A 56,664-nucleotide genomic window follows, 5' to 3' on the forward strand; every position below is an offset into this window, starting at 1 on the left:
GTATTCCTGGGGCAACGTGTGAATAATTTCCAGGTTGGGGTCCAGCGGCACGGCGCGCGCGTTTTCAATGGCGCGGTCCACATCCGGCTGGGCGATTTCCTGGTGCCGGCGGATGGCCGCAAGACCGTGGCTGGTGATCGCCTTGGCGTGGTTGCCCGCCACCGAGACGTACACGCTTTCCACCTTCACGCCGCTGACCCGCTCGGCGGCCTGCACCGACTGTTTGATGGCGTGGGTGGCCCGCTCCAGATTGACCACCGAGCCGCGCTTCATGCCCTCGCTGGGCACCGTGCCTTCACCGATAATGTCCACACTGCCGCCGTCGGCCACTTCGCCGATGACGGTCGTGATTTTTGTGGTGCCGATGTCCAGGCCCACAATGATGGTGTTGTCTTTCATTCCTGGACGCTCACCCCCCAGGGGTAAATCGAAATCTCGCTGTTCGGATACATGCTGATGCTCCCAGCATACTTCAGTAAGGCCTGCACGTCGCCGGTCCACACGCGCCTGTTCGCCACTTTCAGCGTCAGGCCCGTGGGTGTATAAGCAACCGACTGCACATTGTAACGGGCCAGGGCGTCCAGCAGTCCCAGCACCTCGTTCACGCGGTTGGGGCCCCAGCCCTCAATGAGGGGCAGGCTTTCGGTCTTGCGGGCGCCCGGCAAGACGGTGGCGTCTGCAGCCACGGCCACAATCTTGCCGCCCGGTTGGCGCCAGCGGGCGCGCGGCTGGCGCTCGGTGAGCTGCACCTGCACGCGGTCGGGGAAGGTGCGGGTCACGACGGCCGAGGCCACCCAGGGACTGTCCAGCAGGCCCCGGGCCCGCCACGCGCCGTAGTACAGCCAGCCGAAGTCCGGGGAGAGGCCAGCCAGTGCCTTGACCTCCTGAGCCGACAGGTGCGCGTTGCCGCTCACGGTGACGGTGCGGATGGGCAGCGCGTACCACGCGCCCACCGCCCCGCCCAGGACCAGCAGGCACATGGCCAGCGCGAGGACGCGGCGGCGCACCCGGTGCCGGGGCCGAACAGTGGGGTAAACGGGTTCGGGCGCCAGGGGCTCGGCCTCCAGGGCTGGGTCGGGGGTGGGAGCAGACGCGGTGGGTTCGGGGCCCACGCGGCGGTTGCGCCTGGGCTCGGGTCTCAAGGCGTGTCCTGCCCCGGCCACAATTCGTATTCCAGTTCCAGCGGCACGCCCACCCGCGCCCGGATGATGTCCAGCAGCGCGTGCACATCGGCGGCTGTGGCGCCCCCCAGGTTCACGATGAAGTTGGCGTGCTCGGGGGCAATAAGGGCGCCGCCCACCCGGGTGCCTTTCAGGCCCGCCTCATCAATCAGCTTGCCCGCGCTCACGCCGCCAGGGTTTTTAAAGGCGCAGCCCGGCGTTTTCATCTTGGGTTGCCCCTTCCGGGCCTGGTCAGCAAAATCCATCTTGGCCAGCACGGCTTCGGGGGTGCTCACGGTCAGGGCCAGACGCACGCGCGTGACTACATGGTTGCGGGGAATGCCGCTCTGGCGGTAGCCCCAGGGCAGGTCGGCGGGGGTAACCTGCCGCGTGCCTTCGGGCGTCACGATCTCCAGGGTGTGCAGGCCGTCGAACATCTCGCCGTAGCGGGTGCCTGCGTTCATCCACACCGCGCCGCCCACCTGCGCGGGAATGCCCACGGTGCCTTCCAGCCCGCTCAGGCCCAGTTTCTGCAACTGCCGCACCAACCCGGGCAGGGGCACGCCGCCGCCCACCCAGCCGGTGACCACGCGTTCGGGGGTGCTGAGGATGGGGTCCGGGGTCAGGTCACGCTCGGCCAGTGGGCCAGAGAGGCGAATCACCCGTTCGGGCACCCCCGCATCCGACACCACGAGGTTGCTGCCGCCGCCCAGCACGCGGTAGGGGCGCTCCATCGCTTCCCGCAGAGCCTCGTGCGACTCCACGAACCACACCTCGGCCTCGCCACCCACGCCCAGGGTGGTAAAGCGCGACAGGGGCAGCCGTTCCACCCGGGCGCCGGTACGGCTGACCGTCGCGGTCACGCCGCGCCTCCCACGAGGTCGCGCGAGAGCTTCCACACGTCGCCCGCGCCCATGGTCACGATCACGTCGCGGCTGCTGGCGGTGTCGCGCAGCACGCGCAGCACCTCCGCGCGGTCGGGCAGGTAGCGCACGCCCGCGTGCCCGCGCTGGGTCATGCGCTCGGAAATCAGGGTGGCGTGAATGCCCTCTATGGGCGCTTCACTGGCGGCGGCAATGTCGAGCAGCAGCACCTCGTCGGCGTCCATCAGGGCGTCGGCCAGCCGGGGCCAGGACTGCTGGGTGCGCAGATAACGGTGCGGCTGAAACACCACCCGCACCCGGCGCCCGGTCTGGCGGGCGGCCTGCACGGCGGCGGCCACCTTGGTGGCGTTGTGGGCGTAATCGTCAATGACCAGCGCGCCGTTCAGTTCGCCCACGCGCTGCCAGCGCCGCCCCGGGCCCTGGAACCCGGCCAGGGCGGCGGCGGCCTGCGCCATGTTCCCGCCGTGCAGGTCCACCACCGCCAGCGCGGCCAGGGCATTCAGGACGTTGTGGGTGCCGGGCAGGGCCACCCGGGCCTCGGCCAGCGGCTCGCCGCGCCGCAGGACCGTGAAACTGGTGCCTTCGGCATCGGGGCGCAGGTTCACGGCGCGGTAATCGGCGCCTTCGGCCTGCCCGTAGCTCAGGCGCTCGCGGGCGCCCGCGCACAGCTCGTCCAGCCCCGGCCAGTCGGCGCACAGCAGCACCCGCCCCGACTGCGCCACGAAGCGGGCAAAGGCCGCGTGCTGCTCTTCCACGGTTTCCCAGTAGGTGGCCTGGGCGCCGCCCACATGGTCATCCTCGGCATTGGTAAACACGGCTGTGCCTGCCCCCAGCGCCGCGAAGCCCTTGTCGGACTCGTCCACCTCGGCCACAAAGGGACCGCGCCCCAGCCGGGCGTTGCTACCGAACTCCGGCACGATGCCGCCCACAAACGCAGACGGGTCCAGGCCGGCTCCGGTCAGTGCCACGGCAATCATGGAGGTGGTGGTCGTTTTGCCGTGGGTGCCAATCACCCCCACGCTGGGCCCGGCGCGCAGCAGCTCGTCCAGCAGCGCCATGCGCGGCCGGATCTCAATGCCCGCGCCCTCGGCGGCCTGCAACTCGGGATGATCCTTTGGGACCGCTTCCGAGGCCACCAGAATGTCAATGGGGCCGTACGGGACTTCGGTCACATGCTCGGCGGCGTGGCCGGCAGCCACCGGAATGCCCTCGGCGCCCAGGCGGGCCGTGAGGTCGCTGGCCGCTTCATCGCAGCCGCTGACGCGGTGGCCCTGCGCTGAAAGCAGGCGGGCGAAGGCACTCATACCGATGCCGCCAATGCCCATCAGGTGATAGTGCAGCGCGGGGGCGGAGGCAGAAGACACGGATTGGGACGCCGCAGCCGGGCTGGGCGGGGGAGAAGCAGAAGCAGGGTCAGTCATGGGAGGAGGGGGGCCCTTCACGCAGGTGCCGTTCGATCAGGGCCGCAAATGCCGCCGCCGCGCCCGGCTGGGCCCGTCGGCGGGCCGCCCCGCTCATCGAGGCGCGCGTCCCCGCTGAGGCACACTCTAACACCGCCTGCCCCAGCGTTTCCGGCACCGTTTTCTGTTCCACCACGCGCCCCGCGCCGGCCGTTTGCACGGACATGGCGTTGTGGTACTGGTGGTTTTCCGAGGATTCGGGCAGCGGCACCATCACCAGCGGCACCCCGTGAAAGGCGGCTTCGGCCAGGGTGCTGGTGCCTGCGCGGGTGATCGCCAGATCCGCCACCGACCACGCGGCCACGGCGTCCACATACCCCACGGCCTTGTACCACTCCAGTTCCTTGACGCGCGGCGCCACCTCGGACAGCCAGCGCGGGCCGGTGGCGTGCAGCACCTGCACCGCCCGGCCGCGCCCGTCGGTGGGCACCGGGCCGGTGAAATCCAGATTCACCAGGCCGCCGCTGCCTTCGGGGGGCAGCAAGCCCTCGCGGCCAAAGACGTTTTGCAGGGTATCGGGCACAGCGTTGTTCAGGAACAGGGAACCCTGCGAGCCGCCCATTACGAACAGGGTCAGGGGGCCGTCTTGCAGCCCCAGCTTGGCCAGGGCCTGGGCGCGGGGCAGACGGTCCTCGCGCACCGGCATGCCCACCAGGGTGGCGCGCGCCGGGGGCAGGCCGATCACCTGTTCATAGGCGGTGCCCACGGCCCTGGCGCGGCCCACGGCCAACCGCTGGGTCAGGCCCAGGCGGGCGTTCTGCTCGTGCAGCACGGTGGGCAGGCCCAGGCTCTGGGCGGCCAGCACCCCGGGCAGGCTGGCAAAGCCGCCGAAGCCCACCACGGCCCCGGGCCGCCGCTGCGCCAGCCGGGCGCGCGCCTGCAGCACGCCCTGGGCGGCGCGCAGCAGCTCGCGCGGATCGGGGCGGCCCTGGCCGCTGCGGGCCAGTTTGCCGGCGTCCACCCCTTCAAAGGCCAGCCCCTGCTCGGCCGCCACCCGCTCTTCCATGCCGCCGCGCTGCCCCAGCAGCAGTGTTTCGTGCCCGCGCGCGGCGAGTTCGCGTGCGGTCGCCACCGCCGGATAGATGTGTCCCCCGGTGCCCCCCGTTGCCAGTACGACCAAGCTCATTGGGGGGGAGTGTAGCGGGTTGGGGGGTGGTGAGTGGGCAGTGGAAAGTGGGAAGTGGGAAAAACACAGGGCGCGGCCAAGCTGGCGCGCCCTGCGTACTTCTACTCCCTACTCACCACTTCCCCTCTTCAGTCGAACAGATCCCCCAGCGCCTTGCCCACGCCGCCGCCGCTGTGGCCGTCGCCGCCGATGCCGTGGTCGAATTCCTCGTAGGGCTGCACGACCACAAAGCCGTCGCCCTGAAAGACCATCTGGTAGGTTTCGCCGCCGCCCCGGCCGAACATGCTTTTCAAGCTGGCGTCCATGCGCAGCTGGGGCTGAAGGTTGCCGCTCCAGGCAATCGTGGCGTTGGGGTCAGTAAAGATGGGCTCGTTGGGGGTGACGCGCAGGGTCAGGGGCTTGCCGTGCGACAGGATCGCCACCAGCCCGTGGCCCTGCACGCGCACGCTGAAGAGCCCGCCCGCCGCCATGCCCGCCACGCGGCGCTGCATGGTGATGTCGTACTGCACGGTGTCTTCAAAGGCCAGCAGGTCGTTGCCGTTCACGTTCAGGCTGTCGCCCTGCAGGCGCAGAATCTGCACTTCCTTGCCCTGATCGGCAAGGTACGCCACGCCCCGGCCCTCAATCTTGGCCAGCGGGCTCATTTCCTGCGATACGGCGCGCTTCAGGGCCTTCATCAGGCCGCCTTCCAGGGTGCCCTCGCGCTTAAAGCTCAGGTTGCCCTTGTAGGCCACCATGGCGCCCAGCTTGCTCCACACGCGGCCATTGACCTTGACCTCCAGCATCTTGCTGGATTCGAGTTCAAAGACCTCGCCGGGGTTGTCCCGCTCGGCGGTCTGGGCGATGAAGTCACGGAGGCTGTAGGTGCCGTCGCTGCCGGGCTGCATGTTGGTCATATGGCCTAGGGTACGACACCCCCAGCCTAAAGGTTGCCGAGGGGGGGGCCGGTGCGGGGCCCCCAGATGCCCGATTTCAGAGCAATGTGCCCAGGCGGCGCAGCACCTCTTCAATCGTGGCCATATCCGTGGCGTAGCTCAGACGCACCTGGCCGGGCGCGGCAAAGTCCGTTCCGGGCACGACGGCCACCTGCGCCTCGTCCAGGATTCGCCGGGCCGCTTCCAGTTCATCCTCGTGAATCCGGGTCGTGTCGGCCATGACATAGAAGGCGCCCTGAGGCATGGGGGTGGGTAGGCCCAGGGCACCAAGGCCAGCCACGATGCGGTCGCGTCGGGCGCGGTAGGCCTGCCGGGCCTCCTCGATGAAGCGTGCGGTGGCCTCATGCTGCTCCAGCGCCGCCAGGGCCGCGTACTGGCTGACACTGCTGGCATTGCTGGTGCTCTGCGACTGCAGGGCGTTCATGGCGGCGATCACGGCCTTCGGTCCACCGGCGTAGCCAATTCGCCAGCCGGTCATGGCATAGGCCTTGCTGGCCCCGTTGATGGTCAGCGTGTGGTCCGGCGCAAAGGTACCGATGCTCACCTGCTCGGCCCCGTACACCAGATGCTCGTACATTTCATCGGTCACGATGACCAGCCCGTGCCGCTGCGCCAGCTCAGCCACCGCCTGCAGCGTTTGCGGTGGAAAGACTGCGCCGGTGGGGTTTCCGGGGCTGTTCAGCACGATCATGCGGGTGCGCGGGGTGATCCGGGCCGCCACTTCCTCCGGGTCGAGTTGAAAGCCGCTGGCCGCCGTGGTGGGCACCGCCACGGTCACCCCCCCGGCCAGCGTGATCATCTCCGGGTAGCTGACCCAGTACGGGGCGGGGATCAGCACCTCGTCGCCGGGGTTCAGCAGCGCGAAAAAGGCATTGAAGAGGGCCTGCTTGCCGCCGCTGGTCACGGTGACCTCAGCCGGGGCATAGCTCAGGCCATTTTCCCGCGAAAACTTGGCACTGATGGCCTCGCGCAGTTCGGGGATGCCGTTGACAGCGGTGTATTTGGTCTTGCCGCTCTCGATGGCCTGGATGGCGGCGGCCTTGATGTGCGGCGGCGTGTCGAAATCCGGCTCGCCCACGCTCATTGAAATCACGTCCAGCCCCTGTCTTTTCAGCTCCAATGCGCGGCTGGTGACCGCCACCGTGGCTGAAGGTTTGAGGCTCTGGGCCCGCGCCGAGAGCGTGAAGGGGGAGACCGAAGAAAGGCCGCTCATACCCCGCAAGGTACAGGCGGCCCTGGGCGGGCGCGGCCAGAAGTTTAGAAGCGGTAGGTCAGGCCCAGGCGCACCGAGGGCGAGGGGAAGGTAAAGCGGTGTGGGCCGGTGTCGCCGGGCACGCCGCCATTGCCAACCCGGAAGTCGTTCAGGACAGTGTAGCGCAGGCCCCCTTCGGCGTAGAAGCCCAGGTGCTCGCGGGTGCGGCCCCGGTAGCCCAGCACGCCCCCGGCCCGCCAGCCGCCGCCCGCACTGGCCGTGACCCCCACCGAGGGCCCGCCGTACCAGCCCACATTGCCCTGAGCCAGCAGCAGGTCGGCGCCGAAGAAGAGGACGGGCGAAACCTCAACCTGCGCCCGGGGCTCCACGGTCAGACCGCCCAGTCGGCTCACAGGCAGCGAAAACCCCAGCTGCGCGGTGGGGAGGATGGTTTCCAGCCCCACGCCAGCCCAGAGCTGGGCATCGGTGGTGGCCGGGATAGGCACCGTTTGCGCTGCAGCGCTGCCAGCGGCGATGAGAAGAAGTAATGAAGGAATCTTAAGAAAGCTCATGCGCTGCGGAGTGTACTACCTCAAGGCGGTGGTCGTAGGCGCATGTGGGGCCGGGTGCGCTGCTCATGTCCAATCGGGTGGAGGCCAGCGCACGCGCTTCTCTCAGCGCGCGTGGTCCAGTGCGGCTTCAGCGGGGCCGTTGGCACCCTTTTCTCGCAGCACCCCATTCCACCCTGCGGCCTGAAAGCGGCCCCTCCCTTTCGTGGGGGCCGCTGTCTTTTGCAGAGCCTCACTTCGTCCCAGAGCCGCCAAGGGGAACATCTGGGGTGGATCTGGGGTCCGCTTTCAAAACCGGTACGTCACGCCGAAGGCCCCGCCGGCCAGGGGAAACGGAATGAAGTTCGCCGAGTCAAACATGGCTCGGAAGCGGGCCTCGCTGAACCAGCCCACGTTGCCGCCGCCGAACTGCCCGCGCAGCCCGCCGGTCACGCCCACCAGCCACAGCCCCCCCACGGCGTAGCCCACGCTGGGCCCGCCATACAGGTTCACATTTCCGCTGTTGCCCGAGAACAGCAGATCGGCATTGATGGTGCTCAGGGGGCCCGTCACGTCGGGCAGGGGCAGCAGGTACACCGAGGCGCTGCCGCGCAGTTCGGCATTCAGGCCAGCAACCTGGCCCACGGGCGCACTGAGCCCCAGCGTGAGGCCGGGGGCGATATAGGCTTCGGTGCCCGCCCCACCCCACACGGTGAGGCCGGTGGTCTGGGCTCCGGCGGTACCGGCAAGCAGGAGAGTAAGGGCGAGAGAGAGACGCATCTTCATGTGACGTTCATCGTAGCCGCCCGCAGGCCCCCGCGTTGCGGCACATAAGGCACCGGCCCACTGCCAAAAGCAGGTGGGCCGGCGCCGCACAGCCTCGTTTTAATGCCGCTCTTCTAATGCAGCAGACCGATGCTCCGGGCGCGGCTCACGGCCTCGGTGCGGTCGCCAGCGTCCAGCTTGGCGTACAGGCGGGCCAGGTGGTCCTTGACCGTATCGGGCGACACGCCCAGGTTCTTGGCGATCTCCTTGTTGGAGTAGCCCTGGGCCAGCAGGGGCAGCACCTCGGATTCACGGGGGGTCAGGCGCGGCACGTCCACATGGGGCAGGCGGTCCACATCCGGGTTGGCCACGATGTCGCGCAGCTGCCGGGCCAGACTCTCGGGGTCAGTCTCCTTGCTCACGTACCCGCGTGCCCCGGCGGCGCGGGCGGCCTGCACGATGGCGGGCTCGGCAAAGGTGGTGATCAGTACGCTCACCAGCCGGGGGTTGGTCTGGCGCAGCCGCTCGCAGACCTCAATGCCGGTCATGCCGGGCATCTTCACGTCCAGCAGCGCAGCGTCGGGCTGCAGGGCGCGGCAGGCTTCCAGCGCCGCGAGGCCGTCGCTGGCTTCGGCCACCACGTCAAAGCCCTGGTGAATCAGGGCGTATTTCAGGCCCATACGGAAGAGGGGGTGGTCGTCGGCAATAACGAGTCTCATGGGGAAACCTCCGGCAACAAGAGCGTGAAGCGGGTCTGGGCGGGCGGGGACAGGGGAGCACCGGCAGGGGCTTCGGGGGGGGGGTGGCCGGAGGCAGAGGAAGGAGGAGAATGGCGGGTATAGCGCAACTCACCGCCGTGCGCTTCGGCGATGCGGCGGGCGATAAACAGGCCTAGACCCGCTGTGCCAGCGGTGTACTGCTGGCCCGCAATGGTGGTGGGCTGGACGTTGAACGGCTGGGCCAGTTCGGACAGGGGCGCGGCCAGCCCGGGGCCGTCGTCGGTGACGTGCAGGCCCTCACCCGACACGCTGAGGGTGACCTCGTGCGTGGCGTAGCGCAGGGCGTTTACGGTGAGGTTCATCACGGCGCGTTCCAGCACCGCCCGGTCCGCCTGGGCGTGGCCGTGACCTTCGACCCGCACGGTCAGGTCGCGCTCCTGGGCCTGCGGGGCCACGCGCTGCGCCACGTCGTCCAGCAGCGCGCGCAGGTCGGTGCGGGCGGGCTGCACCTGCACGTCTTCCTGTTCAAAGCGGTGCGCATCGGCCATCTGCTGCACCAGGGCCAGCAGGCGCCCGGTTTCGGCCTGAATCTGCTCGCCCATCAGGCGGCGCTCGTGGTCCGGCAGGGGCAGCGTGGTGAGGATCTTGGTGAGGTGCCCGGTGGCGATCAGCGGGGTTTTCAGGTCGTGCACCAGGGTGGCGATAAAGGCGTTGCGCCGGGCCTGTTCGGTTCCCAGGCGCGAGAGCAGGCCCGTAAAAGCCGCGCGCAGCGAGCGCACCTCGGCCGGGTCGTCGCGCTGGGCGGCCTGAAAGTCGCCGTGTTCCACCTGCGCCTGCAGGCGGCTGACCGGGCGCAGCAGCGTGCCGCTGAGCAGGTAGCCCATGGCCGCCGACAGCGCCCCCACCACCGCCATCCAGGCCAGCAGCGGCAGCGGGGGCACGTCGGGCCGGGCCATCAGGGTCAGGATGATGTTGGGCAAAAAGGCCAGCAGGAAAATCACGAAGGTGAACTGTGAACGCAGCGTCCGCACGCGGCCCACGGCGGCGCCGGGGCGCAGGGGAACAGCGGCGGACGTGGGCATGGCGCTCAGCGTAGAGCGGCGCCTCTGACAGAACCCTCACGGGTCTGTCAACCCCCACCCCCGGCGAATGCCCCCTTCCTGGGCAGCCCGCTGCGGCAGCGCTGCGACCCACGACCAGGGCCACCTCCCGCAGAAGGTGGCCCTGATGGGTGAAGGTCAGGCGGTGCCCAGAAACGTCCGGCTCAGTTCTTGCCCTTGCCCTGGGCCTTGGCCTGTTCCATGGCCAGTTCCTTGAAGGCGCTGAGGCTGCTGGCGTTGGCCTGCCCCTCGATGGCTTTGACGGCGAGGTCCTGCATCTGGCGGCTGGCGGCGCCCAGTTGCTCGGCCAGTCCCGCCGCGCGGGTGTCCAGCAGGTCCAGGCGGGTCTGCAGGTTCTGGATGCGCTGCTCGTAGATGCGGCGCTGGCCCTCGATCTCCTTTTCCTGCAGGTCGGTGCGCACGCGCGCCTGCCGGCTGCCGATGCCGGTGCCTTCGGCCTCGGCGCGCTTCAGGGCGGCCTCGCGCTCGGCGGGCAGGGCAGCGGCGCGGGCGGTGATCTCACGGACGCGCTGCTCGCGGCTGCTCAGTTCGGCCTCGCGGGCGTTCCACTCGCGTTCCTGGATGTCCAGGCGCTCGGCGCGCTCACGGGTCAGCTCGGCCTGTTCGGCGCGGTAGGTTTCGTCGTCCAGGCGCCGGGCAAGGTCGCGGTTATAGCGGTAGTCGGCGTCTTCGCGCTCGCGGGTGGTGGCGGCTGTCAGGTCGCGCTCCTGCACAGTGCGCTCGCGGGCGTCCTGTTCCGCCAGCCACTCGCGCTGACGGGCGTCCCAGTCCTCGGCCGTTTCGGCCTGCAGGGTCTCGTACTCGGTGCGGGCCCCCTCGGCCGCCGCGTCGTACTGGGCCAGCAGCGCCGGCAGCGAGTCGTCGCTGGCCTCCAGGTCGTACAACTCTTTCAGCGCCTCGCGTTCGGCCTGGGCCAGCTTCAGCACGCCCTGCAGCCCCGCCGCCTGGGCACTGAGCTGTTCCGACAGTTCGGCCAGCGTGCCCGATGCCCCGGCCTGCAACTGGGCCAGCAGCCCCAGCGCCACTTCCATGCGCCCCGGCTTGTCGTCGGGCGTGGTGGGCAGGTCCCGGCTGGTCGCAGCCATGGGCCCTTGGGCCGCCTGCTGGGCCTTCTTCTGTGCCTCTCGCTGGGCTTCGCGCACCTCTTTTTCCTTCTGGTTCAGCTGGGCCTTCAGCGTGCCCACTTGCCCTTCCAGCTGGCTGTACTCGGTGCTCAGGTCGTCGAAGGCTTCCAGAATCTTGGCCTTGGTGGCGGTTTCGGCGGGCCGTTTGGGGGTCATGCTTCACCTCGGAAAGCGCGGGCGGCGAGGCCCTGGGTCTGTTCGCTCACGCGCTGCTGCTGGGCCTGCAGTTCGGCCACCTGGGCCTCGGCCGCTGTGACGGACGCCTGCAGCGCTTCCAGATGCAATTCGTAACTCTGTTTGCTGGCTTCCCACTCGCGCTCCAGCAGGTCCGAGCGGACCTTGGCGTCGGCGGTGGCCTGCCGGATGCCGTCCTCACGGGCCTTGCGAACCTCTTCTTGCAGCACCTGCGGAAAGGCTTCGACCTGGGCACGGTCCTTCTCGAACTGCTCGGCGCCCTTTTCCAGAACGGCCTCGCGCCCGCGCCAGTCGCGTTCCAGGGTCAGGCGGCGCTCGGCCAGTTCGCGCTCCTGGGCGCGGTCAGCGGCGTGCTGGGCGTCGGCGTCGTGCTGGCGCTCACGCTGGCGGGCGTAGGTGTGGTCGGCTTCTTCCTGCTGGCGTTCGCGGGCGGTGTCCTCGCGCTCACGGCGCTCCTCGGCGGCGAATTCGGCGTCCTCGCGCTCCCAGGCGCGGCGGGCGGCCGCCTGTTCGCGCGCCAGGGCGTCCAGCTGGGCCTGATGCTCGCCGCGCAGGGTGGCCAAGCGCTCACGGCCCTCCTGCTGCAGGGCGGCCAGGGCGTCGGCGGCCACGCGCACGCGGCGCAGTTCAGCCAGTTCCTTCTGGGCGACCTCAGTGGCGGTCACCAGTTCGCTCAGCTTGGTGGCCTCGCCGGACAGCCGCTCTTCCAGTTGCGCCATCAGCGTGCCCACGGCCAGCTGCACATCGGCGGATTCGCGCACGATCCGGTCCACGGTGTGGTCGGCAGCCTGGGTCAGCAGTTCGCGGTTGCGGCGCAGTTGCTGCGCCTCGGCGCGGCTCTGGAAACGGCCCTGCGCGGCGGCCTGCTCCTGGCGCAGTTGCTTGAAGGCCCGTTGAAGGCTCTGTGCATCGTGATCGGTCATCTTCTCTCCTCAGAACGCAATCTCTTGATTACGCTATAAGCGTAACAGGTCTGGCTCGTTTTGTGCAAGAGCTCACAGTGGAAGAGGGTAGAGGCTGGGGGCTGGCCCCGCCACCAAGGTTGACCAGCCAGAACTGGACAGTGCCGCAGCCAGAGGGAAAGGTGTGCTGCCAGGGGCAAGAGCTTGATTCGAAGTGCCATGACCTGACGTTCACCCGCCAGAGAAGCGTGGGCCTGCCATAGCACGTGTGGCAGGGGCTTCGGCTTCTACCTCGCCGTTACGCGGTTACCGGATCGGGGCCGTCTCTGTCGCGGGGTTGGGCCGGCTTCTGAAGCGTTGGATGGCACCCAGCTCCACTTGCGGCCACCCACTGTCTTGCCAGCAGAAACGGCCAAGGCATAGAGTCCTTGGCCGCCTGCGCTGCTGTGGGCGCTCTTTCCTGTTCTACGGACTGCCGTTCATTTCCGGAACATCCAGAGAAGAGCTGGATGTTCCCCGCCTTCGGCGCTGTTCCAGCCCAATTCCCGGACATCCGTCCTTTTTCCCTCTCTGCTCCGCAGCTCTGCGAGTCCCTCCGGTCGGAAAAATGCCGTCACGCCTGACGGAACTTTTCGGAAGCCGTGTTATTCCTCGGTGCTGAGGACCGCCAGGAAGGCCTCCTGGGGCACCTCGACCGTGCCGAACTGCTTCATGCGGGCGCGGCCCTTCTTCTGCTTTTCCAGCAGCTTCTTCTTGCGGCTGATGTCGCCGCCGTAGCACTTGGCCAGCACGTCCTTGCGGAAGGCCTTGACCGTGGCGCGCGCAATGATCTTGCCGCCAATCACCGCCTGCACCGGCACCGGGAACATCTGGCGTGGGATCACCTCGGCCATCTTGTCCACGATCTTGCGGCCCAGGCTGTAGGTCTTGGTCTCGTGAACAATGACGGCCAGCGCGTCAATGACCTCGTTGTTCACCATGATGTCCACCTTGCGCAGGTCGCCCTCGCGGTAGCCGATCATCTCGTAGTCCATGGAGGCGTACCCGCGCGAGATGCTCTTTAGGCGGTCATGGAAGTCGTACAGAATCTCCGCGAAGGGCACCTCGTAAAGCAGTTCCACGCGCTTGCCCACGTAGTTCATGGTGATCATGGAGCCCCGGCGCTCCTGCAGCAGCTGCATCACGGTGCCCACGTAGTCCTCGGGCAGCATGATGCTCAGCTTGATGTACGGCTCCTCCACGCTGGTGATGCGGTCACGGGTGGGAAACTCGGCCGGGTTCTGGGTCTCGAAGATCTCGCCGTTCGTGAGGGTCACGCGGTACACCACGGCGGGCGCGGTGGCGATCAGGTCCAGGTCGTACTCGCGCTCCAATCTCTCCTGAATGATCTCGGCGTGCAGCAGGCCCAGAAAGCCGCAGCGGAAGCCGAACCCCAGGGCCTCGGACGTTTCGGGCTCAAAGGAGAACGCGGCGTCGTTCAGCTTCAGCTTTTCCAGCGCGTCGCGCAGCTTGCGGTAGTCCTCGGTGTCGGTGGGGTAGAGGCCCGAGAACACCACCGGCTGCGCGGGCTTGAAGCCGGGGAAGGGCTCGGCGGTCTGCACGTCCTTGCCGGTCAGGGTGTCGCCCACCTGCGCGTCGTGGATGTCCTTGATGCCGGCGGCCACCCAGCCCACGGCGCCAGCGGCCAGTTCCTGCCCCACGACCAGTCCGGGGCTGAAGGTGCCCACCTTGTCCACATCAAAGGTCTTGCCCGCGTTCATCAGCAGGATCTGGTCTTTGGGTTTTATGGTGCCTTCCAGCACCCGCACGAACAGGATCACGCCCTGGTAGGCGTCGTAAAAGGAATCGAAGATCAGGGCCTTCAGCGGCGCCTGGGGGTCACCGCTGGGCGCGGGAATGCGTTGCACGATGGCTTCCAGAATCTCGGGAATGCCAATGCCCGCCTTGCCCGAGGCGAACACCGCGTCCTCGGCGGGAATGCCGATCACATCTTCCAGCTCCTGCGCCGCACCTTCGGGGTCGGCGGCCGGCAGGTCAATCTTGTTCACCACCGGCACGATTTCCAGGTTGTTGTCAATCGCCAGGTACGCGTTGACGATGGTCTGCGCCTCCACGCCCTGCGAGGCGTCCACCAGCAGCAGCACGCCCTCGCAGGCGGCCAGCGAGCGCGAGACCTCGTAGTTGAAATCCACGTGACCGGGCGTGTCAATGAGGTTGAAGGTGTATTCCTCGCCGCCCGTGCCGTCCTCCTGCAGGGGACGCTGGTAGGTCAGGCGCACCGGGGTGGACTTGATGGTGATGCCGCGCTCGCGTTCCAGTTCCAGCGTGTCGAGGGTCTGGTCGCGCTTGTCCCGCTCGGACATGGCGCCCAGCCGCTCCAGAATGCGGTCCGCGAGGGTGGATTTCCCGTGGTCCACATGGGCGATGATCGAAAAGTTCCTGACGTTCACACAGGCCAGTCTAGCGGGCGCCGGGCGGGGGCGCAGTGTGCGGGGTTCCGGGCGCCGCAAGAAGCGCATTTTCGCTGGCCGCAGGCGCAGGCGTGCGCCTATGCTGGCCCGCATGTTCCCCCGCACCCGTGCGCTGCCCACCCGCCCGGCCATTCCCCTCTGGAAAATCCTGCTGCCCGCGCTGCTGGTGCTGGGCCTGGGGTGGTGGGCTTACCGCTGGATCACCCGGCCCACCAACCCGCCCCTGCAAGCGGGCGCGCAGCAGGGCACCGTGGCGGAAGACTGGGCCCGCCTGCGCGCCTTTGGACCCCGGGCACCTGGGCAGCGCGGCCACGGGCAGACCCTGGACTGGGCCCAGGCGCAGCTGACGGCCCTGGGCTACCGCGTAACCCGCCAGAACTTTCCGGCCCGCGTGCTGGAGGATCTGGGTGCCGAGGTGCGCGCCCCGGGCCTCACCGTGCGCGGCCAGACCCTGTACGGCGCGCAGGGCGGCGATCAGGAAGGCGAACTGGTGCGCATTGCCCCGGGGGCCACCGCCGAACAACTGGAGGCCCTGAACATCCTGGGCAAACTGGCAATCACCACCTGTCCGCCCGGGCCCTGGGCCCCGCTGGCCGACGCGGTGGTGCAGGCGGGCGGCTTGGGGCTGGCCATCGTGAACGACTGCGCGCAGCCGCCGCCCTTCAGCCGGGTGGACCGCACCGTTCTGCCGCTGCTGGCCGTGTCTGCCCCGGACGGCGCGGCGCTGCTGGCGCGCGTGGGGCAGCGCGTGACTTTCCGGGCCACCACCCGGGAGCGGGCGGCCAAGGCGACCAACCTCATTGCGGCGCGGGTGGAGGCCAGCCCCGACGTGCTGTTCGGCGCGCACCTAGACAGCCTGCCGATCAGCCCCGGCGCCAACGACAATGCCAGCGGCGTGCTGGCGGTGCTGGACCTCGCCCGGCGCGCGGCGGGCACCCCCCTGGCCGAGCGCGCGTGGTTCGTGCTGTTCGACGATGAGGAAACGGGCCTGAACGGCAGCCGGCTGTTCGTGCGCGCCTACAGCTACCCCCTGCGCCAGACGCGCGCCATGCTGAACCTGGACATGGTGGGCGTGGCCGCCCAGCCGCTGGGGGTGGCTCCCCACGAAGAACTGCGGCCCCTGGTGCGCCGCGTGGCCCCGGGCCTGCGCCTGTTCGAAGACGAGGCGCAGAGCACGCGCGAGACCTTTGGCCGCACGCTGGCGGTGACCGGCCGCAGCGACCACGCCGCCTTCAAACCGCTGGGCGTGCGCACCCTGTTTCTGACCCGGGGCCTGGACCGCCACTACCACAGCGCCGACGACAAGGCCCTGTCCCCAGCCCTGGTGACCGCCGCCGCTGACACCGCCGCGCAACTGGCCCAGGCGGTGCTGGCCGCGCCCTGGACCCCGCGCGAGCCTTGCGGGATCACCGGGCGTAACTGCCGCTAAAGATCACCCACGGTTCCCCTGCCAGTGGAAGTGTTAACTTTCTGGCATATGCCATGGGTGTCGCTGTTCTGGGGCCTGCGGGCAGTCCTGCTGGCGGGCCTGATGGGCTGCGCCGCGTCCCCGCTGCCCCCCGCCGAGGCCGACGGCACCGTGATCTATCCCCCGGCCGCCGGCACCGCAGTGCTGAGCGCGGACCTGGACACCGATCAGGACATTGCGCGCGCCAGTGTCGCCGCCGATGGCCGCTACCGCCTGACCCTGCCCAGCCCGCCGCCGCACCTGGGCACCCCGGCGACGCGGCTGGCCCAGCAGTACCCCGCCAGCGTGCAGGGGGTGCAGTGCCAGGGGCCCCTGACCCTGGCGCCGGCCGCCACCCGGCTGCTGCTGGTGCGCGCCGGGCGCTTTTTGCTGGGCGAGCAGATCACTGGCCGCCTGAGCCCGGCGACCTCGGCGGTCACGCTGCAGGCCCGGCCGCTGAACGTGGTGCTGACGGTGCGGCAATTCGTGTATGCCGACCGCGCGGCCAGCTTCAGTGCGGCACAGACCTGCACCTTTACGCTGACAGGTGGGCAGGTGCAGCCCGGCACAGTGCAGGGCACCCTGACCCTGGCGCGGGGCTGGAACACCCTGGTCACCCGCACCGAACAGACGGATGCGGGCTTGGCGATCACCCTCAGCGCCAGCGCTACCCTGCGCGGCGTGGACTGGCATTACCTGCCCCTGCCCCGCTGAGCCGAGGGTTGAATAGGCTTTGACCCGTCAGCCGAAGAGATGGAAAATCCCGTGTGAGGAGGCTGGCGGTTGGAGCACTCGCTGCCCTCAGGTGCACGGGGCGGCATCAGGTCCAGCGTGAGTCTTCCCAGCTACCCGGCCTAAAACCTGTTCGTGCCCTCGCGCCTTCAGACGTGGACGGCCCTCCTCATACCCTCCAGGCCATGCAGCGGATGTGTCCTGTTGCCCGGCACCCCTACGCTGTCCCCATGTCCCGTTCCCTGGCCTACTTCACCGACCTCGCGCTGCGCCGCCAGGAAGGCAGTCTGATCGAAAGCGGTCCTGGCGCCGTGGTGGTGCGCTCGCCGCAGAATCCTACTTTCTGGTGGGGCAACTTTCTGCTGATGCCGGCCCCGCCACAGCCCGGGGCCCTGGCGCGCTGGGAGGCCGCTTTTGTGTCGGCGCATCCCCAGGCGGCCCACCGCACGTTTGGTATTGATACCTCGGGCACCGATGAGGGCGCGGCCGACGAGTTCCGCGCCGCTGGCTACGACGTACGCGCCGACACCGTGCTGACCACCGGGCGGACCGTGCCCCCCACAAGACTGAACCGCGACGCCCAGCTGCGCCCCCTGCAGGGCGACGCCGACTGGGCCGCCGCCTTGGCCCTGCGCCTCGCCGTGAACGCCGCCGAGGCCCACCCCCACGAGCCGGAAGGCTACCGGGTTTTCGCCCAGCGCAAACTGGCCGCTTACCGGGCGGTGCAGGCGGCCGGCCAGGGCGCCATGTTCGGGGCCTTTGACGAGCAGGGGAACATGCTCAGCGGTCTGGGCATTTTTGATGCTGGAGACGGGGTTGCCCGCTACCAGAGCGTCGAGACGCACCCCGAGGCCCGCTCGCGGGGGCTGGCAGGCACCCTGGTGCACGCGGCTGGCGAGTGGGCGCGCGGGGCGCTGGGCACCCGGACCCTGGTGATCGTGGCCGATCCCGAGTACCACGCCCAGGCCCTGTATGAGCGCGTGGGCTTTCGCCCCACAGAACGGCAGCTGGCCATCGAGCGGCCACCGGGGGCTGGGGCTGAGCCATGAGCTCTGAGCTATGGGCCATGAGGGAAAGGGCAGTGGGGGAGACCGGGGCGATGGTGCAGTAAGGACTGGCGCCTGAACGCTGCGCTCCGGGCGTGCCAGTTGCACCGACGTTACGGTGAGTGCGAGGGATATCCTCGCGCTTTCCCCCGATGTGTGCCCCTGCGCCCTTGGCCCATAGCCCATGGCTCAGAGCCCAGAGCCCAGAGCCTTCCCCCTACACCCGCACCAGCCGCTCGTGCGGTTCGGGGGGCAAGGTCACCACCACCGGGTCGCCGGGGCGCGCTTCGCCGTCCTGGCACACCACGGCCATCACCCCCGCGCGAAAGACCGGTTGTCCGGCCTCATCCTGACCCACCAGTTCTTTTAACAGCCCCGGCTGAAAGGCGTCGATCTGCGCGCAGGGGTTGCGCAGGCCGGTCAGTTCCACCACTGCGTCCGTGCCAAGGGCCAGCCGGGTGCCGCGCGGCAGCGCCAGCAGGTTCAACCCCCGGGTGGTCACGTTCTCGCCCAGGTCGGCAGGTTGCACGTGGAAGCCCTGGGCAGCCAGGTCATCAAACAGTTCGGCGTGGATCAGGTGCACCTGGCGCAGGTTGGGCTGCGTGGGGTCGGCCCGCACGCGCGAGCGGTGTTGAACCGTCAGACCCGCGTGGGCGTCGCCCTGCACGCCCAGGCCGGCCAGCAGCGTGACTGCAGGCTGTGGGGCCTTGCTGAAGCGGTGTTCGTCGTCGCGGGCCACCCCGATCACTGTGCCGGTCATGGGGTCATCATGCCCCGCCTTCGCGCAGCAGGGGTTCGCCCTGGCCCAGCAGGGCGCGAATGGGCGCAAACGAGCGCCGGTGCACCGGACTAACCCCCAGCGCCTGCAGGGCTGCGCGGTGGGCCGGGGCGCCGTAGCCTTTATGGCCTGCAAAGCCGTAGCCCGGGTACTGTTTATCCAGTTCAGTCATCAGGCAGTCACGCTCGGTCTTGGCCAGCAGGCTGGCCGCCGCCACCGAATAACTCAGGGCGTCGGCGCGGGGCGGCGCACTGATGGGCAGCCCGGCCCGTAGCTTCAGGTAATCGGTGACCAGGGCCTGCGGGGGCGGGTCCAGGCGGGCCAGGGCGCGCAGGGCGGCGGCGTGCGTGGCGCCCAGGATATTTAGCTCGTCAATCTCGGCCGGCCACGCGTGCTCCACGGCGTAGGTCAGCGCCACTTCGCGCACCTGCCCCGCCAGGGTCTCGCGCTGCGCCGCCGACAGCTGCTTGCTGTCGCGGAAGGGGTACTCGGTGGCCAGCCCGGGCAGAATGACGGCCGCCACCGTCACGGGGCCCGCCCAGGCGCCGCGCCCGGCCTCGTCCACCCCGGCCACCCGGAAATAGCCGCGCCGCCAGTGCTCGCGTTCAAAGGACCAGTCGGGGGTAACGGAAACGGGCATGGGCGTAGGGTAGCGGGGAAGGGAATGTTTGGGGGCGTGGCGTCGCGTGGCGGTTTATCTCTGATCCCAGCGAAAGGAGAGAAAGCAAAAGCGGCGTAGCCTTCTCGGAGCGTTGAAGGCAGCCCTTGCGCTTGGTGCGGTGGCGTGGGTGTTCTGCCCCTGTTCCCTGGAGAAACCTGTGGCGCGGTGTGCGCCGCCAGTGGCCGAGCCGCCTCCAGCCATTACCCCGCCAGCCCCAGCTGCTCGTTCAGCCGCCGTGCAAAGCGGTCGGTGCCGTTTCTGGCGTCAAAGCGGGCAGCCAGGGCCTGCGCCTCACGGGTGAAGTGGCTGGCCAGCATCTCGGGGCGGTAGGTCCGGTCCTCGCGGAAGAGGGCAAAGGTGCGCGGCAGGAGCAGGGTCTGGGGGCCACGGCCTTCGAGCGCCCGCCACAGGGCCGCGCTCGCGCCCAGAAAGCTCAGGAGGTCCAGCGGCGAGCGGATGCCCAGCGCCAGGTCAAGATGTTCGGCCCAGACGGTCAGGGCGCTGTCCAGTTCCCCCACCGCCACGAGGTAGGTGATGTGGTGGGCGATGGTCTGGATGAAGTTGCGGTCCAGGCGGGCCAGCCGCAGGCCCTCGTCGTGGGCGGCCCTGGCGTCGTCCTGCTGACCAAGGCGCAAGAGCGGCTGCAGGAGGTTAGCGTGCGTCACGGTGGGCACATCGTGGCAGCTCATGCCCTGCTCAATGATCTCGCGGCCCAGCTTCACGGCGGCGGCGGGGTTGCCGCGTTCGGTGTAGTAGTCCATCAGCTTGTTCTGCTCGCAGGCGGGGCAGTCGCTCAGGGGATCGCGGGGCAGGGCCCGCCACGCCAGAAAGGCCCGCTGCGCCTCTGCCCGGTCGCCCACATGGGTGGCCACGTTCAGGCGGTGATAGGCGGCGTAGTGCGCACCCGAACCGAAGGCCTGTGCGCGCCGCTCGAAGTCGGCCTGCAGCTTGGCCAGCTGCGACAGAGAAAATTCCGGGTTGTCCAGGCTGCCGTTCAGAATCCACTTGTACATCCACATCATCTGGTAGCCGTGGTGGCCGAACTCAGCGGGGTGGCGGTCAAAGGTGCCCAGCAGCCACGCAAAATGAATCAGCGCCCGGTCGGGAAAGCCGCTGAAGGTGGCGGCGCGCACCAGCGCCGTGCGGGCACGGAACCCCGCCTCGCGGTCCCGCTGGCTGTCCGCCAGCCGCGCGGCCTGCGTCAGAAAGCCCAGCGCGCCTTCCTCTGAATCCTGCGCTCCGGCCAGTGCCATCAGTTCGTCTACAGTGTTCATGGTGTTCCTCTGCGGGGCAGAAGGCGGTTTGGGCCACCGGCCTTCAGCCTTCTGCCATCCGCCTCACAGCTGTATTCCGTTCCGTTGAGGGGAGGGAAGTATCCCCCCTCAACTCCACTCCAACCGCTGTCTGTCGCGGTCACTCGCTCCGCTCGCCCCACATGACCTGAAGGTGAAGCCTCCAGGTCATGTGGTTACCGCTATCAGTTCAGGGTGTCCAGCCGCGTCGCCCGCAGGCCCCAGCGCATCATGTCCGACAGGCCGCCCGTCAGTAGCGCGAGTTCCTCGGCGCGCAGGGGGTGGTGGCCCAGCAGGTGCGCCTGGACATACATCATCTGCACCAGGCGAGCGAACACCGCCCCGTCGTCCACATGCAGCAGTTCCTGAACAAGGCTGTGGCCCAGGTTGAGGTGCAGGCGCGAGACGCGCACCTCCTCGTACTCGGCGGCGTAATCGGCCAGAAACTCAGAGAACACCTCGTCCGAAACCTCCTGTGCGGCTTCAATGTCGTCCAGCAGGCGGCGCTCGCTCGTCACGATCAGCAGGGCGGGCAGCTCGGCGGGCTCAAAGCGCTTCACGCTGACCTCGCAGCCCAGGCCCGAGAGCGCCGCGTTGGCCCGCGCCAGCACGCCCTCCAGGCCGCCCGCCGCCACGTCTTCCAGCGACAGGGCGTAGGTCTGGGCGTCCACCTCTTCCAGTTCGCGCCCGAACAACCGGGCGTACTGCCGCAGCAGCGGCACGTCGTAGGTGTACACCGCGTTCACGACGCTGTGCCCGTAGGCGCTCGCCACCTGCGCGATCTGGCGGAACTGGTCGAGGTCGGTGACCATCCGCAGGGTCGGAGAGTGCCGCGCGTACTCGCCCAGCTTCATGCGCCCGGTGGAGGTCTCCAGGCTGAACTCGGGGGCCAGCAGCCGGAAAAAGTCGTCGTCCTCGGTGGCCAGGGCCTTGAGCGGCAGGTGGTGCAGCGAGATCAGGGCGTCCAGCCGCTTGGGGTCCTGCTGGGCCAGTTCCTCGATGTACCCGCGCAGGCCGGCGTTCAGGGCTTCGCGGGCGGCCTTCAGGGCGTCGTCTTCATAGAACGATTCGCGCGAGGCGGTGGGGTGCAGCCCATCCACGTTCAGCAGGCAACGCACGAAAAAGGCCCACTCGGGCAGCAGGTTGCTCAGATCATGGCCCAGCAGCATCCGCTTGAGGTACACCGAATGCCACTGCCGTGAAGAGCGCTGGGTGGCGTGGGGCAGCACCAGGGCCACGCCCAGCAGCCCGCCCGCTTCGCTGCGCAGCGGCACGGCGTCCAGCGCCTGCACCCCCAGTTCCTCGCGGGCGTAGGCCAGCACCTCGTCGCGCTTGCTCGTATCGCCCGCCGCGTAGGCCAGCCACGGCGGCATCACGGCGTTCACATGGGCGTACTGTTCGCCGTCCGTGACGTGAATGGGGTAGGGCAGGATGCGGCCGTAATTCTCCAGCGCCCCGCGCAGTTCGTCGTACTCGAAATAGAAGTCGGTGTCCTCGCGCGCCCGCAGGCGAACGGTGGTGCCGATGTCGGCCCCGTGGTCGCCTGGCAGCACCTCCAGCGTGTAGGTACCGTCAGCCTGGGCCAGCCAGCGCACGGCGGGGCCACCCGAGGCGCTTTTCGTCACCAGTTCAATCTCGCCGCTCACCATGAAGCACGACAGCAGGCCGATGCCGAACTGCCCCAGAAAGGTGTCGCGCGCCTCGTCAATCCGCTTGGACGAGCGCCCGATGGTGGCGAGGAACTCGTGGACCTCGCTTTCCGACAGGCCCACCCCGTTGTCACGGAATTCCAGCCGGGGCAGCTCGCCGTCCCCGCGCAGCAGCCGGGCCTCGATCAGCGGCTCGAAGTCGCCGTGGCGGGCCCGCCGCGCGGTGATCGCGTCCACCCCGTTTTGCAGCAATTCGCGCACGAACACGCTGGGGTCTGAATACAGGTGGTTCGACAGCAGGTCAATGATGCCCCGCAGATCCACTTTGAAGGCGTGTTCCATGCCGGGCATTCTAAAGACGGGCCCCCAGGGCTGGCATACCGGTTTTGGCGCACCCCGGGCAAGGTCAAACGGCGCACCCCCGCGCCCATGTGCCACTCTGGGGGGGTGACTGGCAAGGGCAAGACCGGCAAGAGTGGGCAGAAGATTCGACTGAACAGACCGGCGGCGGAACGCCCGGGGGGGGCGCGGCCCGTGCCGGCAGAGGCAGCGCCGTATCCCGAGGTGCGGCCCGCCGTGCTGGGCCCCCGGCTGGACCGGCTGCAGGTGCTGACCAAGCCCGGGGTGCGCGGCTTTCCAGGTGTGGACGCCGCCCAGGCCCTGCTGATGGAGACCATGCGCAAGGACCGCGTGCGGGGCGAGGTGCTGGACCTGACCGCGATGGGCGGACTGCTGGGCGCCCTGACCGGCGTGACGCTCCGGGCAGTCGAAGGGTCGGCGGCGGCCCTGACGGTGCTGCGCGCGGCGGGGCTGGACGCCCAGGCCGCCGCGCCGGGCGACGATCTGCGCGGGCACTGGCCAGAGCGCGCCCGCACCGTGGCCCTGGTGCTGGCCGGGGACCGGGGCAACGCCTACGCCGCCGCGCAGGTGGCCTGGGCCCACGCCTGCACGCCCCCGGGGGGCACGCTGTACCTCGCCGGGGACCGCGACAAGGGCTTTGACCGCTACGTGCGTCTGGCGGGTGCCGCCTTCGGCGCGGGCGAAACTGTGGCGCGCGACGGCGGCATGCGCGTGGCGAAGCTGGTGCGCCGCCCCGGCCCCACCCCCCCCCTCCCCGAGCCCGAAGGCTACGAGGCGTATGGCGTGACCGTGGTGGGCCTGCCCGGCGTGTTCAGCGCCGCCAAGCCGGACAAAGCCACGGCGTTGCTGCTGGACAGCCTGGGTGAGCCTGACCTGACTGGCAAAGGCGCGCTGGACCTGGGCTGCGGCGCGGGCCTGATCGGCGCCTGGGCCGCCCGGCGCGGCGCGCGGGCCGTGCTGGTCGACGGCGACCTGCAGAGCGTGCGCAGCGCCCAGGCCACCCTGCAGGCCAGCGGCTTAGGCGGCGAGGTGCTTCACTCGGACGTGGACGCCGGGCTGGGCGCGCAGACCTTCGACCTGATCCTGACCAACCCGCCCTTTCATGTGGGGCGCGGCGTGGTGCTGGACGTGGCGCGCGAATTCATGGCGGCGGCTGGGCGGCGCCTGCGGCCTGGGGGCACCCTCTACGTGGTGGCCAACGAGCCCCTGCCCTACGAGACCGAGCTGGCGCGCCTGGGCCCAGTGGAGCAGACCCGGCGCGAGGGCGGCTTCAAGGTGCTCAAGGTGACCCGCCCCGCCTGAGGGCCCGGGAACCTTTGCAGTCCCGGCCCCGTATCCTGTCTGTTGGCCTCCCCCTCAGTCCGTTTCGTGCTTCCGCTCTCCAGCCGCGCCCGGCCCGTTTGCTAGACTGACGCGCTTTCCGCTGCTGGCCCCCCCCAGCCACCCTTTGCCGGGCCCAGGGGGGTCCGCGCATCCCACCGACTGTTCTCTATCCCCGCACCTGCAGGAGGCCGCATGGCAGATTCTCCCGTTCGCACCCGCAAGAAAGTTGAGGCCCCCGAGGCCGGCAGCGCGGCGCCCAAGGCCACGGCCCGCGCCCGCGCCCGCGTGCCCGCCGCCAGCGCCGCCCCCGCACCCGCCGAAGCCAGCGTCCCCGAAGCCGCCCCGGTCACCCCGGGCGCCGGCGCTCCCCCGGCCCCCGCCAAGAAAGCCGCCAAGGCCAGCGCGCCCAAGCCCAAGGACGCGGCGCCCAAGGCCCCCAAAGCCGACAAGCCGAAAGCCGCCAAGAAAGCGGCCCCCGCACCCGCTGACCTTCCCGAAGGGGGCGAGGAAGGCCCGGCCCTGCCCGAGCCTGCCGCCAAGGCTGGCAAGGCCGCGCCCAAGGCTGCAAAGGCCGCCAAGCCAGCGCCGGTCCCCAAGGCCGGCGGCCCCGCCGAGAAGCCGTACTACGCCCACCCCAGCATTCAGGAACTGCTGAAGGCTGGCCGCGCGGCCGGCGTGCTCTCCAGCGAGGACATCGCCACGGCGCTGGCCTCGGCCCTGGAAGCGGCGGGCCTGGATCCCGAAAGCCCCGACGCCTTCGAGGACATGCAGCTGTTCCTGGCCGGCCAGAACATTGAGGTGCAGGACCTCGACGAAGACGAGGACGACGCCGACGATGTGGACGCTGAAGAAGGCACCGTGGCCGCCGCCGCGCAGGATGACGACGAGGAGAAATACTTCGACGACATGCCCCGCGCCGTGTCCAACGACCCAGTGCGTCAGTACCTGCACGAGATCGGCCGGGTGCCGCTGCTGACCCTGGAAGAGGAAATTGCCCTGGCCCGCCGCATCGAGGAAGGCGAAGAAGCGCGCAAGGTGCTGGAAGAGGACCTGGACCTCGACGACCGCGCCCGCCGCCGCCTGATGCGCCAGACCGAGGACGGCGCCGCCGCCCGCCAGGGCCTGATCGAGGCCAACCTGCGCCTGGTGGTCTCCATTGCCAAGAAGTACACCGGGCGCGGCCTGGGCTTTCTGGACCTGATTCAGGAGGGCAACCAGGGCCTGATCCGCGCGGTGGAAAAATTCGAGTACCGCCGCCGCTACAAGTTCTCCACCTACGCCACATGGTGGATTCGTCAGGCGATCAACCGCGCCATTGCCGACCAGGCCCGCACCATCCGCATTCCGGTGCACATGGTCGAAACCATCAACAAGCTCACCCGCACCGCGCGGCAGCTGCAGCAGGAACTCTCGCGCGAGGCGACCTACGAGGAAATCGCCGAGGCGATGGGCCCCGGCTGGGACGCCGCCAAGGTGGAAGAGGTGCAGAAGGTCAGCCAGGAGCCGGTGTCGCTCGAAACCCCCATCGGTGACGAAAAGGATTCCTTCTACGGCGACTTCATCCCCGACGAGAACCTGGACAGCCCGGTGGAGAACGCGGCCAAGACCCTGCTCTCCGAGGAACTGGAAAAGGCCCTGTCCAAGCTCACCGAGCGCGAGGCGATGGTCCTGAAGTTCCGCAAGGGGCTGGTGGATGGCCGCGAGCACACCCTGGAAGAGGTGGGCCAGCGCTTCAGCGTGACCCGCGAGCGCATCCGCCAGATTGAAAACAAGGCGCTGCGCAAGCTTAAGTACCACGAATCCCGCACCCGCAAGCTGCGCGACTTCCTGGATTAAGCCCTCACGTCCAAGCACCCCGCTGCCCAGGGATCGGGCGGCGGGGTTGTTCTTGGGCTGGGCACATGCGGCGGCAGGGCGGGGCGCCAGGGCGTATTCTTGCGCCGTCATGCCAAGAGCCGTGCGGAAGCCACCGTGGTAAGTGCCGCTGCTGCCAGCGCGCCGGGTCTGCGCCTGTCGCCCTACGGGGTGGCCCTGCTGCCGCTGTGTCTGGCCGGGGCGCTGCCGTGGTGGGTGGTGGCGGCGCTGGTGGCCCTGCTGGCCCTCGGGGTGCGGTGGCCGGTGTGGAGCCAGGGCCGGGTGCTGCTCACCCAGCTGGTGCTGGGGGTGTGGCTGCTCACCGCCGTGCCCGGCGCGCAGGGCCAGCCCGGGGCCATGATCGCCCTGGGCGCGCAGTATCTGCTGCTCAGCCTGCTGGGCTTCGCGCTGATCTGGGGGGTGAACACCCTGGAAGACGGGCAGCGGCGCGGGCTGCTGGCCCCACTGTTGACCGGGCTGATCTTTCCGCAGCCGCTGGTGCTGGTCGCGCTGGCGGGCGGGGCGCTGGCCCGGCCGGGGCGCCACACGGCGAGCGCGCCGCTGCCCGAACGCCGCGCGTGGTGGGGCCTGCTGGGCGGGGGGCTGCTGGGCGTGACCCTGCTGGCCGCCCTGCTGCCCCCCACGCCGCCCCTGTGGACGGCCATTCGCCTGCCCACGGAAACGCCGGGGCCGCGCGCCGCCGACCAAGTCCAGCCGACCTTCAGAGAGCAGGCCCAGCCGCCAGCGGGCGCGGGCGGGTCCACCGTCACGGAAGCGCCCACCGTCATGATGGATCTGGGGGAACTGGGGCTGCCGGGCGAACTGACCCTGCTGGGCGGCCTGCTGTGTCTGGTGGCTGCGTGGCGGGTGCTTCAGGGCCGGGCGCAGCGCCGGGGGCCCCCCCACCCGGCCGAAGTGGCCATGGTGCTGGGCCTCGTGGTGCTGGCGCTGGCGTGGTGGGTGGCGGGCGGCCTGCTGTTCCTGGGCAGTGGTGGGGGCGGCGGCCCGCCCGGGTCGCAGGGCCAGGAGGCACTGGAAGGCCTGGGGCGGGGCGTCTCCGAAGACGCGCAGGCGACCATGCGCCTGGTGGCCATCCCGGCGCTGATGAAGGTGCTGGTGTGGCTCACGGCCCTGTTGTTCCTGGGTGTAGGCCTCTGGCTGCTGCGCCTGAAGCTGCGTCCTGGCCCTGCGCTGCCCGCGGACCCCAATGAGGCAGAAGTCGGAGTGGCCGGGATCAGCCCGGCCGCGCCCCTGCACCGCGTGCGCCGCGCCTACCGCGAGGCGAGTGCCGCCCTGGCCGCCGCCGGGCTGGGCCGCGCCCCGGCCGAGACCCCCGCCAGTTACGCGGCGCGCCTGGGGGCCGCGCACCCGGCCCTGGCCGCTCCCCTGCACACCCTGACTGCCGCCTACGAGCCCGTGCGCTACGGCGGGCACCTCACCGATGACGACGCCAGCGCCGCCGAGGCCGCTGCCCGCACCATTCAGATCCTGGCCCCCACCCTACCCCCCCCCGAGGACACCCCATGACCCAGACCGCTGCCACCCCGGACTTCGCCCGTCTTGTTCTGCACAACGTCGCCCAGGTGCTGGTGGGCAAAGAAGACGTGACCCGGCTGGCCCTGGCCGGCATTCTGGCCGGCGGCCACGTGCTGCTTGAAGACGCCCCCGGTACTGGCAAGACCATGCTGGCGCGCGCCCTGGCCCTCAGCCTGGGGCTGGGCTTTCGCCGCGTGCAGTTCACCCCGGACCTGCTGCCCAGCGACGTGACCGGCGTGAGTGTCTACCGCCCCGCCACAGGCGAGTTCGAGTTCGTGCCGGGCCCCATCTTCACGGGCCTGCTGCTGGCCGACGAGATCAACCGCGCCACCCCCAAGACCCAGGCCGCGCTGCTGGAGGCGATGGGCGAGGGGCAGGTAACCGAATCTGGCGTGACCCACCCGCTGCCCCGGCCCTTCGTGGTGATCGCCACCCAGAACCCGGTGGAGCACGAGGGCACCTACCGCCTGCCCGAAGCGCAGCTGGACCGCTTTCTGCTGCGCCTGTCGGTGGGGTATCCCACCGTGGAGGAAGAGGTGCGGATGCTGGGCCGCCTGCAGGGCGAGCACCCCATTGCGGCGCTGGGGGCGGTGGTGACCCCGGCCGACCTGCTGGCGGCGCAGCGGGCAGTGCGCGGCGTGTACGTTTCGGAAGCGGTGCAGGGGTATATCGCCCGCCTCAGCGCGGCCACCCGCGCCCACCCCCATGTGGCGCTGGGCGGCGGCCCCCGCGCCAGCCTCGCCCTGCAGGGGTCGGCCCAGGCGCTGGCGTGGCTGTCTGGGCGCGCCTTCGTCACCCCCGATGACGTGCAGCGCGTGGCCGGCGCGGTCCTGGCCCACCGCCTGAGCCTGAAGATTGAAGCCCGGCTGCAGGGCCAGCCTGCCGAGGCCATCGTGCAGGAGGTGCTGGCCCGCGAGCCGGTGCCGGCTGAAACGGCGTCTGCTGGGGCAGCGCCCGCCCCGGCGGCGGTGGGGGCAGGTGCCCGGTGACCGGGCCCGTGGCTGACGCCAGCGCCACTGCTGCAGGGACCCCATGAACCCGCTGCTGGCCGCCCTGTTGTACCTGGGGCTGGTGGGGCTGGTCACGCTGGGTCTGTGGGCCCTGTCGCGCCGCCCGCCCGCCGTCACCCTCACGCGCACGCTGCCCGAAGCCGCGTTTGAGGGCCAGAGTGTGCCCCTGACCGTGGCGCTGCGGGTGCGCAGCCGCCGCCCATTGCGGGTGCGGGTCAGCGACCCTGCCCCGGGCGCTGTGGTGCCCACCGAACCGCTGGTGGTGGGCGGCCTGCACCTGGGCGAAACGGTGCACGACTGGCACACCCGGGTGCAGCTCAACCGCCGGGGGGTCTTTTCGTGGCCAGGCGCCACCCTGCACTGGGCCGATCCACTGGGCCTGTTCTGGCGCAGCATGCCCTTGGCTGGCCCCGAGACTGCCCTGGAGGTCTTTCCCGGCACCCACGGCCTGCGCCTGCCCGAGGTGCTGCGCCCCCTGCTGAGTGAAGGAGAACTGAGCCGCAGCCTGGGGCTGGATGACCCCATCAGTCTGCGTGGGGCGCGCGCGTATGTGCCCGGCGATCCCCCAGGGCGGGTGCACTGGCGCCTGTCGGCCCGCACCGGCGCGCTGACCGTGCGCGAACTGGAGCGCACCGCCGCCAGCAGCCTCACCGTGTTTGTCGACACCAGTGGGGGCGGGGATGTCTTTGCCGACAGCGCCGCGCGGCTGGGGGCCAGCCTGGTGCAGGCCGCGCTGGACCTGAACCTGCCGGTGGCCGTGGCGACGGGCCCAGAACCGACGCCGATGGGCCGGGGCCCCGGCGCCCTGCGCGCGGCCCTGGGCCAGCTGGCCCGTCTGGCCTCCACCCGGGCGGTGCCCGCGCTGCCGCCCGTGCGGGCCGGGGGCAACCTGATCATCCTGAGTGCGGGTGCAGGGCCCGAACTGGTCGAGCAGGCCCTGCGCGCCCGCGCCACCGCCAGCCGCGTGAGCATCGTGGCCATTCCCGAGGGCTTTTATCTGGAACCCGGCGAGCAGCCCCGGCGCCAGTGGAGTGCCCCGCCTGACACCGTGCGCGACCTGGAACGGCGCGCGGCGGCGCTCTCTGGCCTGGGGGTGCTGGTGTACGTGCTGCGCGGCAACCAGAGCGTGCTACACCTGAGCGCGTAACCCGGGCGCGTGCATGAAGAAGCTGTTCAGGTGCGCCGCGCGGCCCAGCGGTAGCGTACAGCCATGACCAAGCACGATGATCAGACCCCCACGCCGTCCGCGCAGCCCCAGGCCGAGGGCACCGTGCGCCACGAGAACGAGATCAGCAATGTGGACCTGCAGTTCATGGGCCGCCCCAGCGCCGAAGCCGAGATTGAGGCGGCGGTGGACCAGGAGAACAAGTCGCCTGGCCAGTACCGCCGCGAGGGGCTGGACAAGCAGGACATCGCCAGCCACCAGAGCATGGACGCCAGCGACCCGCCCAGCACCAACATGGGCGACGCCACCAGTGGCCGCGAGGACTGAGCCACCAGCCTCTTCGGCTGGGTGGGGCCTTCCTGCCCGGCCTCCTACGCCATGAGCGAGTTCGATGAACTGCAGGCGGTGATCCGCCGCTGCGCTGCCCAGCGGCAGGCCGAGCAGCGGGCCTGCGAAGCGTTCCTGAACGCGCTGTACCACGCTCTGCGCACCGCCAGCGGCCCGGGACTGCCGCTGAACAACGTGACCCTGGACTTCACCACCGATCCCACCGTACGCCTGCGTCCGCCGCCCAGCGGCAGCTTTCATGCCGCGTGGCTGCGCCTGGGCCTGTGCGAGGTGTTGGTGCGGGTCCGCTGGGTGGCCGGGGCCTTTCAGGGCGAGTACGGCCAGAGCGGCGTGTTCCGCGTGGAGCAGGACACCGAGGACGCCTTGCTTAGCCTTGCCCGCCAGCTGCTGCGTGATGTCACGGTGACTTACGGTGGCCTGCCCGCTGTCGAGAGCCACCTGAACTGAAAGAGAACTGCGGCGCCGCCTTCCCAGCCAGGAAGGCGGCGCCGCGTGTTGACCTGTGGTTGTGGCTCAGCCCTTCACGGCCCCGGCGGTCAAGCCCGAGACGATGTTGCGCTGGAACACCAGGACCAGAATGATCAGCGGAATGGTGACCACGATGCTGGCGGCCATGATGGGCCCCCAGGGCTGGTCAAACTGGGTGGCGCCGGAGTAGTTGGCGATCACCACCGGCACCGTGCGGTTGGTGCTGGTGAAGGTCAGGGCGAAAAGGTACTCGTTCCAGGCGTTGATAAAGGCCAGCAGCCCTGTGGTGACCAGCGCGGGCATCATGACCGGGAACAGCACCAGGAACAGGGTTTGCAGGGGCGACGCGCCGTCCACCAGCGCCGCCTCTTCCAGTTCGCCGGGGATGTCCCGCACAAAGCTGGTCAGCACCCACACCGTGAACGGAATGGTGAAAATCAGATACGACAGGATCAGGCCCAGGGGGCTGTTGTAGAGCTTCAGGCCGCCGATCAGGGTGTACAGACCGCCCAGTACCGCAATCTGCGGGAACACGCTGACTGCCAGAATCACGTATAGCACGATGGTCTTGCCTTTAAACCGGAAGCGGCCCAGGGCGTAGGCCGCAAAGGCGCCGATGAGCAGGCTCACCAGCACCGAGCCCACCGCCACGATCAGGCTGTACAGCAGGCCTCGCTGAAAGTTGGGGTTGGAAAAGACCTGCACGTAATTCTGCAGGGTGGTGGGCGCCGCAATGAATTCGCGGGGCGTCAGGAACAGGTCGCCGGGCGAGCGCAAACTGGTGAGCACGGCCCAAACAAAAGGCGCCAGCAGATAGACCGCAATCACCAGCACCAGCAGGTAAAAGGCGGCCCGCTGCAGGTAATACAGGGCGGGGTTGGCGGTTTTCAGGTTCATGGCATTCCCCTCCTCAGTCGAATTTCACGCGGAAGGCGGTCACGTAGATCACCACGATCACCATGATGATCAGGAACACCGCCACGCTGACCGCGCTGCCCATGCCCAGTAGCTGGTTGTCAATCAGGGCCTGCCGGGCGTAGCCGGTCATGGAGGTACTGGCCGCGTTCACGTTGCCCAGCATCACCGACATCACGTCGAACACGCGCAGGGCGTCCAGACTGCGGAACACCAGCGCCACCAGCAGGGCCGGGCGCAGCAGCGGCAACGTCAGCTTCCAGAACTGGGTCCACTTGCTGGCGCCGTCTACATCGGCGGCCTCGTACATGTCGCCCGGCAGGCTCTGCAGGCCGGCCAGAATCAGCAGGGCCATGAACGAGGTGGTTTTCCATACGTCCACCGCGATCAGCGCCCAGATGGCGGTGTCGGTATTGGCCAGTACCGCCTGGCCGCCCAGCAGCCCGCGCCCGATCAGGCCGAAGGAATCGTTGTAGAGGTACGCCCACATCTGCGCCGAGACCACGGTGGGAATCGCCCAGGGCACCAGCATGGCGGTGCGCAGCAGGCCCCGGCCCTTAAAGGCACTGTTGACCACCAGCGCGATGATCATGCCGAACACAGTCTCCAGAAACACGGAGACCACGGTGAACAGCAGGGTGTTCTTCACCGCCCCCCACCACTTGGGGTCCTGCAGGAAGCCCACCGCTATACCGTCTTCGGTGGTGAACCAGAAATTGCCCAGGCCAATAAAGCTGCGCTGCTCCGGGCTGGTGAGGTTGGCGTCGAACAGCGAGAAGTAGAAGGTGCGGTACAGCGGATAGCCGGCCACCAGCGCAATGGCGATCAGGGTGGGCAGCAGCAGCCAGAGGGCCTGCCGGGCGCGGGCCGCTTCAATGCCGCGCGTGCGGCGGGGCCGGGCAGGGGTGGGCGCTTGAACAGTCATGTCCGGGAAAACCTCCTGGCGGGCTCAGGCCGAAAACGCCGGCCCAGGCTGGGGGCGTGGGGTAAGCCGGGGCCACATGGAAGAGGGGACACCCGGAAGGTGGGCGTCCCCGCAGGCGTGGCGGGCCGGGTGGCCCGCCTCTGGGCGCTTACCAGCCCCGGCCCTTGATGCGGGCGAGGTCGGTGGCCAGCTTGGCCACTGCCTGCTGCCCCTTCATCTTGCCGTTCAGCACGTCGCTGACGGCGGTGGAGAAGGCCTGCGACACCTGGTTGTACTTCAACTTGGTGGGCGCCGAGGGGCGGGCCACCGCGCTGGTAAAGACGCTGTACAGGCTGCCGAAGAAGGGGTTCTTCGCCAGAATGTCCTTGTCCTTGTACAGGGCGGGGAGGGTGGGGTTATACGTGCCCTGAATGGCGCGGATCTTCTGCTCCTCGGGGCTGGTCAGGTACCGCACGAGGCTGATGGCCGCTGCCTGGTTCTTGGAGTACTGGCTCACGCCCAGCTGCCAGCCGCCCAGGGTCGCGGCGTTGCGCGCGCCCCCGCTGGGCAGCGGCGCCACGCCGATCTTGCCGGCCACCTTGCTGTCCTTGCCCTGGCCCAGCGCCCAGGCGTAGGGCCAGTTGCGCATGAACGCGGCGTTGCCCGCCTGGAAGATGCCGCGCGCGGCTTCCTCGTCGTAGGTGGTCACGCCGGCCGGGCTGATGGTCTTGACCCAGCTGGCAGCGGTGTCCAGCGCCTTGGCGGCCTGGGCGTTGTTGATGGTGATTTTGCCGGTGCTGTCCACGATGGTGCCGCCGCCAAACGACACCAGCCACTCCATGGCGTCGCAGGTGAGGCCCTCGTAGTTCTTGCCCTGCCACACGAAGCCGCTAAAGGCGCTGTTGGTCTTGCGCTCGCCGTCCTGAATCTTCTTGGCCATCAGGGCCAGTTCGGTCCAGGTTTTGGGGGCGGCCTTGAAGCCGTACTTCTTCAGCAGGTCGGTGCGGTAGTACAGCAGCCCGGCGTCGGTGAACCAGGGCAGCGCCACCAGTTTGCCGTTCACGGTGTTGGCGTCAATGATGCCCTTGAAGTGGGCGTTCACTTCGCTGGCGGGCACCTTGCCGCGCAGGTCCACGAAGTGCTGGGCCAGCAGGCCCGGCCACACCACGTCCAGCTGGTAGACGTCAATGTCGCTGCTCTTGGCGGCCAGCTGCTGCTGGTACAGGCCCAGGCGGTCGTTGGTCAGCTTGGGGCTCTCGAAGACCTTGACGGTGTTCCCCGTCTTCTTGGCCCAGCGCGCCGCGCCTTCCTTACACATCTTCAGCTCGACACCCACGTCGCCGCAGGCCAGGGTCACGGTCACCGCGCTCGCCTGGGAACTGGCCAGAATGGCGGCGGACAGGCTGATCAGCGCAATAGCTTTCTTCATGCATCCCCCTTGGGTGGACCGCCGACCCCGTGGTCAGCCCGCTTCCGGTATGAAGCGGTTCCACTTGCTGAACTTTAGATAGCGCTCAGCGTACACGTCGGCCCCGAGCCTGTCAATGGAAACAGTTCCAAGATGACTAGTGGTTGTTCCGGCGCGCGAGGCCCGGAAAATCGCCCAGGGCTGGTGCGGGGTTTTAGGGAAGATTAGGCCGGCTGGCCGGCACCCTGGGTCAGTTCGTAGGCGGCGTCGCGTGTGCCGGTGCCCAGTTTGCGCAGCAGGCCGTCCTGCACCAGGCGGCGCAGCACCCGCCATGCCTGCTGGGTGTTCAGGCCACACGCCGCGCGCAGGTCCACGTTGCGCACCCGGCCCTGTTCGCGCGCCAGGGTCAAGGCGGCGGCGCGCACTTCGGCCGAGTTGGGAGCGCCGGGGTCACGCTCGGGGCGGGGGCGGGCAGTGGCTGGCGCCGGCCGGGTTGGGGCAGGGGCCACCGGCGCGGGGGTCGGCGTCTCTGGCTGGGCGGCCGGCAGCACGGTGCGCTCGTGACCCAGGGCCACGCGCACCTCCTCGCCCAGCACGTAGGCAATGCCGCGCCCTACGCCCGCGCGGGCAATCAGGCCGTGCTCCTCCATGCCGCGCAGCAGCCGGGGCGTGCGGTCTTCGGGCAGTTGCAGCGCGCGGGCGAGGTGGGCGCGGGTGGCCTCGCCCTCGCGCGCCAGCAGCGACAGCACGATCAGCATGTCCAGCGAGAGGGTCTGCATCTCCTCTTGCTTCTTGGCCACAAAGCGCACGAACTCGGCGTCAAAGCCGGGGCTGTGCAGGGCCAGTGTCACGGCGTCGGGGTAGGGGGTGAACTCCGGCGGTTCCTTGCCGTGGCGCAGCATCAGCGAATACATCTTGTCCACGCCCACGCCCGCGCGTTCCACCAGCCCCAGGCGCGAAAGCACCTCGGCCAGCAGCGGATTGCGCCGCTTGGGCTGGTGGCGCAGGATGTTCCCCGGAGTAATCCCGCCGGGGAGGCCCCCCGGGTTCATGATTTCCAGGCGGTCGGGGAAGTAATGCACGTGCACGGCGTCGCGCAGGGTGTAATCGCGGTGGGTCAGGGCATTGAGCAGCGCCTCGCGGTACACCACCTCGTCCTGGTCCCAGACCTCGATGCGGAAGAGGCCCACCTGCACCGGGGTAAAGCGGTTGCGGGCCTGAATGAGTTCGGCCAGCCGGGTCAGCAGCGCGGGAATGGGGCGCAGCAGGTCCTCGCGGAACTGAAATTCGGGGTCCAGGGTGGCGTGGTGGTAAAAGCACACCTCGGCCTGTGGGACGTGCGCGCGCAGGGCCGCCGGGGTGCCGGCCAGCAGAATGGCCGCCAGCGTGGGCCGTAGCGCCCCGCCGCTGGGCAGCAGCAGGCCCAGTTCGCGCAGAAAATCCAGGTCCGGCAGTGCCGAGGCGCTCAGGCGCCGGCCCAGGCTGCGCAGGCGCGCCACCTCGGCGGGGTCCAGGTCGGCCAGCGAGGCGTCGGGGGGAACGGTGGCCGTGTAGTCGGGGGCCGCCACCGGCTCGGCGGCCGAGGGCGTGACCGGCACCAGATGCGCCCCGTCCCAGGCGATCACCGAGCCGTCGGGCGCCGCCAGCACATAGGGCGCGTGCGGCACGAACACCGCCAGCACTTTCAGGCCACCGGGCAGGCGGTGGTGCTGCACATTCACCGTCAGGCGCCCGCCTGACAGCTCGAAGATGGCGTGGGTGACCATCAGGGGATGCAGTTCTCCGGCGTCGCGCTCAGGGGGCTGGGGCTGCTCCACCACATCCACGCCCACCAGCACGGTGCCGCCGCGCGCATTGGCCAGCCCCACGGCGTAGCGGGCAAGCTCCTGGGGGGTCACGTTCAGCGGCAGGTGAATGCACGTCGGCCCCGGTGGGGGCAGCACCCCCAGCGGCGAGATGGCGTCCGTCGCGTCCAGCGTCACAAGCGGGCAGTATACCGCCGGGCTGGGTCAACCGGGATCGGGGACCCCAGCGGGGGAGAGGGGGAAAGGGGCACGGCGCTCAGCTTGGTCGGGGACTTGGGCACACGGTGCGGGACGCCGATTCAACGTGGGTGGGGCTGGCGTGGGGGCACTCTCCATGAAGCCCACGCTGCGCCTTAGCGTGGGACGGCTGGTCGCGGGCGAAGGTTGCAGTCAAAACGCAGAAAACGTTGTACGGGGCCCTCGTTTTGAGTGTCCGGTGCGGATCTCATGGCGTCCACGGCAGGGGGCAGGGGGAAGCAGCAGAACCGTAGCGGTCAGCGCACCCTTGTACAGGGCGCTCTGCACCTGCCCGTCCCTCATTGCCTGCCGATTAGCAACCCACCCTGTTCGCGCGATCGTGCCGACACTCTTCTATGCCCCGTTGACAGGGCTTAGCCAGTGCCGCTCAAGCTGCATCCTCTCGCCCTGCAGCCACACCAGGGCGGCGCGGTGGCCCACGCCCCACACGATGGCGACCTGCCCGGCGGCCCGGCCCAATGCAGCGGCCTCGTGCAGGGGCACGCCGCGCAGCAGCAGGCTGGGTTCAGCGTGGGGGCCGCTGCCATTCACCGTCTCCAGCGGAGCCCAGGGGGCGGCCTGCTCACGCAAGCGGGCGTGGGCCGCCACGTTGTCGGCGTGGCTCTGCGGCTGCGCGCCCGGGTTGTATGCGGTGATCATGGCCCAGCGGCCTCCCGGGGGCGCCCATGCGGGCCGGAAGCCGGGTGCAGTGCCCTGCAAGGTGACGCGGGCGCCGCCCAGGCCGTAATGCGCGCCCAGAAAGGCGGCGCGCAGGGCAGGGTCCGGCGCCGGGGTCAGCGGGCCACCGTGGCCATCAGGTTGGTGATCTGGGTGTTGCGGTAGCGCAGCACGAGGCTGACCTTCTGGCCCACCTTGAAGTTGCCGCCCAGCACCACCCGGTAGCTGCTGCCGGTGCCCAGGTTCAATACCCCCGGCACCGGCAGGGTGCCCACCACCTCGCAGCGCGGCGTGCAGCGCAGCATACGCGCGCGCCCCACACTGCTCCATATGCCGGTAAGTTCATCGGCCCGGGTCACGCGCAGGGCGCCGCTGAGCAGCGCGCCGCCGTGGGTCAGTCTGAGGGTCATGGTGGGGGCGGCGCCCTGGGCCGGCGGGGTGGGGCCCAGGCACAGCAGCGCTGCCAGCGCCGCGCGTGACCAGAGGGAACGGGATGTCATGCGCTCACTCCTTCTTCGCGTTCGGTGTCCCCGGGGTCTGAAGCCTCTATTTCTGCAGCTTCCGTGTCCGGGGTGTCCACCTGGGTTTTCATGATTTCGCGCAGCACGCTGGTGGCAAAACTGCCGCGCGGCAGGGTAAAGGCCAGGGTGTAGCCGTCGGGTTGGGGCTGCACGCTGGCATCTTCGACAAACACCCGGGTCAGGCGGCGATCGCCCTTGCGGGAATGAAACATCTCGGGGCTCAGGCCCAGGGCGGCCAGGGCCTGCTGTTCCAGCTCACCGGCCTCGGCGCTCAGGGGGCGCACCTTTTTGCCAAACAGCGTGCCGGTCGCGCTGACCTCACCCCGGGCGGCGCGCGGGGACTCGGTGGCGGCGTCCTCGACCTGAAACACGCCGCCCGTGTCGTGCTTCTTGGCCATGTCGCCTCGCAGCAGGGCGTCGAAGACCCCATGCTCCAGGCGCAGGCTGACAAACGCGTTGAACACCACGCTCTGCAGGGCGGTAGTCAGAAAGCGCCGCACCCGGGGGTCACGCACGCGCGATTCGCCGCGCACCACGCGCAGGCCCTCTTCGGCATTCAGGCCCCCCAGCCCGAACCGCTGCGGGCCAAAGTAGTTGGGGACGCCGCCGAGCTGCAACTGTGCCAGCAGGCGCGCGGCCTGCTCTGCCTGGCCAGGGGCGCCGCGCACCCGCACCACAAAGCGGTTGCCCCGCAGGTGGCCCAGCCCCAGCTTGTTCGTATGGCGCGTGACCTGCACGACCTCCACGCCGCTCAGGGCAAACTGGCCCAGCCGGGCTTCGTAGCGTGCCGGAAGGCTGAGCCACTGGGTGGTCACCGCGTGGCGGTCCTTAAGCCCCGCCACGCCGATGTCGCGGTCCTTGACCCCCAGTTGCGTGCCCAGTTCGCGCAGCACGTGGGCCGTGGTATGGCCGCGCTTTTCCACCTGAATAAACAGGTGGTCGCCCTCGCCGGACAGGGGGTAGGCGGGCAGTTCTTCCACCCGGAAGTCTTCGGGGTGTTGCCGCAGGGTGCCGCCCGTGCCCTCATCCATTGTCAGGGCGCGCAGCGCCGACCAGTCAAACACCAGACTCACGATTTGCCCACCATAGCCCGCACGTCCTAGAAAGGCGTGAGAAGAGGCGGAAGGGCGCAGGCCACCGCCGGGGGTGTAGTAGGGGTCATACGGAATGCCGTCCATTTTCGGAACAGCCAGAAACGAGCTGGGTGTTCCTCTCCGGCGGAGCCTTCCAGGTGCGGTTCCCGGAAATCCTTCCTTTTCCCCTCTCTGCTGCGTAGCTCTGCGAGTCCCTGCGGTCGGAAGCATTCTGTCAGGTCTGACGGAACGTTTCGGAAGCCGTCTCAGTTCAGCACGCGCTGCTCGGCGTAGGCGGTGGGGGTCCAGTCGGCGCGGAAGAGGTGGGTGGTGCCGGGCGTGCGCGCGGCGGCGTACCACACCCGCACGCCCGAATCGTAGGCCGACACCGGCAGCACGGCCTCCTGCCCGGCGGCGAGTTCGGCCAGGGGCTCGCCGCGCTCGGTGCGCACGCGGTACCACGCGTTCACCCCGGCCGGCGACCAGCCCGCAAGATGCAGGCGCGCGCCCGACACGTTGCGCAGGTGCGCGCCCCGGTCCGACAGCGTCACGCTGAGTTCGGGCCAGGGCGGCGTGACCGGCGCCTTCCAGCGGGCCGAAAAGCCCAGCGGTGTCGTGGCCGCCGGGCGCCGGAACAGCGCGGCGCCCAGCAGCCCCGCCGCGCTCCAGAGCAGCAGCACCAGTGCCACGAAGAACGTGGCCGGATTCAGGCCGCCGCGCTGTAGGCCCAGGGCCAGGGCCGCGCCCATCACCAGCCCCACCAGCGGCCAGCCCACCCCGGGGCGGCGCGCCGCCGGGCGAAAGGCGCGGGGCCAGTACTCGGCCAGCAGCAGCAGCGCCGCGCCCACGCCAAACAGGGCGGGCACGTCTAGCACCGGGGCCAGCAGCAGCAACCCCAGCCCGGGGGCGGCCCACCACGCTGCTGCCGGGCGCAACTGGCGCCGCGCGGCCAGCCCCACCCGGCCCAGCCAGTACCCGCCGATCAGGGCGCCCACCACAGCCAGCGCGGGCCCCAGGCTGCCCGGCGCGCCCAGCAGCGCCCACGCGGCGCTCAGGTCACTCGTCACGGCCGCCCTTGCGGTGGCGCCCGATGCCGGTGGCGCTGCCGCCGCCCGCGCCCGGGGCGGGGGGCAGCGGCGAAGGCGTGGTCAGCGGCGCCCCCGGCAGTACCCCGGGCTGGGCCTGCCGCTCGATCTCGTAGGCGAGGTGCCCGATTTCGTCCCGCAGAATGCCTTCCCAGGCGGTTTTGACCGCATTGAGGCTACCGGGCATGGCAAACACCACCGCGCCGCGCACCAGCCCGGCCACGGCCCGCGATAGCATGGCCGCGCCGCCCACCTGCTGATAGCTGAGCATGCGAAACAGTTCCCCGAAGCCGGGAATGGGCTTGGTGATCAGGCTCTCGACCACGGGCACCGTCACGTCGCGCCCGGTGATGCCGGTGCCGCCAGAGCACAGCACCACCGTGGCCTCGCGGGTAAAGGCCACCAGTGCCGAGCGGATGTCCACGGCGTCGTCGCGCACCACGCGGTAGGCCACGAGTTCGTGCCCGGCGGCCTGCAGTTCGGCGCGCAGGTAGGCGCCGCTTTCGTCGGTGTCGGGGGTGCGGGTGTCGCTGATCGTCAGCACCGCCACCCGCACGGCCCGGGGCGCGCGCTGGCGGTGGCTGGCGGCGCCGGTGTCGGGGGTGGCAGGCGCTTGCGGGCCGCGAGGCTGGGTCATGCCCCCAGCATAGAGCGCGGGGCGCCGCCTCCGGCAGAGCTTTGGCGTCCCTGCGGCGCGCTGGGCTGGACAGTCGGGGAGGGGATGCGGCACAGTGGGGGAGGGGGTGCTGCACAGCGGGGGAGGGGGTATGACCGCCCTTGCAGCCGCACCCAGAACGAATGGCGTGGGGTTTTGCCCGCCGCGTGGGCCGCCCTCAGCTGGGTCCGGCGTTCAGCACGTTGCGTGCGGCTTCGGGCAAGGCGGCGCGGTCGCTGCGGCGCAGCGCACCCCGGGGGCGGCGCAGCAGCAGGGCTAGATACACCTGCGCCTGCTGCTCCAGAAAGTCGCGGTAGCCGTTGTCCTGGCCGCTGCGCACGCATTCCAGCGCCAGCAAGTCCAGCTGGCTGCTCAGCTGCTCCAGGGCCAGATACCGCGCCGCATGAACGCCACTGTTGCCCAGCACCTCACGCAGACTGTCCAGCCGCTCCGGGGCGCGCAGCAGCGTGCGGGCGGCGCGCTTCACGTTGGGGTCAGCCAGGGTGAGGGTGCAGGCGCGGCAGGGCTGCTCCTTGCTGGCCTCGCCGCACACCGGGCAGGGGCGCCAGCCCTGTTCCTCGCGCCACTTGCGGGCCCGGGTGATGGCCTCGGCGGCGCGCAGCACGGCGGGTTTCAGGTCGTCGCTGACGCCCTGGGCCAGTTGCCGGGCCCGCGCGCGGTCTGGGGCGGGCAGCGGCGGCGGCGTGACCGGCGCGGGGGCCTCGCGTACGGTGCCCACGCTGAAGCGGATCTCGGTCAGTGGGGTGCTGCCCTCGCCCAGCAGGGCGTTCAGCGCCCGCAGAAAATGGTGACGCTGCATGCTGAGGTGGTGGGCGGTGGCGCTGTCTCGCACCTCTATGAACAGGGTGCTCCCCTGCTGGGTGCGCGGCCGGGTGAGGCGGGCGATTTCCGGCCCCACCGCCTGCGGCCACAGCAAGATGGCGCGCGCGCGCTGAATGCCCCGGGTCAGGCGGGCGGTGCCCAGGGTGGCGCCCATCAGGTCGCCCAGGCGCAGCGGGCCGCTCAGGCGTCGGCCCCGGGTCATGTGCCCACCTCGGCCACGGGGGACTGCGCGGGCATGGCGTCGGCCCCGGCTGCGGTCCCGGTGTCGGCCCCCTCGGGGGTAAAGCGTCCGGCGTGGGCGCGCAGGGTCAGCACCGCGCCCGGCGCCCGCTCGGTGCCGGTCACGATGGCCTGCGGCACGCTGGAGGCGAGGTCCAGCAAAAAGGCCCGCCGCCCGGGGTCCAGTTCGGCCGAAAAGTCGTCAATCAGCAGCACCGGCCGCTCGCCGTAGCGCTCGGCCAGCAGTTCCAGTTCGGCCCGGCGCAGGGCCAGGGCCACGGTGCGGCCCTCGCCCCGGCTGGCATATTCGCTGGCCGGAAAATCGCCCAGGGTCAGCAGCAGGTCGTCGCGGTGGGGCCCGGTGACGGTGGAGCCGCGTGCCAGTTCCTCGCTCTGGCGGGCGGCCAGGTCGGCGGCGTAGGTCTCGGGGGTGGTGGATTCCTGCAAGCTCAGGGTCAGGGGTTTGTGGCTGCCCAGGCCCGCGTTGGCCTCGGCGGCCAGTTCGTTCAGGCGCACCAGGGCCCGGCGGCGCACCCGCATGATCTCGGTGCCCAGGCGCACCAGTGCGTCGTCCCACACGTGCATGGCCCAGGCCTCGCCGCCGCGCAGCGCCGCGTTGCGCTGCGAGACCGTGCGTTCGTAACGGATCAGGTGCTCGGCATAGCGCGCGCTCAGGCGAGACAGCAGCGAATCCAGATAGGCGCGGCGCCCCGCCGGGGGCCCAAACACCAGTTCGCTGTCTTCGGGGCGAATCCACACGGCGCTGCCCCGGGGCAGGTCGCCTGTGCGCACCCGCACCCCGTCCTGCTTCAGCTGCCGCCGCCCGCGCCCCAGGCCCACCTCCTGCACACTCAGGCTGCCCCCCGACTCTAGGTCGGCGCGCACGTAGGCCTCGGTTTCGCCGGACTGCACCAGCTGTTCCAGGCGGCTCACATCGGTCTGGCCGGTCAGGGCGAGGTAGGCGGCTTCCAGCAGGTTGGTCTTGCCCGCGCCATTTTCCCCGAACACGCCCGTGACCCCGGCCGGAAAGCGGAGGGTACAGGGGGCGAGGTTCCGGTAGTTCAGGGTGGAGAGCGAGTCCAGACGCACCCGCCCATTCTAGGCGCCGGCCCCGCCCATCTTCAGCGGCGGGGGCCGCCATTGGCCCAGCCCACCCGCGCGGTAGGCTGGGCGGCATGGCTCAGCCTGCCCCCCTGCCCACCCCCGAGGCCCTGAACGCCCTGGGCGAAGGCCACCTGCCCGGCCTGATCGGCATTCGCTTTACCCAGGTCGGCCGCGAGCGGCTGCGCAGCGAACTGACGGTGCGCCCCGAACTGCTGGCCCCCAACGGCTTTCTGCACGCCGCCAGCGTGGTGGCCCTGGCCGACACCACCTGCGGCTACGGCACCCGCCTGCTGCTGCCAGAGGGGGCCAGCGGCTTTACCACCATTGAACTGAAAAGCAACCACCTGGGCACCGCCCGTTCGGGCCGGGTGACCTGCGAGGCGCGCAATGTCCACGCCGGCCGCACCACCCAGGTCTGGGACGCCAAGGTGCACGATGAGGCCGGCAAGTTGATGGCGCTCTTCCGCTGCACGCAGGCCGTGCTGTACCCCCGCTAGGCTGTGCCCACCGCCGAGCCCTGGCTGCGCAGCCCCGATCCCCTGACGCGCGAGGTGGCGCGCGCCTACGCCGAGGGCGCCTTTTTAATGGACAACGGCGACGGGCTGCAGTTTTACACCGTGGAGAACCGCGCCCTGGTGCCCCTGACCGAAGACGCGGGCCTGCATGTCCCCCGGCGCCTGGGGCGCGAGTTCAAACACTTTGAGCTGAAGGTGAACACTGCGTTCCCCGAGGTGCTGGCCGGCTGCCGGGGCGAGTTGCCGGGCAGCCCCCCGCGCGACGGCCAGTGGATCAGCGAGGAACTGGCGGCCATTTACCAGCACCTGCATGCTGCGGGCCTCGCCCATTCCTTTGAGGCGTGGCGCGGCGGCGCACTGGCCGGCGGCGTGCTGGGGCTGGCGCTGGGCGGCGCCTTTATCGCCGAGAGCAAGTTTCACCGTCAGACAAACGGCAGCAAAGCGGCGCTGATCGGCCTGGCGCGGCATCTGCATGCCCGTGGCTTTGCCCTGCTGGACGCCCAGATTCTGACCCCCCACCTGGAGACCCTGGGGGTGAAGGAGGTGGGCGGCCGGGCGTACCGCGCCCAGCTAAAGGCGGCACTGGCGCTGGATGTGACGTTGACAGACGGGGAAGCCGTGCCGTGAAGCCCGGCTGGGCGCTGGGGGCCTTTCGCCCATAATCACACCGACCCTCCAAAAGCAAGCCTGTTTCCTGGCTGGGGTCGGCTCTAGCGTGGGGGCACCTCGAAATTCAGGTGTCACGAGGCGCGGCAGGCGGCTTGCCCCTGCCCGGAAGGAGACATATGTTCAAGAAAGCAGTGTTTGCAGTGGTGGCGGCCCTGGTGCTGGGCGGCAGTGTCAGTGCGTCCTATGGTTCCTTCCCCCCGCCCCGTGGTCCCGATGAGTGCGGTAAGCCCGGCTGGCCCCCCTGCCAGCTGAAATAACCCCCGTATCCCCTGGGGGTTGGCGCCCAGACCGCGCCATGCACTGAGTGACTGCTACAGGCCGCCTCCAGCTGGGGGCGGCCTGCGGCGTGCTAGGGGAGGGGGCTGCCCTCTCCCCGTGCTTTCAGGGGACAGGGTCAGCCACAGCCATCCTCACGGCGAATGCTTCATACGGACTGCCGTCCATGTCCGTCACCTCCAGAAAAGAACTGGCTGTTCCCCGCCGTCGGCGCTGTTCCAGCCCGATTCCCGGAAATCCGTTCCTTTTCCTGCTCCCTCTGCTGCGCAGCTGGCTCAGTCCGGTCGGAAAAATTACGTCACACGTTACGGATTTTTCGGAAGTCGTATTAGACACCCAGCTGTTCTGCCGGTGCGGGCGGCGTCTCGGCCTCGCCGGCAGCCCCGGGGAAGGTCACGGTGAAGGTGGTGCCCTGGCCCAGCCGGGTGTCCACCAGAATGTCGCCGCCAAAGTGCCCGGTCACGATGTCGTGGATGATCGACAGGCCCAGACCCGTGCCCTTGCCCACCTCCTTGGTGGTGAACATGGGCTCGAAAATGCGCCCCAGCACGTCTTCGGGAATGCCGCTGCCGGTGTCTTCAACCTCCAGGGTGCGCACGCCTTCCCGCACGGCAAACCGCACCGTCACGTCGGCGCCGTGCGGGCAGGCGTGAATGGCATTCACCACCAGATTGGTTACCACCTGGGTCAGGCGGCCCGGCTCGCCCTGCAGGGTCACGCCTTCGCGGGGGCGCTCGAACAGCAGGTTCACCTTGGCGGCGCGGGCCTCGTGGGCCAGCATGGTCAGGGTGTCTTCCACGCCCGCCACAGCGTCAAAGGTGCGGCGCTGCGAGACGGTGTCGCGGGTGTGGCCACGGATCTTGCGGATAAAGTCGCCAATCCGGGTCAGGTTGCGCTGCGCGGCGTCAATGCTGGTGTTCAGTTCGCGCGCAATCTCGCGGTGGTCGTCATCGGTCACCTCGGGGTGGCCCACCGAATCCCGGTATTCCTGGGCCAGCCGCGTGGCTTCGTGCAGTTCGTTCAGGGTGGCGGCCAGCGGCGTGTTGATCTCGTGGGCCAGGCCGGCGGTCAGGCGCCCCAGCCCGGCCAGCTTCTCACTGGACAGCAGCCGCGCCTGACTGGCCTGCAGCGCGGCCTCGGCGGCCCGGCGCTCGCTGATGTCGCGCTCTATGCTGAGCAGCATTTCGCGGCCCTGCAGCGTCACCAGCGCGAGGTTGATCTCGACCGGGTAGATGGAGCCGTCGCGGCGCAGGTGCTCGGCTTCAAAGCGCAGTCGGCCACTTTCGCGCACCCGCTGGCGGAATGTCTCGTTGGCCACCGGATCGGCCAGCAGTGCCTCGCCGTTGGGTAGCGACACGTAGGTGCTCTGGCCAATCAGTTCTTCGCGGACATAGCCCCGGTTCTGGGCGGCCACCTCGTTGCACTGCACAATCGGCATGTCGCCGGAGAAGTCCACCAGCGTCACGGCGTCCGGCGAGGCCTCGAACAGCACCTCGAAAGTGCGGCGGCTTTCTTTCAGGGCCTGCTCGGACTGCACCCAGTCGGTCACGTCGCGCGAGTTCATCACCATGCCCTGGATATCCGGGTCGTCCAGCAGGTTGGTGGCCACCCATTCCAGCCAGCGGTACTGGCCGTCGCTGCGGCGAAAGCGGCTGGTCAGGCGCGAGGTCGCGCCCGGGCCGCCGAACACCGCCTTGGCGAACTCGGCGCGAATGGCTTCGTGTTCGTCCGGGTGCATGTAGTTCAGGACCTGCTCCCCCAGGGCCTCTTCCTCGTCGTGACCCAGCACCGCCTGCATCGCCGGGCTGGCATAGCGCACCTTGCCGCTGGGGCTGATCACCGTCAGCAGATCGCTGCTGCGCTGCACCAGCGCCCGGAAGCGCCGTTCGCTGGCCCGCAGGCGCGCCTCGGCCTGGAACCGGGCCGTGACATCGCGCACCATCAGCAGCGCCACGCCCGCGTCCGGGTCCAGCGACTCGGCCGAGAGCAGCACGTCGCGCACCTCGCCGTCGGCCCGGCGCCACTGGGCATGAATGTCGTGCACCGCTGCGCCCGCCTGTAGAGCGGCCTGCAGGGTGCGGGCCTGCGCGGGGTGCGGCCACAGCGCGTCGCCCTCGGGGGCTGTGGCGGGAAACACCGTATTCAGCGGCGCGCCCACCACCGCCCCAAACGCCGCGTTGGTCTGCTGAATCTCGCCGCAGCTGGGGGTCACCAGGGCCATGCCCATGGGGCTGGCCTGAAAGACCTTCTCGAAACGCGCCAGCGCAGCCGTCAGGGCGTCCTGCTGCGCCCGCTCGGCGGTGATATCCAGCATGACCCCGCCCAGCGCCACCACCCGGCCGCCGTCCATCAGCGGCGTCACCAGGTCGCGCACCCACACGGTGCGGTCATCAGCGGCCAGAAAGCGGTATTCCACCGAGGTGGGTTCGCCCGTGGCAAGGCTGCCCGCGTGCGAGGCCAGCACCCGCTCGCGGTCCTCGGGGTGCAAGCGCTGCACCCACAGCCCCGGGGTGTTCAGCCACTCGTGCGGGGTAAAGCCCAGCAGCGTTTCCACCCAGGGCGACACGAAGGTGGCCCGCTTGGTCTGCGGGTCGGCTTCCCACACCACGCCCTGCACCAGCGCGGCGAGGCGCGAGACCGTGCTCTGCTCGTTCAGCTGGGTCATGGGTGCGCCCTCAGCCGCCCTCGCCGGCCCCGACCAGCGCGCCGGCCACCTGCACGCGGTTGCGCCCGCTCGCCTTGGCGGCGTACAGCGCCTCGTCGGTCTGGGCCAGCAGCGCGGCGGCGCCCGGCATGGCCCCGCTGCCGCCCGGGTCGGTGGCCACGCCAATGCTGGCGGTCACCTGCACGGTCCGGCCTTCCCAGTCCAGGCGCAGCGCGGCGATGTGCTCGCGCAGGCGCTCGGCCAGCACGCGCGCGCCCTCCGGGCTGGTGTGGGGCAGCAGCACCGCCAGTTCCTCGCCGCCGTAGCGCGCCGCCAGATCAGTGCCGCGCACCTTCTCGCGCAGCGCCGCGCCCAGGCGGCGCAGCAGGGCGTCGCCGGCCAGATGCCCGTAGGTGTCGTTCACCCGCTTGAAGTGATCGACGTCAATGAGCATGACGCTGGTGGGGTGGCCGTGGCGGGCGCCCAGCCGCAGCGCCTCGTCCAGCCGCCCAGCCCAGGCGCGGCGGTTCATCAGGCCGGTCAGATCGTCGGTGGTCGCCAGTTCAAAGAGCTGCACGTTCTGAATCGCCACGGCGGCCTGGGCGGCAAAGACCTCCAGCAGTGTCAGGTCTGCCTGCGCGGCGGCGGGCGCGGCGAGGTCCACCAGCACCACGCCCACGTTGCGGTCCCCCACCTGCAGCGGCAGGGTGGTCAGCGGCTCGCGGCTGGGGCGCCCGCACTGCGCGGCCTGCACCACGGCCTGCCGTTCGGGGTCGCCCAGATCGTGCCACTGCCGCCCCTCAAAGCGCCCGGTGGCCACCCGCACCTCAAAGGCCTGATCGCTGGGCACCGCCAGCAGGCTGCCGGGGTGGGCGCTGTCGGTGTGGGCGCCGGGCACCACCGCCACACAGGCCCCCGAAAAGCCCAGGATGCCCTGCAGCTGCAGCAGAATGCCGCGCAGCAGTTCGTCCAGCGATTGCAGGCGGTGCAGCTGCGGCGCGGCCTGCAGAATGTGGTTCAGGCCGTCGCGCGAGGCCAGGATCGCCTTGACGTGGCGGTGCGCCTTCAGGGCCGCGTCCACCCACACCAGCAGTTTGTCGGGGCCCTCGGATTTGTCGTGGTAGCCCTGAATATCCAGGTCGCGCAGCATGTCGCGCGGCGGGCGCTCCGAGGCGTAGCCGGTCTGCAGCACCACCTGCAGCCCGTGCCCACGCGCGCGCAGTTCGCGCACCACGTCCTCGCCGGTCATCCCGGCCATGAAGTAGTCCAGCAGCATCAGGTGGACGTCGTGTTCTTTCACCAGCCGCAGGGCTTCCTCGCCGCCGTCGGCGGTCAGGACTGTGTGACCGCAACTGCGCAGCAGCCGCGCCACCGTGCCGCGCAGCTCGGCGTCGTCGTCCACCACCAGGACTGTGTGGCCACTGCTGGCCTGCTGCTGGCTCAGGCGGGCCATAGGCACCCCTGGCATGACACTGCTGTTCTGACCATGGGCGCACTTTAACGTTGGGGTTCTGGCAGGGTTCTTGCAACGTGAAACGGTTGAGAAAGGTGAAGTGTCCATGGGGACCGGAGGCGGGCCCTGCGGCCTGTGTCGTGGTCAGGCGGCGCCCTGAAGTCCTCACCCGGTTGCAGCGGCGGCGCGTTTCATGCCAGGGCTAATAGCCTGTGAATGCTGCCTGGGCCGCTGTTTTTATGGGTATTCACTGTGTTGTGAACAGGGCCTTCGCTCAAGGGTGCGAACAGTTTTCAAGCCCGATGAATATGGAGAAGGCGAGAACGTCGTCTGGAACGCTTGACTCGGTGACCTCCCTCCGGTACGCCGCGCTGCACGACTCAACCTCTGCGGCGCGGCGCTGTGAGTCCCCCGCAAGGGAGGGGTAAAAACAGAGCGCTTGTTGAGCAGCGCCGTACAGAATTTCAAAACTGTCCGAACCATTGTTGCTGGTGCCTATTGGTACTCCCCTGGATTCCACGCTCAATCGGGGCGCAGCGGTCCCAGCACGGTTGGCGGCAGCCCTGGGGCTTCCAGCGTCAATTGATCTCCATGCACCACAAACGTCGCGTGCCGGTTGCCGAGCAGCGGCCACCAGTCCCAAACGCAGGAGATGATCATGTCCTGAAGGCCGCTCAGCAAGTGTTCGGCGTCTCGTGGATAGGTCAGGAAATCGTAGCCCTGCCACGCCCAGAGCCCACCGCACCCCACCCCCACTTCCCCGGGCGTGATCTCCAACTTGATCCCTGGGGGCAGCAGAGGCGCCAGTAGGCTCAGCAGTTGAGAGGCGTCGTCGGCGGTCATCGAGTCGCCTGTTGGCTGGTCATCAGGACACCGGTTATCCGTCATCCGCTAAACGTCTCCCACAGCAGGTAGGCGTTCAGGCCGATGATCACGGCCGCGCACAGCCAGCCGGCCGCGCGCACCAGGGGGCGGCTGACCAGCACGCCCATCAGGTCGCGCCGCGCGGTGAACAGCAAGAGCGGCACCAGGGCGAACGGCACCCCGAAACTCAGGACCACCTGCGAGAGCACCAGCACGCGGGTGGGGTCCAGCCCCAGCAGAATAACCACGAAGGCGGGCAGCATGGTCACCGTGCGGCGCAGCCACAGCGGAATGGTAAAGCGCACGAAACCCTGCATGATCACCTGCCCGGCCATGGTGCCCACGGCGCTGCTGCTCAGACCGCTGGCCAGCAGGGCCAGGGCAAAGGCCACCGCCGCCGCCGGGCCCAGCAGCGGGGTTAGGGTCTGGTAGGCGGTTTCCAGGTTGCCCGCGTCCTCAATGTTCTTGCCGTAAAAGGTGGCAGCGGCCACCGCCAGCATGCTCATGTTGATCAGCCCGGCCAGCCCCATAGAGACCACCACGTCAATGCGGTTCAGACGGCTTAAGCGCCGTTTTTCCTCGTCGTTGCGGGTGGGAATGCGGCCCTGGGTCAGGGCGGAATGCAGGTAGATCACGTGGGGCATGACGGTGGCCCCGATGATCCCCACCGCTAGATACACGCCCTCTGGCCCCGGAAAGCTGGGCACAAACCCCGGCCCCAGCGCCGAGAGCGCCGGCCGGGCCAGCACGAACTGCGTCAGGTACGCCACCCCGATCACCAGCACGAACCCGCCAATGGCCAGTTCCAGCGGGCGAAAGCCGCGCCGCTGCAGCGTCAGCAGCCAGAAGGTCACCACCCCGGTGATCGCCGCGCCCCAGATCAGCGGCAGCCCCGTGAGCAGGTGAATGGCCAGCGCGGCGCCCAGAAACTCGGCCAGATCAGTCGCCATGGCCACGATTTCGGCCTGCACCCAGTAAAACCACACCACCGGCCGGGGCCACTGGTCGCGGATGGTTTCGGGCAGGTTGCGCCCACTGGCAATGCCCAGCTTGGCGCTGAGGTTCTGAATGAGCATGGCCATCAGGTTGGCCGCCAGGATCACCCACAGCAGGGCGTACCCAAACTGCGCGCCGCCCTGAATATTCGTGGCGAAGTTCCCCGGGTCCATGTAGGCCACCGAAGCCACCACCGCCGGCCCCAGAAACGGCAGCACCCGCCCCAGGCCGCGCCGCCCGTGCTCGCCGGAGAGCACCGCCTGGGCCCGGCGGGTCATGCGGGCGTCGAGGTGGTCACTCGGGGCTTCTGGCGCCTGGGGCGCGCGGGCGCCGTCGGGCGGGGCAGGCGACATGGGCCCCACCCTAGGCCCGCGCCCACGCGGCTGTCTACCGGGACGCCGCTTGAGCAAACCCTGAGGCTGGGGCGTCGGCCCTGGGCTCCTTTCCCCCTAGCCAAATCCCCGCCGGGCGGCCCCGGGGCCCGTACCCTGAACCCCATGACCGCTCCTGCCCCTGCCCCGGCCCAAGAGGCGCGTCCGGCGCCGCTGCGCGTGCTCATCTGCGACGAGATGAACCCCGGCGAGCTGCAGCACGAGGGCTTTGAGATTGACTACGAGGGCAACATGGCGCGCGAGGAGACCCTGCGCCGCCTGCCGAATTACGACGCCCTGATCACCCGCAGCCGCACCCGCGTGGATCGCGAACTCATTGACGCGGCGGGCCCGCGCTTGAAGGTGATCGGGCGCGGCGGCGTGGGCGTGGACAACATTGATCTGGATTACGCCAGCCTGCGCGGGCTGCTGATCCTGAACGCGCCCGAAAGCAACAACGTCTCGGCAGCCGAACTGGCGGTCATGCACCTCATGGCGGCGGCGCGCGGCCTGACCCGCTCGGACCGCAAGACCCGCGCGGGCGACTGGGATCGCAAGTTCCTGGGCATGGAGCTGAAGGACAAGACCCTGGGCATCGTGGGCCTGGGCCGCATCGGCTCGATTGTGGCGGACCGCGCCCAGGGCCTGCGCATGCGGGTGGTGGCCTACGACCCCTACGTCCCCGAGAGCAAATTCGAGCGCCTGGGCGTGACGCGCGCCGCCACGCTGGACGAGCTGCTGGCGCAGGTGGACGCCCTGACCGTACATACCCCCCTGACCGAGGAAACGCGAGGCATGATCGGTGCCGAGCAGCTGGCGCGCCTGCGTCCCGGCGCCATTGCCGTGAACGCGGCGCGCGGCGGGATCATTGACGAGCAGGCTCTGGTGGACGCGCTGGGGTCTGGCCATCTGTTCGCCGCCGGGGTGGACGTGTTTGAAGACGAGCCCCCGGCCCCCGACCACCCGTTCCTGGGCGCGCCCAATCTGGGCATCACCGCGCACCTGGGCGCCAACACCGCCGAGGCGCAGGAGCGGGTGGGCGCCGAAATCGTCTCGCGCGTGCTGGCGGCCCTGCAGGGCGATGTGAGCAAGGGCGCGGTCAACGCCCCGGCCCTGGACGCCAAGACCCTGGAGGCCCTGGGCGGCTACCTGACCCTGGGCGAGAAGCTGGGGCGCATTCTGGCGCAGCTGCTGCCCGGCGCCCACGACTTAGAGGTGACCTTCCGGGGCGAATTCCCCGCCGACCCTGCCCCGGTGGTGACCAGCGCGCTGGTGGGCTACCTGTCCGGCCACACCGACGAAACGCCGAACATGATCAACGCCCGCGCCCTGGCCCGGGAACGCGGCCTGAATATCGCCGTTCGTGAGGAAACCGAAAGCCCCGACTACCAGACCGAAGTGATTGTGCGCCTCACCAGCGGCGGCGGCGGTGAAAAGCAGCGCACCCGCACGGTGGGCGGCACAGTGTTTGGCCGCAGTCCCCGCCTGACCCGCCTGCGTGATTTCCGCGTGGAACTGGAACCCGAAGGCCACATCCTGATCGCCAGCAACCAGGACAAGCCGGGCGCCGTGGCCAAGCTCTCGGCGCTGCTGGGCGGCTGGGGCGTGAACATTGCCGGGATGGCTCTGGGCCGCGCGCAGAAGGGCGGGCAGGCCCTCTTTACCCTCACCCTGGACGACGGCCTGAGCCCCGAGCAACTGGCGCAGGTGCGCGCCCTGGATGTGATTGACAGCGCGTATCTGGTGCGGGTGTAGGAGGGGTCGAGGGGTCTAGAAGTCGGGGGTCGAGAAACGGCAGGGGGCCGAGGGGTGTACCACCCGAATCGGCCCATTGCGGCCTCCTATGTGACGGGCCGCCGGGGCATCGGGTCCAGGCAATAAGGCTGGCCCTGGCGCGAACCGTGGAGCTGCAGAGGGCCACACGCTGAGTCTCGACCACTCGACACCTCGACTTCTCGACCTCCCCAATGTCCCCTCACAGCGCCCGCCCCAGCCGGTCGGCCGCCACCAGCAGCACGTCCCACACCCCACTGAAAGGCGGGGCATAGGCCAGATCGGCTTCAGAAAGCTGCTGCACCGTGCCCCGCGTGTGCAGCAGCGCGGCGACCACATCCACGCGTTTCACGCTCTCGTGGTTCTGGGCCAGCAGCTGCGCGCCCAGCAGGCGGCCGGTACCCTGCTCGCCGGTCAGGCGCACATGAATGGGGCGGGCGGCCTTGTGGTAGCCGGCGTAATCGGTGCTTTGCACGTCCACGCTCACAGCCTTGATGCCCAGGGCTTCGGCCTCGGTCTGGGTCAGGCCGGTGCGGGCCACGCCCAGTTCAAAGGTCTTGAAGATGCCGGTGCCCACCACGCCGGGAAAGCGGGCCTCGCCGCCCGCCATGTTCACCCCGGCCACCCGGCCCATGCGGTTGGCGGTCAGGCCCAGGGGGATGTGCACCCGGCGCCGGGTGACGCGGTGCAGGGCTTCGGTATTGTCGCCAGCGGCGTACACGCCCGCCACACTGGTTTCCTGGCGCAGGTTGACCGCCACGGCGCCGCTGCGGCCCAGCCGGGCCCCGGCCGCGCGGGCCAGTTCGACGTTGGGGCGCACGCCCACGGCCACCACCACCACGTCGGCGCGCACCCGCCCGTGGTCGGTCTGCACGCCACTCACGCGGTTCTGGCCGGTCAGGCCCTGCACCGTCACGCTGCAGCGCACGTCCACGCCGCCGCGTTCCACCTCGGCGCGCACCTGCTGCTGCAGGGGCCGGTCCAGCATGCGCCCGGCCACCTCTGGCGCCTGTTCCAGCAGCACCACGCTCAGGCCCCGGGCCCGCAGGGCCTCGGCCAGTTCCAGGCCAATGTAGCCGCCGCCCACGATGCAGGCCCGCCGCGCCCCCTGCAGGCTGGCGTCCAGCGCCTGCCCGTCTGGAATGTCGCGCAGCACATGCACGCCTTTCAGTGGGGTCCGGGCCCAGTCAGGCCGGACAGGGGAGACCCCGGTGGCGATCAGAAGGCGGTCGTAGGGCTCGGCCGCGCTGCGCCCGGACGCGCGGTCCGTGACGGTGACGGTGCCGGCCTTCGCATCCACGCCCGTCACGTCGTGACGCAGGCGCACGCCAATGCCCCGGGCGCGCAACTGCTCCGGGGTGCGGGCGATCAGGTCGTCAAAGCCTTTGACCTGCCCGCCCAGCACGTAGGGCAGACCACACGCGCCGTAGCTGACCACCTCGCCGCGCTCAAAGACCACCACCTCGGCCCGGGGGTTGTGGCGCTGCGCGCGGCTGGCCGCACTCATTCCGGCGGCCACGCCGCCCACGATCACAATGCGCATAGGGGCAGCCTACCCAGCCGCCCACGCCGGGGGTCCGCAGCCCAGGAAATGCTCAAGGCCGGCTCACGGGGCCAAAACGGGCAACATCTTCTGCCCCTGGACCAAACGCTGCTCTCTTCAGCGCCCGAAGGTCTGCACCCAGTAGGTGGCAAAGGTGGTCTGCGGGGTGCCGTTGCCCATGCCGGCGCCAAAGCTCTGCCACTCCGGCTTCATCAGGACCGTGCAGTGACCGGGGCTGTCCAGCAGGGCCTGCAGGGCTTCTTCGGGGGTCAGGACGTTGTAGGCGGCATTCTCGCCCACCGCCTGGCCAGTGAACCCGCTCTCCAGGGCCCGCTGGGGCGGCTCGCTGCCAGTTACGGGGTTCACATGGCCGCGAAAGTTCAGCCGGATCATGTCGTCCACCTGGGTCTGGGCGGCGCGGGCCAGGGCGTCGTTCCACACCAGGGGCGGAGCCGGGGCAAACAGCTGCTGGCCGCAGCGCTGCCCCTGACGCCGGGCCTCGTTGGTCAGCACCAGAAAGCGGTTCAGCCATCCCTGAGGATCGGCGGTCTCGATCAGGGCAGGCTGCACGTACACCAGGGCCGCGCGCCCGTCCTGCACCGAGACGCCGTAGCGGGTAAAGCCCACGCGGTGCCCGCACTGGTTCGCCAGCGCGCCGGCCACCGCCTTGACCTTGCCCAGCTTGGGCAGCAGAAAGGAACTGAAGCGCTTGGCCGGGTAGTGGCTGGCCTGCAGTTCGCCCTTCAGGGGAAAGCCGCGCAGCACCCGCCCGGCCACCGCGTCCAGCGCCTCGTCACGCACGGCACTCTGCCCGCAGGCGGCAAAATCTGCCTCCACCAGCCGGGCAAAAACCTCGCTGTCGGCAACCAGCGCGTCCGGGGCCAGTCGAGCCTCCAGCGGGGGAGGCGCTGCTGGCCCAGCTGTCTGCGCGCCGGCCAGGGCCACCAGGGTCAGGGCACCCCATAGGGGCAGCGTCAGGCGGGCGGCAGGGCGGGGCATCTTCACAGTTCATCAGGTCTTCTCCCACATTTCGCTCACAAAGCAGGGGATGGATGTGAGGTGCTTCACGTGCGGGGTGGTCATGCTCTGGGCGCGTGCGGTACCTGGGGTGGCCCTCGTGCAGATGCCTTGGCGACATGGTCGTACCCCACCACTACTCTGGACCCGTGACCCCTAGCGCTTCCCCGGCCTTTCCCTTCGCCCCCCTCAACCGCGAGCGCCTGATTGCCCCGGGTCCGGTGGAGGTGGCGCCCGACGTGCTGGCGCAACTGGCCCAGCCCCAGATGCACCACCGCGCCCAGGCCGGCATTGAGAAGCTGATGGAAGCGCGCGCCAAGCTTTCGCGCTTGTTGGGGTCCCCGTACGACGCCGTGATCACCACCAGCAGCGGCACCGGGGCCTTTGAGGGCGCGCTGGTGAGCACCACGCCGGTGGGGGCGAAGGTGGTCAATGCCCAGGCCGGCAAGTTCAGCGAGCGCTGGGGCGAGATGGCCGGGCGACTGGGTTACCGCACCGAACTGGTGGCCCGCCCCTGGGGCGAACTGCTGGACCCCCAGGAGGTCGCGGGCGCGGCCCGGGACGCCCACACCCTGCTGATCACCCACAGCGAAACCAGCACCGGCGCCCTGCATGACCTGGAAGCCATTGCCCGCGCCGCCCGCGCCGGCAACCCGGACCTGATCATCATTGCCGATTGCATCACCTCCTACGGGGTGGCCGAACTGCGCCCCGCCGAATGGGGCGTGGACGTGATTGTCTCCGGCAGCCAGAAGGGCACCGCCACCCCGCCGGGCCTGGGCTTTGTGCTGTTCAGCCCCGAGGTGCAGGCCCGCCTGATCCAGAACCCCGAGCGCGGCTTCTACCTGGACCTGACCCGGGAACTGGCCGGGCAGAAAGCCGGCAACACACCCCAGACCCCGGCCATCAACCTGATCTACGCGCTAAGCACCGCCCTGGACCGCCTGCTGGCTGTGCCCCTGGAAGAGCTGTGGGCCGAGCAGCGCCGCAAGACCGACGCCCTGATCGCCGCCGGCACCGCCCTGGGGGCCCCCGCCTGGGCCGCGCGCACCAGCCCGGCGGTGGCGGTGCTGACCCCGCCCCAGGGCCTGACCGGGCGGCAGGTGGCCGCTGGGCTGGCCGCGATGGGCCAGCGCGCCCTGCCCGGTCAGGCCCCCCACGAGGACACGGTGTTCCGGATCAGCACCATGGGCTACGCCGACCGTTACGACGCCCTGGGTATTGCCGGCATTCTGGAAGACTGCTTTGCCGCCCTGGGCGTGAGGTTTGAGCGGGGTGTAGCAGTGCAGGCCGCCTGGAACGCCCTGCGCTGAGCCCAGGTTGACAGGAATGAGGGCGCCGGTTGAAAGCTGACCGGCGCCCTTGGCTGTATCTGCCAGAGCCGATGTCTGGCTGTTTCCCAGCCTGCCGATGCTTATCAGGAAGCGGGATAAGAACCGTTGTCTGGCCCTGCACGTCTCTGGCCTGCCGCGTGTGGGGCATTGCCAGAAGGTCCAGCGGGGCAGAGGGACTGTCTGCCGCCGCTGCTCTCAAGCCCTGTCTTCCCTCAAATCGTCTATCTCCCGAAGCGTCACGCTCGGCCTGCAACAAGGGCCAAGCCGCCCCTTCCGGTGGCCTCCACCCGCCCATGACCCATCCGCCAATTGATCTATGGTTGGAAAAGTCTGATGTGTCATATTGTGCGACCCATGAGATTGTTGCAGACTTGGAAGTATGACTCCTCCTGAGCTGTCACCCCCAGACCGTCCCCCGCCCAGCCCCGAACATGTCGAAGCCGCCCAGCGCCTGGGCCACACCATGAAACGCCTGCACCGCCTGATCAGCAGCCGGGTGATGCGCGGCATGCAGGACGAGCTGCAGGGCCACGACCTCAGCTTCTCGCAGGTAACGGCGCTGCACCAGCTGCGCGCCCACGCCCCCCTGAGCGTGACCCAGCTGAGCGAGCGCACCCGCCTGAGCCTGCCCGCCGCCAGCCACCTTGTGGAGCGGCTGGTGAAACGGGGTCTGGCTGCCCGCCAGGAAAACCCGGACAACCGCCGCGAGAAACTGGTGGACCTGACTGACGCCGGGCGCAGCGTGGTGGGGCGCATGGACGCCGAATTTGTCAACGCTTACGTCACGACCTTCACCGGGCTGAACCTGGAGACCATCACGGCAGCCGAGCACCATCTGCAAAGCCTGCTGGATGAACTTGAACCGCTTTCGCCCCCCTGTCAGGAGCATCCATGACCACCCCTTCCACTGCCGAGCCGGCCGGGCGCATTGATTACGCCAAGACGCTCGATCTGCCCACCAAGCGCCTGATTCTCTTTGGCGTGCTGCTGGGCCTGTTTCTCAGCGCGCTGGACCAGACCATCGTGTCCACCGCCATGCCGCGCATTACGCAGGACCTCAACGGCCTGTCTCTGTACTCCTGGGTGACCACCGCTTACCTGCTCACCAACACCGCACTGGTGCCTATTTACGGCAAGCTGTCGGACCTGTATGGTCGCAAGCCCATCCTGATGCTGGGAATTGTGATTTTCCTGATCGGCTCGGCGCTGTGCGGCCTGGCCGGCGAGCCCTTCCTGGGCAACCTGTTCGGCGGCGGCATGATGCAGCTGGTGGTGTTCCGTGGCCTGCAGGGCGTGGGCGCCGCTGCGCTGGGCTCAGTGGCGTTTGCCATCATTGCCGACCTGTTTGAACCCGTGGACCGCCCGCGCTACCAGGGCCTGTTCGGCGCTGTGTTCGGCCTGAGCAGCGTGATTGGGCCGCTGCTGGGCGGCTTCCTCACCGATCAGGTGTCGTGGCGTTGGGTGTTTTACGTGAACCTGCCCATCGGCCTC

At 69.6% G+C, this 56,664-nt stretch carries 51 protein-coding genes (2 of these 51 cut by a window edge); 16 read left to right on the forward strand and 35 right to left on the reverse strand.

Going from position 1 to position 56,664, the window contains the following annotated elements; genetic code table 11:
• From ftsA to lepA, 14 genes are all read right to left on the reverse strand, one after another.
• On the reverse strand, positions 1–399 hold the 5' end (the start) of the coding sequence (gene ftsA, locus KMW22_RS02630; protein ID WP_221088437.1) for a cell division protein FtsA. It extends 930 nt beyond the left edge of the window; 399 of the gene's 1,329 nt are visible here — the first part of the coding sequence; the start codon lies at positions 397–399; its stop codon lies off the left edge, out of view.
• The gene (locus tag KMW22_RS02635; protein WP_235692428.1) at positions 396–1,142 is read right to left on the reverse strand and encodes a cell division protein FtsQ/DivIB; all 747 of its coding nucleotides are present in this window, start codon (positions 1,140–1,142) and stop codon (positions 396–398) included. Before KMW22_RS02635 ends, ftsA begins: the two co-directional genes overlap by 4 nt.
• The gene (locus tag KMW22_RS02640; RefSeq protein WP_221088438.1) at positions 1,139–2,023 is read right to left on the reverse strand and encodes a UDP-N-acetylmuramate dehydrogenase; all 885 of its coding nucleotides are present in this window, start codon (positions 2,021–2,023) and stop codon (positions 1,139–1,141) included. Before KMW22_RS02640 ends, KMW22_RS02635 begins: the two co-directional genes overlap by 4 nt.
• Positions 2,020–3,369, reverse strand: a complete 1,350-nt coding sequence (murC, locus tag KMW22_RS02645; protein ID WP_235692526.1) for a UDP-N-acetylmuramate--L-alanine ligase — start codon at positions 3,367–3,369, stop codon at positions 2,020–2,022. Before murC ends, KMW22_RS02640 begins: the two co-directional genes overlap by 4 nt.
• A gap of 88 nt (positions 3,370–3,457) precedes the next feature.
• Complete coding sequence (murG, locus tag KMW22_RS02650; protein ID WP_221088440.1) at positions 3,458–4,630, reverse strand: undecaprenyldiphospho-muramoylpentapeptide beta-N-acetylglucosaminyltransferase; 1,173 nt, start codon at positions 4,628–4,630, stop codon at positions 3,458–3,460.
• A gap of 128 nt (positions 4,631–4,758) precedes the next feature.
• A complete protein-coding gene (locus KMW22_RS02655) occupies positions 4,759–5,526 on the reverse strand; it encodes an AIM24 family protein (RefSeq protein ID WP_221088441.1) in 768 nt (255 codons plus the stop codon).
• 76 nt (positions 5,527–5,602) lie between these two features.
• Positions 5,603–6,778: a pyridoxal phosphate-dependent aminotransferase gene (locus KMW22_RS02660; RefSeq protein WP_221088442.1), complete on the reverse strand. Its 1,176-nt coding sequence runs from the start codon at positions 6,776–6,778 to the stop codon at positions 5,603–5,605.
• Positions 6,779–6,822: 44 nt separating this feature from the next.
• Entirely contained in the window at positions 6,823–7,329 is a 507-nt protein-coding gene (locus KMW22_RS02665) for a hypothetical protein (protein WP_221088443.1), read from the reverse strand.
• Between the two features lie 285 nt (positions 7,330–7,614).
• Positions 7,615–8,091 carry a hypothetical protein gene (locus tag KMW22_RS02670; protein ID WP_221088444.1) on the reverse strand — a complete coding sequence of 159 codons (477 nt, stop codon included), beginning with the start codon at positions 8,089–8,091 and terminating at the stop codon, positions 7,615–7,617.
• A 113-nt stretch (positions 8,092–8,204) separates the two neighbouring features.
• Complete coding sequence (locus tag KMW22_RS02675; RefSeq protein ID WP_107136771.1) at positions 8,205–8,789, reverse strand: response regulator transcription factor; 585 nt, start codon at positions 8,787–8,789, stop codon at positions 8,205–8,207.
• Positions 8,786–9,871, reverse strand: coding sequence for a sensor histidine kinase (locus KMW22_RS02680; RefSeq protein WP_221088445.1), 1,086 nt, complete (start codon positions 9,869–9,871; stop codon positions 8,786–8,788). Before KMW22_RS02680 ends, KMW22_RS02675 begins: the two co-directional genes overlap by 4 nt.
• Positions 9,872–10,053: 182 nt before the next feature.
• Entirely contained in the window at positions 10,054–11,190 is a 1,137-nt protein-coding gene (locus KMW22_RS02685; RefSeq protein WP_221088446.1) for a coiled-coil domain-containing protein, read from the reverse strand.
• On the reverse strand, positions 11,187–12,152 hold the full coding sequence (locus tag KMW22_RS02690; protein ID WP_221088447.1) for a coiled-coil domain-containing protein: 966 nt from the start codon (positions 12,150–12,152) through the stop codon (positions 11,187–11,189). The genes KMW22_RS02685 and KMW22_RS02690 overlap by 4 nt, the downstream gene beginning before the upstream one ends.
• Before the next feature lie 623 nt (positions 12,153–12,775).
• Positions 12,776–14,581 carry a translation elongation factor 4 gene (gene lepA, locus KMW22_RS02695; RefSeq protein ID WP_221088448.1) on the reverse strand — a complete coding sequence of 602 codons (1,806 nt, stop codon included), beginning with the start codon at positions 14,579–14,581 and terminating at the stop codon, positions 12,776–12,778.
• Between the two features lie 112 nt (positions 14,582–14,693).
• Between lepA and KMW22_RS02700 the strand changes: the two genes are divergently transcribed.
• The 3 genes from KMW22_RS02700 to KMW22_RS02710 all read left to right on the forward strand — a co-directional run bounded on the left by KMW22_RS02700 (position 14,694) and on the right by KMW22_RS02710 (position 17,830).
• Complete coding sequence (locus KMW22_RS02700; protein WP_221088449.1) at positions 14,694–16,031, forward strand: M28 family metallopeptidase; 1,338 nt, start codon at positions 14,694–14,696, stop codon at positions 16,029–16,031.
• A gap of 48 nt (positions 16,032–16,079) precedes the next feature.
• A complete protein-coding gene (locus KMW22_RS02705) occupies positions 16,080–16,763 on the forward strand; it encodes a hypothetical protein (protein WP_221088450.1) in 684 nt (227 codons plus the stop codon).
• Between the two features lie 248 nt (positions 16,764–17,011).
• Positions 17,012–17,830 (forward strand): GNAT family N-acetyltransferase, encoded by an 819-nt coding sequence (locus KMW22_RS02710; protein WP_221088451.1) that lies wholly within the window; start codon positions 17,012–17,014, stop codon positions 17,828–17,830.
• 214 nt (positions 17,831–18,044) lie between these two features.
• Here the strand turns inward: KMW22_RS02710 and KMW22_RS02715 are convergent, their stop codons facing one another.
• From KMW22_RS02715 to KMW22_RS02730, 4 genes are all read right to left on the reverse strand, one after another.
• Positions 18,045–18,587: an MOSC domain-containing protein gene (locus tag KMW22_RS02715; RefSeq protein ID WP_221088452.1), complete on the reverse strand. Its 543-nt coding sequence runs from the start codon at positions 18,585–18,587 to the stop codon at positions 18,045–18,047.
• 7 nt (positions 18,588–18,594) lie between these two features.
• Complete coding sequence (locus tag KMW22_RS02720) at positions 18,595–19,245, reverse strand: ribonuclease HII (protein ID WP_221088453.1); 651 nt, start codon at positions 19,243–19,245, stop codon at positions 18,595–18,597.
• Positions 19,246–19,466: 221 nt separating this feature from the next.
• A complete protein-coding gene (locus tag KMW22_RS02725; RefSeq protein ID WP_221088454.1) occupies positions 19,467–20,540 on the reverse strand; it encodes a hypothetical protein in 1,074 nt (357 codons plus the stop codon).
• 203 nt (positions 20,541–20,743) lie between these two features.
• On the reverse strand, positions 20,744–22,549 hold the full coding sequence (locus tag KMW22_RS02730; RefSeq protein ID WP_221088455.1) for an HSP90 family protein: 1,806 nt from the start codon (positions 22,547–22,549) through the stop codon (positions 20,744–20,746).
• A gap of 105 nt (positions 22,550–22,654) precedes the next feature.
• Here KMW22_RS02730 and KMW22_RS02735 point away from each other — a divergent pair, with 105 nt between their 5' ends.
• The 7 genes from KMW22_RS02735 (at position 22,655) to KMW22_RS02765 (ending at position 30,250) form a co-directional block, all read left to right on the forward strand.
• A complete protein-coding gene (locus KMW22_RS02735; protein WP_328774563.1) occupies positions 22,655–23,869 on the forward strand; it encodes a class I SAM-dependent methyltransferase in 1,215 nt (404 codons plus the stop codon).
• 213 nt (positions 23,870–24,082) lie between these two features.
• The gene (rpoD, locus tag KMW22_RS02740; RefSeq protein WP_221088457.1) at positions 24,083–25,726 is read left to right on the forward strand and encodes an RNA polymerase sigma factor RpoD; all 1,644 of its coding nucleotides are present in this window, start codon (positions 24,083–24,085) and stop codon (positions 25,724–25,726) included.
• Between the two features lie 135 nt (positions 25,727–25,861).
• Complete coding sequence (locus KMW22_RS19620) at positions 25,862–27,271, forward strand: DUF4129 domain-containing protein (protein WP_221088458.1); 1,410 nt, start codon at positions 25,862–25,864, stop codon at positions 27,269–27,271.
• Positions 27,268–28,269, forward strand: coding sequence for an AAA family ATPase (locus KMW22_RS02750; RefSeq protein WP_221088459.1), 1,002 nt, complete (start codon positions 27,268–27,270; stop codon positions 28,267–28,269). The genes KMW22_RS19620 and KMW22_RS02750 overlap by 4 nt, the downstream gene beginning before the upstream one ends.
• A 43-nt stretch (positions 28,270–28,312) precedes the next feature.
• Positions 28,313–29,437 carry a DUF58 domain-containing protein gene (locus tag KMW22_RS02755; RefSeq protein ID WP_221088460.1) on the forward strand — a complete coding sequence of 375 codons (1,125 nt, stop codon included), beginning with the start codon at positions 28,313–28,315 and terminating at the stop codon, positions 29,435–29,437.
• A 63-nt stretch (positions 29,438–29,500) separates the two neighbouring features.
• A complete protein-coding gene (locus tag KMW22_RS02760) occupies positions 29,501–29,782 on the forward strand; it encodes an M-like protein (RefSeq protein ID WP_221088461.1) in 282 nt (93 codons plus the stop codon).
• A 51-nt stretch (positions 29,783–29,833) separates the two neighbouring features.
• Positions 29,834–30,250, forward strand: a complete 417-nt coding sequence (locus tag KMW22_RS02765; RefSeq protein ID WP_221088462.1) for a hypothetical protein — start codon at positions 29,834–29,836, stop codon at positions 30,248–30,250.
• A gap of 66 nt (positions 30,251–30,316) precedes the next feature.
• Here the strand turns inward: KMW22_RS02765 and KMW22_RS02770 are convergent, their stop codons facing one another.
• From KMW22_RS02770 to recF, 11 genes are all read right to left on the reverse strand, one after another.
• A complete protein-coding gene (locus tag KMW22_RS02770; protein WP_221088463.1) occupies positions 30,317–31,168 on the reverse strand; it encodes a carbohydrate ABC transporter permease in 852 nt (283 codons plus the stop codon).
• Positions 31,169–31,181: 13 nt separating this feature from the next.
• Entirely contained in the window at positions 31,182–32,111 is a 930-nt protein-coding gene (locus KMW22_RS02775) for a carbohydrate ABC transporter permease (protein WP_221088464.1), read from the reverse strand.
• 148 nt (positions 32,112–32,259) lie between these two features.
• Positions 32,260–33,519, reverse strand: a complete 1,260-nt coding sequence (locus tag KMW22_RS02780; protein ID WP_221088465.1) for an ABC transporter substrate-binding protein — start codon at positions 33,517–33,519, stop codon at positions 32,260–32,262.
• A 203-nt stretch (positions 33,520–33,722) separates the two neighbouring features.
• Positions 33,723–35,480 carry an ATP-binding protein gene (locus KMW22_RS02785; RefSeq protein ID WP_221088466.1) on the reverse strand — a complete coding sequence of 586 codons (1,758 nt, stop codon included), beginning with the start codon at positions 35,478–35,480 and terminating at the stop codon, positions 33,723–33,725.
• Between the two features lie 414 nt (positions 35,481–35,894).
• Positions 35,895–36,200, reverse strand: coding sequence for a DUF3293 domain-containing protein (locus KMW22_RS02790; RefSeq protein WP_235692429.1), 306 nt, complete (start codon positions 36,198–36,200; stop codon positions 35,895–35,897).
• Between the two features lie 134 nt (positions 36,201–36,334).
• Positions 36,335–36,718, reverse strand: a complete 384-nt coding sequence (locus tag KMW22_RS02795; RefSeq protein WP_221088467.1) for a hypothetical protein — start codon at positions 36,716–36,718, stop codon at positions 36,335–36,337.
• A complete protein-coding gene (truD, locus tag KMW22_RS02800) occupies positions 36,715–37,812 on the reverse strand; it encodes a tRNA pseudouridine(13) synthase TruD (RefSeq protein WP_328774564.1) in 1,098 nt (365 codons plus the stop codon). The genes KMW22_RS02795 and truD overlap by 4 nt, the downstream gene beginning before the upstream one ends.
• Before the next feature lie 266 nt (positions 37,813–38,078).
• Positions 38,079–38,879: a hypothetical protein gene (locus tag KMW22_RS02805; protein WP_328774565.1), complete on the reverse strand. Its 801-nt coding sequence runs from the start codon at positions 38,877–38,879 to the stop codon at positions 38,079–38,081.
• Complete coding sequence (locus KMW22_RS02810) at positions 38,869–39,534, reverse strand: MogA/MoaB family molybdenum cofactor biosynthesis protein (protein ID WP_221088469.1); 666 nt, start codon at positions 39,532–39,534, stop codon at positions 38,869–38,871. The genes KMW22_RS02805 and KMW22_RS02810 overlap by 11 nt, the downstream gene beginning before the upstream one ends.
• 196 nt (positions 39,535–39,730) lie before the next feature.
• On the reverse strand, positions 39,731–40,597 hold the full coding sequence (locus tag KMW22_RS02815) for a DUF721 domain-containing protein (protein ID WP_221088470.1): 867 nt from the start codon (positions 40,595–40,597) through the stop codon (positions 39,731–39,733).
• Positions 40,594–41,703: a DNA replication/repair protein RecF gene (recF, locus tag KMW22_RS02820; protein ID WP_221088471.1), complete on the reverse strand. Its 1,110-nt coding sequence runs from the start codon at positions 41,701–41,703 to the stop codon at positions 40,594–40,596. Before recF ends, KMW22_RS02815 begins: the two co-directional genes overlap by 4 nt.
• Before the next feature lie 86 nt (positions 41,704–41,789).
• On the opposite strand from recF, the gene KMW22_RS02825 reads away from it, so the two are divergent.
• Both KMW22_RS02825 and aat read left to right on the forward strand, forming a co-directional pair.
• Complete coding sequence (locus tag KMW22_RS02825; protein ID WP_221088472.1) at positions 41,790–42,215, forward strand: PaaI family thioesterase; 426 nt, start codon at positions 41,790–41,792, stop codon at positions 42,213–42,215.
• 3 nt (positions 42,216–42,218) lie between these two features.
• On the forward strand, positions 42,219–42,860 hold the full coding sequence (gene aat, locus KMW22_RS02830) for a leucyl/phenylalanyl-tRNA--protein transferase (protein ID WP_221088473.1): 642 nt from the start codon (positions 42,219–42,221) through the stop codon (positions 42,858–42,860).
• Positions 42,861–43,506: 646 nt separating this feature from the next.
• Here the strand turns inward: aat and KMW22_RS02835 are convergent.
• The 4 genes from KMW22_RS02835 to KMW22_RS02850 form a co-directional block, all read right to left on the reverse strand.
• The gene (locus KMW22_RS02835) at positions 43,507–45,843 is read right to left on the reverse strand and encodes a PAS domain-containing sensor histidine kinase (RefSeq protein ID WP_221088474.1); all 2,337 of its coding nucleotides are present in this window, start codon (positions 45,841–45,843) and stop codon (positions 43,507–43,509) included.
• A gap of 10 nt (positions 45,844–45,853) precedes the next feature.
• Entirely contained in the window at positions 45,854–47,275 is a 1,422-nt protein-coding gene (locus KMW22_RS02840; RefSeq protein ID WP_221088475.1) for a GGDEF domain-containing response regulator, read from the reverse strand.
• 522 nt (positions 47,276–47,797) lie between these two features.
• Positions 47,798–48,118, reverse strand: coding sequence for a hypothetical protein (locus tag KMW22_RS02845; protein WP_221088476.1), 321 nt, complete (start codon positions 48,116–48,118; stop codon positions 47,798–47,800).
• A gap of 41 nt (positions 48,119–48,159) precedes the next feature.
• Entirely contained in the window at positions 48,160–49,413 is a 1,254-nt protein-coding gene (locus KMW22_RS02850; protein WP_407928419.1) for an Nramp family divalent metal transporter, read from the reverse strand.
• Between the two features lie 219 nt (positions 49,414–49,632).
• Here KMW22_RS02850 and serA point away from each other — a divergent pair, with 219 nt between their 5' ends.
• On the forward strand, positions 49,633–51,261 hold the full coding sequence (serA, locus tag KMW22_RS02855) for a phosphoglycerate dehydrogenase (protein WP_221088478.1): 1,629 nt from the start codon (positions 49,633–49,635) through the stop codon (positions 51,259–51,261).
• A 220-nt stretch (positions 51,262–51,481) separates the two neighbouring features.
• Here serA and KMW22_RS02860 read toward each other — a convergent pair whose 3' ends face one another.
• Both KMW22_RS02860 and KMW22_RS02865 read right to left on the reverse strand, forming a co-directional pair.
• Positions 51,482–52,822 carry an FAD-dependent oxidoreductase gene (locus tag KMW22_RS02860; RefSeq protein WP_221088479.1) on the reverse strand — a complete coding sequence of 447 codons (1,341 nt, stop codon included), beginning with the start codon at positions 52,820–52,822 and terminating at the stop codon, positions 51,482–51,484.
• Positions 52,823–52,939: 117 nt separating this feature from the next.
• Positions 52,940–53,821 carry a CAP domain-containing protein gene (locus tag KMW22_RS02865; RefSeq protein ID WP_221088480.1) on the reverse strand — a complete coding sequence of 294 codons (882 nt, stop codon included), beginning with the start codon at positions 53,819–53,821 and terminating at the stop codon, positions 52,940–52,942.
• Positions 53,822–54,078: 257 nt separating this feature from the next.
• Here KMW22_RS02865 and KMW22_RS02870 point away from each other — a divergent pair, with 257 nt between their 5' ends.
• The 3 genes from KMW22_RS02870 to KMW22_RS02880 form a co-directional block, all read left to right on the forward strand.
• Positions 54,079–55,152: an aminotransferase class V-fold PLP-dependent enzyme gene (locus KMW22_RS02870; RefSeq protein ID WP_328774574.1), complete on the forward strand. Its 1,074-nt coding sequence runs from the start codon at positions 54,079–54,081 to the stop codon at positions 55,150–55,152.
• A gap of 400 nt (positions 55,153–55,552) precedes the next feature.
• Complete coding sequence (locus KMW22_RS02875; protein ID WP_221088482.1) at positions 55,553–56,068, forward strand: MarR family winged helix-turn-helix transcriptional regulator; 516 nt, start codon at positions 55,553–55,555, stop codon at positions 56,066–56,068.
• Positions 56,065–56,664: the beginning of an MDR family MFS transporter gene (locus tag KMW22_RS02880; RefSeq protein WP_221088483.1), read on the forward strand. It continues 1,512 nt past the right edge of the window; only the first 600 of its 2,112 coding nucleotides appear in the window; its start codon is at positions 56,065–56,067; its stop codon lies off the right edge, out of view. Before KMW22_RS02875 ends, KMW22_RS02880 begins: the two co-directional genes overlap by 4 nt.

This window comes from Deinococcus aquaedulcis (genome assembly GCF_019693445.1).
Classification (GTDB): domain Bacteria; phylum Deinococcota; class Deinococci; order Deinococcales; family Deinococcaceae; genus Deinococcus; species Deinococcus aquaedulcis.

Excerpts from the sequence above, each read along its gene's own strand:
- KMW22_RS02860 (WP_221088479.1), bottom strand. The coding sequence starts at position 52,822 with ATGCGCATTGTGATCGTGGGCGGCGTGGCCGCCGGAATGAGTGCGGCC.
- KMW22_RS02700 (WP_221088449.1), top strand. The coding sequence starts at position 14,694 with ATGTTCCCCCGCACCCGTGCGCTGCCCACCCGCCCGGCCATTCCCCTC.
- KMW22_RS02710 (WP_221088451.1), top strand. The coding sequence starts at position 17,012 with ATGTCCCGTTCCCTGGCCTACTTCACCGACCTCGCGCTGCGCCGCCAG.
- KMW22_RS02850 (WP_407928419.1), bottom strand. The coding sequence starts at position 49,413 with ATGACCCGCCGGGCCCAGGCGGTGCTCTCCGGCGAGCACGGGCGGCGC.
- KMW22_RS02845 (WP_221088476.1), bottom strand. The coding sequence starts at position 48,118 with ATGACCGCCGACGACGCCTCTCAACTGCTGAGCCTACTGGCGCCTCTG.
- KMW22_RS02865 (WP_221088480.1), bottom strand. The coding sequence starts at position 53,821 with ATGCCCCGCCCTGCCGCCCGCCTGACGCTGCCCCTATGGGGTGCCCTG.
- KMW22_RS02725 (WP_221088454.1), bottom strand. The coding sequence starts at position 20,540 with ATGAACACTGTAGACGAACTGATGGCACTGGCCGGAGCGCAGGATTCA.
- KMW22_RS02690 (WP_221088447.1), bottom strand. The coding sequence starts at position 12,152 with ATGACCGATCACGATGCACAGAGCCTTCAACGGGCCTTCAAGCAACTG.
- KMW22_RS02765 (WP_221088462.1), top strand. The coding sequence starts at position 29,834 with ATGAGCGAGTTCGATGAACTGCAGGCGGTGATCCGCCGCTGCGCTGCC.
- KMW22_RS02665 (WP_221088443.1), bottom strand. The coding sequence starts at position 7,329 with ATGAGCTTTCTTAAGATTCCTTCATTACTTCTTCTCATCGCCGCTGGC.
- serA (WP_221088478.1), top strand. The coding sequence starts at position 49,633 with ATGACCGCTCCTGCCCCTGCCCCGGCCCAAGAGGCGCGTCCGGCGCCG.
- KMW22_RS02815 (WP_221088470.1), bottom strand. The coding sequence starts at position 40,597 with ATGACCCGGGGCCGACGCCTGAGCGGCCCGCTGCGCCTGGGCGACCTG.
- KMW22_RS02705 (WP_221088450.1), top strand. The coding sequence starts at position 16,080 with ATGCCATGGGTGTCGCTGTTCTGGGGCCTGCGGGCAGTCCTGCTGGCG.
- KMW22_RS02780 (WP_221088465.1), bottom strand. The coding sequence starts at position 33,519 with ATGAAGAAAGCTATTGCGCTGATCAGCCTGTCCGCCGCCATTCTGGCC.
- KMW22_RS02670 (WP_221088444.1), bottom strand. The coding sequence starts at position 8,091 with ATGAAGATGCGTCTCTCTCTCGCCCTTACTCTCCTGCTTGCCGGTACC.
- KMW22_RS02715 (WP_221088452.1), bottom strand. The coding sequence starts at position 18,587 with ATGACCGGCACAGTGATCGGGGTGGCCCGCGACGACGAACACCGCTTC.
- murC (WP_235692526.1), bottom strand. The coding sequence starts at position 3,369 with ATGGGCATTGGCGGCATCGGTATGAGTGCCTTCGCCCGCCTGCTTTCA.
- KMW22_RS02680 (WP_221088445.1), bottom strand. The coding sequence starts at position 9,871 with ATGCCCACGTCCGCCGCTGTTCCCCTGCGCCCCGGCGCCGCCGTGGGC.
- KMW22_RS02675 (WP_107136771.1), bottom strand. The coding sequence starts at position 8,789 with ATGAGACTCGTTATTGCCGACGACCACCCCCTCTTCCGTATGGGCCTG.
- KMW22_RS02755 (WP_221088460.1), top strand. The coding sequence starts at position 28,313 with ATGAACCCGCTGCTGGCCGCCCTGTTGTACCTGGGGCTGGTGGGGCTG.
- KMW22_RS02685 (WP_221088446.1), bottom strand. The coding sequence starts at position 11,190 with ATGACCCCCAAACGGCCCGCCGAAACCGCCACCAAGGCCAAGATTCTG.
- rpoD (WP_221088457.1), top strand. The coding sequence starts at position 24,083 with ATGGCAGATTCTCCCGTTCGCACCCGCAAGAAAGTTGAGGCCCCCGAG.
- KMW22_RS02875 (WP_221088482.1), top strand. The coding sequence starts at position 55,553 with ATGACTCCTCCTGAGCTGTCACCCCCAGACCGTCCCCCGCCCAGCCCC.
- KMW22_RS02775 (WP_221088464.1), bottom strand. The coding sequence starts at position 32,111 with ATGACTGTTCAAGCGCCCACCCCTGCCCGGCCCCGCCGCACGCGCGGC.
- KMW22_RS02840 (WP_221088475.1), bottom strand. The coding sequence starts at position 47,275 with ATGGCCCGCCTGAGCCAGCAGCAGGCCAGCAGTGGCCACACAGTCCTG.
- murG (WP_221088440.1), bottom strand. The coding sequence starts at position 4,630 with ATGAGCTTGGTCGTACTGGCAACGGGGGGCACCGGGGGACACATCTAT.
- KMW22_RS02760 (WP_221088461.1), top strand. The coding sequence starts at position 29,501 with ATGACCAAGCACGATGATCAGACCCCCACGCCGTCCGCGCAGCCCCAG.
- KMW22_RS02660 (WP_221088442.1), bottom strand. The coding sequence starts at position 6,778 with ATGAGCGGCCTTTCTTCGGTCTCCCCCTTCACGCTCTCGGCGCGGGCC.
- KMW22_RS02835 (WP_221088474.1), bottom strand. The coding sequence starts at position 45,843 with ATGACCCAGCTGAACGAGCAGAGCACGGTCTCGCGCCTCGCCGCGCTG.
- KMW22_RS02770 (WP_221088463.1), bottom strand. The coding sequence starts at position 31,168 with ATGAACCTGAAAACCGCCAACCCCGCCCTGTATTACCTGCAGCGGGCC.
- KMW22_RS02730 (WP_221088455.1), bottom strand. The coding sequence starts at position 22,549 with ATGGAACACGCCTTCAAAGTGGATCTGCGGGGCATCATTGACCTGCTG.
- KMW22_RS02655 (WP_221088441.1), bottom strand. The coding sequence starts at position 5,526 with ATGACCAACATGCAGCCCGGCAGCGACGGCACCTACAGCCTCCGTGAC.
- KMW22_RS02790 (WP_235692429.1), bottom strand. The coding sequence starts at position 36,200 with ATGATCACCGCATACAACCCGGGCGCGCAGCCGCAGAGCCACGCCGAC.
- KMW22_RS02825 (WP_221088472.1), top strand. The coding sequence starts at position 41,790 with ATGGCTCAGCCTGCCCCCCTGCCCACCCCCGAGGCCCTGAACGCCCTG.
- KMW22_RS02810 (WP_221088469.1), bottom strand. The coding sequence starts at position 39,534 with ATGACCCAGCCTCGCGGCCCGCAAGCGCCTGCCACCCCCGACACCGGC.
- KMW22_RS02750 (WP_221088459.1), top strand. The coding sequence starts at position 27,268 with ATGACCCAGACCGCTGCCACCCCGGACTTCGCCCGTCTTGTTCTGCAC.
- KMW22_RS02720 (WP_221088453.1), bottom strand. The coding sequence starts at position 19,245 with ATGCCCGTTTCCGTTACCCCCGACTGGTCCTTTGAACGCGAGCACTGG.
- KMW22_RS02795 (WP_221088467.1), bottom strand. The coding sequence starts at position 36,718 with ATGACATCCCGTTCCCTCTGGTCACGCGCGGCGCTGGCAGCGCTGCTG.